Source organism: Mesorhizobium sp. WSM4810, assembly GCF_055811235.1.
On record NZ_JBVVQV010000028.1, the window covers coordinates 1 to 57,671 of the forward strand.

At 59.5% G+C, this 57,671-nt stretch carries 45 protein-coding genes and 6 pseudogenes; 24 read left to right on the forward strand and 27 right to left on the reverse strand.

Features of this window, described 5'->3' with window-relative positions; genetic code table 11:
* The 5 genes and pseudogenes from AC0L3O_RS28845 to AC0L3O_RS28865 form a co-directional block, all read left to right on the forward strand.
* A pseudogene (locus AC0L3O_RS28845) lies at positions 1-224 on the forward strand (hypothetical protein); the annotation flags it as partial.
* Positions 225-314: 90 nt separating this feature from the next.
* Complete coding sequence (locus AC0L3O_RS28850) at positions 315-1,196, forward strand: site-specific integrase (RefSeq protein WP_473617307.1); 882 nt, start codon at positions 315-317, stop codon at positions 1,194-1,196.
* Positions 1,197-1,363: 167 nt separating this feature from the next.
* Positions 1,364-1,885 carry a hypothetical protein gene (locus tag AC0L3O_RS28855; RefSeq protein ID WP_473617309.1) on the forward strand — a complete coding sequence of 174 codons (522 nt, stop codon included), beginning with the start codon at positions 1,364-1,366 and terminating at the stop codon, positions 1,883-1,885.
* Positions 1,886-1,964: 79 nt separating this feature from the next.
* Positions 1,965-5,069 (forward strand): N-6 DNA methylase, encoded by a 3,105-nt coding sequence (locus tag AC0L3O_RS28860; RefSeq protein ID WP_473617310.1) that lies wholly within the window; start codon positions 1,965-1,967, stop codon positions 5,067-5,069.
* Positions 5,066-5,788 carry a Fis family transcriptional regulator gene (locus AC0L3O_RS28865; RefSeq protein ID WP_473617312.1) on the forward strand — a complete coding sequence of 241 codons (723 nt, stop codon included), beginning with the start codon at positions 5,066-5,068 and terminating at the stop codon, positions 5,786-5,788. The genes AC0L3O_RS28860 and AC0L3O_RS28865 overlap by 4 nt, the downstream gene beginning before the upstream one ends.
* A gap of 75 nt (positions 5,789-5,863) precedes the next feature.
* On the opposite strand, the gene AC0L3O_RS28870 is transcribed toward AC0L3O_RS28865, so the two are convergent.
* Positions 5,864-6,955 carry a hypothetical protein gene (locus tag AC0L3O_RS28870; protein WP_473617313.1) on the reverse strand — a complete coding sequence of 364 codons (1,092 nt, stop codon included), beginning with the start codon at positions 6,953-6,955 and terminating at the stop codon, positions 5,864-5,866.
* Positions 6,956-7,183: 228 nt separating this feature from the next.
* On the opposite strand from AC0L3O_RS28870, the gene AC0L3O_RS28875 reads away from it, so the two are divergent.
* The 3 genes from AC0L3O_RS28875 (at position 7,184) to AC0L3O_RS28885 (ending at position 10,008) form a co-directional block, all read left to right on the forward strand.
* Positions 7,184-8,353: a hypothetical protein gene (locus tag AC0L3O_RS28875; protein ID WP_473617314.1), complete on the forward strand. Its 1,170-nt coding sequence runs from the start codon at positions 7,184-7,186 to the stop codon at positions 8,351-8,353.
* A gap of 15 nt (positions 8,354-8,368) precedes the next feature.
* The gene (locus AC0L3O_RS28880) at positions 8,369-9,043 is read left to right on the forward strand and encodes a hypothetical protein (protein ID WP_473617315.1); all 675 of its coding nucleotides are present in this window, start codon (positions 8,369-8,371) and stop codon (positions 9,041-9,043) included.
* 131 nt (positions 9,044-9,174) lie between these two features.
* Positions 9,175-10,008: a hypothetical protein gene (locus AC0L3O_RS28885; RefSeq protein ID WP_473617317.1), complete on the forward strand. Its 834-nt coding sequence runs from the start codon at positions 9,175-9,177 to the stop codon at positions 10,006-10,008.
* On the opposite strand, the gene AC0L3O_RS28890 is transcribed toward AC0L3O_RS28885, so the two are convergent.
* Positions 10,000-11,118 (reverse strand): DUF3800 domain-containing protein, encoded by a 1,119-nt coding sequence (locus AC0L3O_RS28890; protein ID WP_473617318.1) that lies wholly within the window; start codon positions 11,116-11,118, stop codon positions 10,000-10,002. The genes AC0L3O_RS28885 and AC0L3O_RS28890 overlap by 9 nt on opposite strands.
* Positions 11,119-11,547: 429 nt before the next feature.
* On the opposite strand from AC0L3O_RS28890, the gene AC0L3O_RS28895 reads away from it, so the two are divergent.
* Positions 11,548-13,524: a DNA/RNA non-specific endonuclease gene (locus AC0L3O_RS28895; protein ID WP_473617319.1), complete on the forward strand. Its 1,977-nt coding sequence runs from the start codon at positions 11,548-11,550 to the stop codon at positions 13,522-13,524.
* 363 nt (positions 13,525-13,887) lie between these two features.
* Here the strand turns inward: AC0L3O_RS28895 and AC0L3O_RS28900 are convergent, their stop codons facing one another.
* The 6 genes from AC0L3O_RS28900 to AC0L3O_RS28925 all read right to left on the reverse strand — a co-directional run bounded on the left by AC0L3O_RS28900 (position 13,888) and on the right by AC0L3O_RS28925 (position 18,260).
* A complete protein-coding gene (locus AC0L3O_RS28900; RefSeq protein ID WP_473617320.1) occupies positions 13,888-14,472 on the reverse strand; it encodes a hypothetical protein in 585 nt (194 codons plus the stop codon).
* Between the two features lie 11 nt (positions 14,473-14,483).
* Positions 14,484-14,969 carry a hypothetical protein gene (locus tag AC0L3O_RS28905; protein WP_473617322.1) on the reverse strand — a complete coding sequence of 162 codons (486 nt, stop codon included), beginning with the start codon at positions 14,967-14,969 and terminating at the stop codon, positions 14,484-14,486.
* A complete protein-coding gene (locus tag AC0L3O_RS28910) occupies positions 14,966-16,063 on the reverse strand; it encodes a hypothetical protein (protein WP_473617323.1) in 1,098 nt (365 codons plus the stop codon). Before AC0L3O_RS28910 ends, AC0L3O_RS28905 begins: the two co-directional genes overlap by 4 nt.
* A 1,034-nt stretch (positions 16,064-17,097) precedes the next feature.
* On the reverse strand, positions 17,098-17,373 hold the full coding sequence (locus AC0L3O_RS28915) for a DUF5334 family protein (protein WP_254022756.1): 276 nt from the start codon (positions 17,371-17,373) through the stop codon (positions 17,098-17,100).
* A gap of 11 nt (positions 17,374-17,384) precedes the next feature.
* Positions 17,385-17,516: a YHYH domain-containing protein gene (locus AC0L3O_RS28920; RefSeq protein ID WP_367185466.1), complete on the reverse strand. Its 132-nt coding sequence runs from the start codon at positions 17,514-17,516 to the stop codon at positions 17,385-17,387.
* Between the two features lie 180 nt (positions 17,517-17,696).
* Complete coding sequence (locus AC0L3O_RS28925) at positions 17,697-18,260, reverse strand: hypothetical protein (RefSeq protein ID WP_473617325.1); 564 nt, start codon at positions 18,258-18,260, stop codon at positions 17,697-17,699.
* A gap of 183 nt (positions 18,261-18,443) precedes the next feature.
* Here AC0L3O_RS28925 and AC0L3O_RS28930 point away from each other — a divergent pair.
* A pseudogene (locus AC0L3O_RS28930) lies at positions 18,444-18,816 on the forward strand (transposase); the annotation flags it as partial.
* A 213-nt stretch (positions 18,817-19,029) separates the two neighbouring features.
* On the opposite strand, the gene AC0L3O_RS28935 reads toward AC0L3O_RS28930, so the two are convergent.
* Positions 19,030-21,276, reverse strand: coding sequence for a heavy metal translocating P-type ATPase (locus AC0L3O_RS28935; RefSeq protein ID WP_473617326.1), 2,247 nt, complete (start codon positions 21,274-21,276; stop codon positions 19,030-19,032).
* 70 nt (positions 21,277-21,346) lie between these two features.
* Here AC0L3O_RS28935 and AC0L3O_RS28940 point away from each other — a divergent pair, with 70 nt between their 5' ends.
* Entirely contained in the window at positions 21,347-21,769 is a 423-nt protein-coding gene (locus AC0L3O_RS28940; protein WP_473617328.1) for a MerR family transcriptional regulator, read from the forward strand.
* A 396-nt stretch (positions 21,770-22,165) separates the two neighbouring features.
* Here AC0L3O_RS28940 and AC0L3O_RS28945 read toward each other — a convergent pair whose 3' ends face one another.
* Together AC0L3O_RS28945 and AC0L3O_RS28950 are read right to left on the reverse strand one after the other, a co-directional pair.
* A complete protein-coding gene (locus AC0L3O_RS28945) occupies positions 22,166-25,942 on the reverse strand; it encodes an XRE family transcriptional regulator (RefSeq protein ID WP_473617329.1) in 3,777 nt (1,258 codons plus the stop codon).
* Positions 25,861-26,232 (reverse strand): helix-turn-helix domain-containing protein, encoded by a 372-nt coding sequence (locus AC0L3O_RS28950; protein ID WP_473617330.1) that lies wholly within the window; start codon positions 26,230-26,232, stop codon positions 25,861-25,863. Before AC0L3O_RS28950 ends, AC0L3O_RS28945 begins: the two co-directional genes overlap by 82 nt.
* Positions 26,233-26,459: 227 nt before the next feature.
* Between AC0L3O_RS28950 and AC0L3O_RS28955 the strand changes: the two genes are divergently transcribed.
* Positions 26,460-27,065, forward strand: coding sequence for a type IV toxin-antitoxin system AbiEi family antitoxin domain-containing protein (locus tag AC0L3O_RS28955; protein ID WP_473617332.1), 606 nt, complete (start codon positions 26,460-26,462; stop codon positions 27,063-27,065).
* Positions 27,066-27,235: 170 nt separating this feature from the next.
* Positions 27,236-27,980: pseudogene (locus tag AC0L3O_RS28960) on the forward strand (nucleotidyl transferase AbiEii/AbiGii toxin family protein).
* 202 nt (positions 27,981-28,182) lie between these two features.
* On the opposite strand, the gene AC0L3O_RS28965 reads toward AC0L3O_RS28960, so the two are convergent.
* Positions 28,183-28,440: a hypothetical protein gene (locus AC0L3O_RS28965; RefSeq protein ID WP_473617357.1), complete on the reverse strand. Its 258-nt coding sequence runs from the start codon at positions 28,438-28,440 to the stop codon at positions 28,183-28,185.
* On the opposite strand from AC0L3O_RS28965, the gene AC0L3O_RS28970 reads away from it, so the two are divergent.
* Complete coding sequence (locus AC0L3O_RS28970; RefSeq protein ID WP_473617367.1) at positions 28,342-28,545, forward strand: hypothetical protein; 204 nt, start codon at positions 28,342-28,344, stop codon at positions 28,543-28,545. The two genes, AC0L3O_RS28965 and AC0L3O_RS28970, sit on opposite strands and share 99 nt — an antisense overlap.
* 114 nt (positions 28,546-28,659) lie before the next feature.
* On the opposite strand, the gene AC0L3O_RS28975 is transcribed toward AC0L3O_RS28970, so the two are convergent.
* The 3 genes from AC0L3O_RS28975 to nifA form a co-directional block, all read right to left on the reverse strand.
* Entirely contained in the window at positions 28,660-29,688 is a 1,029-nt protein-coding gene (locus tag AC0L3O_RS28975; protein WP_473617333.1) for an LLM class flavin-dependent oxidoreductase, read from the reverse strand.
* Positions 29,689-29,773: 85 nt separating this feature from the next.
* A complete protein-coding gene (gene hisC / locus AC0L3O_RS28980) occupies positions 29,774-30,922 on the reverse strand; it encodes a histidinol-phosphate transaminase (RefSeq protein WP_473617334.1) in 1,149 nt (382 codons plus the stop codon).
* 234 nt (positions 30,923-31,156) lie between these two features.
* Complete coding sequence (gene nifA / locus AC0L3O_RS28985; RefSeq protein ID WP_473617358.1) at positions 31,157-32,938, reverse strand: nif-specific transcriptional activator NifA; 1,782 nt, start codon at positions 32,936-32,938, stop codon at positions 31,157-31,159.
* A 1,097-nt stretch (positions 32,939-34,035) separates the two neighbouring features.
* On the opposite strand from nifA, the gene AC0L3O_RS28990 reads away from it, so the two are divergent.
* The 4 genes from AC0L3O_RS28990 to AC0L3O_RS29005 all read left to right on the forward strand — a co-directional run bounded on the left by AC0L3O_RS28990 (position 34,036) and on the right by AC0L3O_RS29005 (position 38,861).
* On the forward strand, positions 34,036-35,394 hold the full coding sequence (locus tag AC0L3O_RS28990; protein WP_095780352.1) for a dicarboxylate/amino acid:cation symporter: 1,359 nt from the start codon (positions 34,036-34,038) through the stop codon (positions 35,392-35,394).
* A 282-nt stretch (positions 35,395-35,676) separates the two neighbouring features.
* Entirely contained in the window at positions 35,677-36,741 is a 1,065-nt protein-coding gene (locus AC0L3O_RS28995; RefSeq protein ID WP_473617360.1) for a LacI family DNA-binding transcriptional regulator, read from the forward strand.
* Positions 36,742-37,189: 448 nt separating this feature from the next.
* A complete protein-coding gene (locus tag AC0L3O_RS29000) occupies positions 37,190-37,357 on the forward strand; it encodes a hypothetical protein (RefSeq protein WP_156768530.1) in 168 nt (55 codons plus the stop codon).
* A 1,042-nt stretch (positions 37,358-38,399) separates the two neighbouring features.
* Positions 38,400-38,861: a transposase gene (locus tag AC0L3O_RS29005; RefSeq protein ID WP_473617336.1), complete on the forward strand. Its 462-nt coding sequence runs from the start codon at positions 38,400-38,402 to the stop codon at positions 38,859-38,861.
* 430 nt (positions 38,862-39,291) lie between these two features.
* On the opposite strand, the gene AC0L3O_RS29010 is transcribed toward AC0L3O_RS29005, so the two are convergent.
* The 4 genes and pseudogenes from AC0L3O_RS29010 to pdxR all read right to left on the reverse strand — a co-directional run bounded on the left by AC0L3O_RS29010 (position 39,292) and on the right by pdxR (position 44,547).
* Positions 39,292-40,134 carry a TIM barrel protein gene (locus AC0L3O_RS29010; RefSeq protein WP_065011503.1) on the reverse strand — a complete coding sequence of 281 codons (843 nt, stop codon included), beginning with the start codon at positions 40,132-40,134 and terminating at the stop codon, positions 39,292-39,294.
* A 299-nt stretch (positions 40,135-40,433) separates the two neighbouring features.
* Positions 40,434-40,765 (reverse strand): annotated as a pseudogene (locus AC0L3O_RS29015) (FMN-binding negative transcriptional regulator); the annotation flags it as partial.
* Between the two features lie 1,341 nt (positions 40,766-42,106).
* Positions 42,107-42,829 carry a B3/B4 domain-containing protein gene (locus AC0L3O_RS29020; RefSeq protein WP_176478102.1) on the reverse strand — a complete coding sequence of 241 codons (723 nt, stop codon included), beginning with the start codon at positions 42,827-42,829 and terminating at the stop codon, positions 42,107-42,109.
* Positions 42,830-43,008: 179 nt separating this feature from the next.
* Entirely contained in the window at positions 43,009-44,547 is a 1,539-nt protein-coding gene (gene pdxR / locus AC0L3O_RS29025) for a MocR-like pyridoxine biosynthesis transcription factor PdxR (RefSeq protein WP_473617361.1), read from the reverse strand.
* Between the two features lie 68 nt (positions 44,548-44,615).
* Between pdxR and AC0L3O_RS29030 the strand changes: the two genes are divergently transcribed.
* A complete protein-coding gene (locus tag AC0L3O_RS29030) occupies positions 44,616-45,854 on the forward strand; it encodes a trans-sulfuration enzyme family protein (protein ID WP_473617337.1) in 1,239 nt (412 codons plus the stop codon).
* 40 nt (positions 45,855-45,894) lie between these two features.
* The gene (locus tag AC0L3O_RS29035) at positions 45,895-46,797 is read left to right on the forward strand and encodes a dihydrodipicolinate synthase family protein (protein WP_473617338.1); all 903 of its coding nucleotides are present in this window, start codon (positions 45,895-45,897) and stop codon (positions 46,795-46,797) included.
* Between the two features lie 293 nt (positions 46,798-47,090).
* On the opposite strand, the gene AC0L3O_RS29040 is transcribed toward AC0L3O_RS29035, so the two are convergent.
* Complete coding sequence (locus AC0L3O_RS29040) at positions 47,091-47,363, reverse strand: DUF982 domain-containing protein (RefSeq protein WP_348626648.1); 273 nt, start codon at positions 47,361-47,363, stop codon at positions 47,091-47,093.
* A gap of 625 nt (positions 47,364-47,988) precedes the next feature.
* Between AC0L3O_RS29040 and nodU the strand changes: the two genes are divergently transcribed.
* The 3 genes from nodU to AC0L3O_RS29055 all read left to right on the forward strand — a co-directional run bounded on the left by nodU (position 47,989) and on the right by AC0L3O_RS29055 (position 51,295).
* Positions 47,989-49,674 (forward strand): nodulation protein NodU, encoded by a 1,686-nt coding sequence (nodU, locus tag AC0L3O_RS29045; protein ID WP_473617340.1) that lies wholly within the window; start codon positions 47,989-47,991, stop codon positions 49,672-49,674.
* A gap of 907 nt (positions 49,675-50,581) precedes the next feature.
* On the forward strand, positions 50,582-50,824 hold the full coding sequence (locus AC0L3O_RS29050) for a hypothetical protein (protein WP_473617341.1): 243 nt from the start codon (positions 50,582-50,584) through the stop codon (positions 50,822-50,824).
* Positions 50,825-50,935: 111 nt separating this feature from the next.
* On the forward strand, positions 50,936-51,295 hold the full coding sequence (locus AC0L3O_RS29055; RefSeq protein ID WP_473617342.1) for a hypothetical protein: 360 nt from the start codon (positions 50,936-50,938) through the stop codon (positions 51,293-51,295).
* Positions 51,296-51,423: 128 nt separating this feature from the next.
* Here the strand turns inward: AC0L3O_RS29055 and AC0L3O_RS29060 are convergent.
* The 4 genes and pseudogenes from AC0L3O_RS29060 to AC0L3O_RS29075 form a co-directional block, all read right to left on the reverse strand.
* A pseudogene (locus AC0L3O_RS29060) lies at positions 51,424-51,572 on the reverse strand (nitrogen fixation protein NifQ); the annotation flags it as partial.
* A gap of 86 nt (positions 51,573-51,658) precedes the next feature.
* Positions 51,659-52,564, reverse strand: coding sequence for a LysR family transcriptional regulator (locus AC0L3O_RS29065; protein ID WP_095780353.1), 906 nt, complete (start codon positions 52,562-52,564; stop codon positions 51,659-51,661).
* Positions 52,565-52,615: 51 nt separating this feature from the next.
* The gene (nolL, locus tag AC0L3O_RS29070) at positions 52,616-53,737 is read right to left on the reverse strand and encodes a nodulation factor fucose acetyltransferase NolL (RefSeq protein ID WP_473617362.1); all 1,122 of its coding nucleotides are present in this window, start codon (positions 53,735-53,737) and stop codon (positions 52,616-52,618) included.
* Positions 53,730-54,337, reverse strand: a pseudogene (locus AC0L3O_RS29075) (NodA family N-acyltransferase). The gene nolL and the pseudogene AC0L3O_RS29075 overlap by 8 nt, the downstream one beginning before the upstream one ends.
* Positions 54,338-54,461: 124 nt before the next feature.
* Between AC0L3O_RS29075 and AC0L3O_RS29080 the strand changes: the two are divergent.
* The gene (locus tag AC0L3O_RS29080; protein WP_095780354.1) at positions 54,462-55,397 is read left to right on the forward strand and encodes a LysR family transcriptional regulator; all 936 of its coding nucleotides are present in this window, start codon (positions 54,462-54,464) and stop codon (positions 55,395-55,397) included.
* On the opposite strand, the gene AC0L3O_RS29085 is transcribed toward AC0L3O_RS29080, so the two are convergent.
* Genes AC0L3O_RS29085 through AC0L3O_RS29095 form a run of 3 tightly spaced genes read right to left on the reverse strand, consistent with a single transcriptional unit; the run spans position 55,338 to position 57,474 of the window.
* Positions 55,338-56,123 (reverse strand): TIM barrel protein, encoded by a 786-nt coding sequence (locus AC0L3O_RS29085; RefSeq protein WP_473617364.1) that lies wholly within the window; start codon positions 56,121-56,123, stop codon positions 55,338-55,340. The genes AC0L3O_RS29080 and AC0L3O_RS29085 overlap by 60 nt on opposite strands.
* A 57-nt stretch (positions 56,124-56,180) precedes the next feature.
* Complete coding sequence (locus AC0L3O_RS29090) at positions 56,181-56,822, reverse strand: LysE family translocator (protein WP_473512043.1); 642 nt, start codon at positions 56,820-56,822, stop codon at positions 56,181-56,183.
* A 28-nt stretch (positions 56,823-56,850) separates the two neighbouring features.
* Entirely contained in the window at positions 56,851-57,474 is a 624-nt protein-coding gene (locus AC0L3O_RS29095) for an FMN-binding negative transcriptional regulator (RefSeq protein WP_473617344.1), read from the reverse strand.
* Positions 57,475-57,671 lie beyond the last annotated feature (197 nt).

Sequence of the window (57,671 nt, forward strand, 5' to 3'; positions counted from 1 at the left end):
CGAACGCGGATGAAAGGCGTAACGGACAATCTTCTTTGCCTCGCCATCCTGATAACGGGCATTATGAGCCCAGTCCGACCGGAACCGGCAAGTCGTGGCTGGCCGGCGCCTTCGGCCGGCAAGCAGCAGGGCTCGATCGTTTCGTGCTCTATGTGCGCGTGGCCCTGTTGGAGGATTGGCTTCTCGCTCCGCAAGGACGCCGAAATGTGGGCGCGCCGAATTGAGCGAGAGATCGACCTGGGTCAGAAGCCTGCGCCCAAGCACAAGGACGGGATCAAAACAGTTTCCGACCTCATCGACTGCATATCGCGGATATGGTGGAAGTTGGCAAGGAAATCGGTCGCTCGAAGGGGTTCAGTCTTGATATGCTGCGAGCAAGGCTCGGCAAAATAAACTTAGCAGACCTCAATCGTGAGCAAGTCATCAAATTCGGTAAGGAGCGGGCCGATGATGGTGCCGGGCCGGTCACGGTCGGCATAGACATCGGGTACATTCGCACCTTGCTGGTGCATGGCGCCGCAGTGCATGGGCTGCCCTATTCCGTGGAGCCGGTCGAGCTCGGGCGCGTTGCGCTTGCTCGCCTAGGTCTCGTAGGTAAGGGCAACGAGCGTGATCGGCGGCCCACCGATGAGGAAATCGAGGCGATCATTCGATATTTCAAGGGCAACAATTATCAGATTATCCCAGTGGACAGGATGATGCGCTTTGCGATCGCTACCGCGATGCGATTAGGGGAGATCTGCAACGTCACCTGGGAGGACCTCAACCATCGTAACAAAACTCTCTTGCTGCGAGATCGCAAGGATCCACGTCACAAACAGGGCAATCATATGCGGATCCCCCTACTAGACGTCAGCGGCTATGACGCGCGCGCCATTATCGAAGAGCAGCGTTTCGCCACTGCCGGCGAAGGTCGCATCTTCCCCTATAATGGCAGATCAGCCGGAACCGCATTCCGACGTGCCTGCCAGGAATTGGACATCGAGGACTTACACTTCCACGACTTGCGCCACGAAGGAACCAGCCGTCTGTTTGAGGCGGGCTTCACAATCGAGCAGGTCGCCATGGTTACGGGGCACAAAGACTGGAAGATGCTTCGTCGCTATACACATTTGAGGCCAGAGCAGCTCCACACGATCGCAGCGAGGCTGCTAATGGCCGCGCCGGCACAGGAGCGCCGTCAGGCATTTGCCTAGCTTTGCTGCGTGCCAGCGGATGGTTGTTTTTCGACTGATTGTCGGAGTTCGCTAGGGCTGACCGCCGGGTGCGAGAAGGCCCGGCGATCCTTTACCATTGAGATCGGGTATGATACCCGTTCCGTGCAGAAAGGTCGGGTATCATACCCGATCTCCGGGAGACGAATTTGCGCCTTGTTCCTACGCCAGTTGCGTCGCAGTTGACGGGTCTCTCGACCGAAAAACTTCGGGAGTGGACGAGCCGGCGTGCACTGGTGCCAGCTGATGTTCGGCCAAAGCAAAAAGGATCCCCCGCCAAGTTCACCTGGCAAACCGTCTTGATCCTCAGATTGGCGGTTTTGCTGCGCGACCAATTCGCTGTTGAACTTCAGGCATACCAGGCGACCTTCGCGAACTTACGAAAGGACTTAAAGTCCACTTCGTTCATCGGACTATGGGGACGTCGCATCGCGCTCGCACCCCAGGGAGCGTGGTTTTTCCTCGATGAGGAGACTCCTACGCTCGGTGTCGACGTCCTCGTCATCCATTTGGATGCCCATCTCGCGGTCATTCGGGACGGGTTTTCGCTTCCTGACGCTTCAGCTGTCGCCGGGCAGTTCGACCTCTTTTCTCTACCGGCCATGCATGGCAGGGCACGCGCCCCGGAACATCAAAGGTCGACCGCCATTGGCCGAAGGCGGTCGGCATGACCGTATCCTTGGATTTCGCCAGCTTGGTTCACAAAGGCATATGTTCCTGGTATGTTCTGGATAAGGGAGGGCGGGCGTCGTGACCACCGGTATCCAGAACTGGCTCGAGAAGCTCGGCTATTCCGCCGAGCCAACCGTGCTGCATGTTCGCGGAACCCCCGTGTCCGAGACGCATCCCTACGCGCTGGAGATCAAGGCACTCCTCCGGCCTGACGGTGCTATTCGCGCGCAAGCCGTCTTTGACGTCGAAGGGATGCCCACCGTCGTGTTCGTCGGTGAGGACGACAAACCCCTGTCGCCAGCAGCACTTGATGACGCGCGCAAGCGCATCTGGAACCAGAACCTCGCAACCATCGTCATCGAGTTGAAAGGCGACGAGGCGCTTGCGCTTCCGGCGCGCAAACTGAAGCCGGCAGGCGAACGTTTGCGTCTGAGTGAAGCGCGGCCAGATGGCCCCTTCTCAGCGCTCGATGTCGCGACGGCCAACCTGTCCCGCAGATTGCCGAAATGGTTTGACGTCAAGGCACGCGTCGATCGCAAGCTACTTGCAAATCTGTCCACCACGGTGGCTAAGCTGACCGACGACGCCTATCCCAAAGTGGGCTCCGAAAAAGAGCGTAGGCGGCTCGCCGAATTGCTCATGGGTCAGGTGCTCTTCGTCTCCTATCTCGAGCACCGGGAGATCGTCGGCTCGACCTATCGCCAACGGCGCGAGGTAGCGGAGCTCCATGGCTTAGTCGCGCAGAGCAGCCGCGATGGCGTGCGAACGTTGATCGATCGGCTGCGGAGCGACTTCAACGGCGACTTTCTCGGTGACGACCGGCATGATCCCTGGACGTCGCTCTCAGACGCTGGCTTCGATCTCCTGAGCCAGTTTCTACGCCGCACGGACATGCGAACCGGCCAGGGCGATTTTTGGAACTACGATTTCAGCTACATCCCCGTGGAACTGCTATCGGGCCTGTATGAGAAGTTCCTGACCCCAGAGCAACAAGCCAAGGAAGGCGCGTATTACACGCCTCGCAATTTAGCGATGCTTGCGGTCGAGCAGGCCTTCACCGCCTCTCCCGACCCGCTTGCAGAAACCATTTTCGATGGGGCCTGCGGCTCAGGTATTTTGCTCACTACTGCTTATCGCCGCCTGATTGCCTTGTCAGAGGCAAAACAACGACGGCCACTCGGATTCGCTGAACGCGCCAGACTGCTGGAACGTAGCATCTTCGGCGGCGATATCAATTTCATGGCCTGTCGCGTGACGGCCTTCAGCCTCTACCTGTCCCTGTTGGAAGGACTCGACCCGGCCGATATTCTCGCGGCGCAGGAGCGCGACGGAACGAAACTTCCTTCCCTCAACGGCAAAAACCTCGTCCATGGCGACGAGAACGCCGACTTTTTCAAGGATACCCATACGTTCCACGGTCGGCGCTTCTCGCTAATTGTCTCGAACCCGCCTTGGGCCGAACCAGAGGGGCAACACCACACCTCGACCGACGACTGGGCCGATACGGCGGGCGTACCTTTCGCCCGCCGCCAGGTTGCCGGTGCATATGCGCTGCGTGCGCGTGAATTCCTCTCGGAGGGCGGAAGGGTATGCCTGATCCTGCCGATCGGGCAGTTTCTTGGCGCCTCGAGTGCGGCATTCGTCTCCCACGTCCTGCGCGTATATCGCCCTACAACGTTGATCAACTTCGGAGACCTGCAGGGGCTGCTGTTCCCGACCGCTGAGAACACCTGTCATGTTTTCCTTGCTGAATACCGCTCCGACGAGGCCGCAGCGCACATTCCGTTCGACGAAACGTTCGAATATCTCGTTCCAAAAGCGGACCTGAGCCTAGCCCTCGGCCGTCTGACAATGCAGTCCGCCGACCGTCATGCGTTGCAAACACGCTCGGTCGCGGAAGATCCTCAACTCCTCGTCACGATGATGTGGGGGGACGCCAGCGATCTTGCTATCTGGACCCGGCTCGCCTTGCGCGGCACATTTGCGGATTTCTGGCGCGGTCCGCAGGAATTTCGCCGCTGGGTTTATCGCAAGGGCATCCATCTCAACGACAAAAGTCGCGACGCTGTCGACGCAGGCGAACTGCGAGACAAGCCTCATGTGCCGATTGCGGCCTTGAGCGCCGGCTCCCCAGTCCTTCATCCGATCTTGCTGACCAAATGGCCCGCCACGCAGGATACGGTAGTTGGGTTGAATGACGCGGTACGTGCGGTGTTCGATGGTCCCCGCGTGTTGTTCCCGGATGGCTTCTCCAAGGGCGAGCAGAACATCCGTGCAGTGTATTTTGACGGTCCGGCTAGCTTCACCCATAGCATCGGCGTGATCGCCGGTAAGCGGAAGGACGCAGCACTACTGCAGTTCTCGGCTGTCTACCTGCGGTCGACGCTGGCGCGCTATTTCCTGATGATGCGCGGCTGGAAGATGCTGTGCGAGCGCAACGGCGTGCATCTGACCGAAGTCGAGGCCTTTCCCTTTTTCGCGCCCGAGGACGCGCCCGACACTGAGGCCGCCTCTTCGGCCCTGGCAAGCATCCAAGCGCATATGACTACCCTCATAGCGCTGCCCGAGCTGGACCAAGGGCGGCGCTATGCCGAACTGCGCGGTGAGTTCGACGACGCGATCTTCAGCTATTTCGGCCTTACCGTGGAAGAGCAGACCCTCGTCCGCGAGACGGTCGAGGTTCTCATGCCGTCAATCCGTCCAAGGAGCTTCAAGAGCCTCGACACGCCAGCACAGCATCGAGCCGATGCTGATGATTTCGACATCTATGCGAGAGCTCTCGGGGAAGCCCTGACCGCCTGGCGAACGAAAACACGCGGGCGCGGCCGCTTCCACGTCAAGGTGGTGACGAGCGATCCAGGCCGTTCCGGACCGTCTGGTATTGTCCGGGTCGCCTATTCCAACCAGTCCACTGAGCCACCGGAAGTAAGCTCAGCAGTAAGCGACAACCTGGTGCTCGAAACACTCACACAACTGCGCGAGGCTGGTCTTCGCGTAATCGCGTCCGGCGACTTTCTTGCCCTGGTTCCTGACGTCCACCTTTGGTTCGATGGCGCACTTTACCTTGTGCGTCCGCTGACGCGAAGAAGCTGGACTGTTCGGCAAGCCTTGCGCGATGCGGAGCATATCGTGCGCAGCGTTCAATCCCGTCAGCCGGGAAAAAGGGCGGCGGTGACCGCGTGACCACGTCCGTCGATTGGTTGGCCGCTTTTCCTCTCCAGCCGGCAACGGAGGCTGTCGAAGCCTTGCGACAAGGATGGTCCGAACTAGCGGCCCGGCCGCGACCAGACTTCAATCCCAAGACCAAGGAGGATGGTCTCACCAAGCGGCTCAAGATCTATGTCGAGAACCATGTCGCACGGCAACGAGGTCTGCTCGGTATGTGGGCCGCCGAGGACATCATCGGCAACATCGATCCCGCAACAGGAGCCATGATCGAGGAAAGGCGCACTGACATCGTTTACGGCTGGAACGACGAGCTCCAAGGAATGAAGCTCGTTTTCGAGTTCAAACGCCTCGGTCGCCACAAGAAACACCGAGACCACTATCTGCGAGAGCAAGGCCTAGGTCGGTTTGTTACCGGCATATACAGCCGACAACAGGCTGTTGCAGCGATGGTAGGTGTGCTGCTCGACCCAGAAGACGAAATCGTGCCGCCAATCAGAAAGGCGCTGGAAGACTCGACGCTCGCCGCCGCGTTGCGGCTGTGCCAGACACCCGGGGGTCAGCCATATGAGCGACCATCTGTTCTGTTCCAGGCCGCCGACTTTGATACTGAGCACGAGCGAGACGCTGCGCTTGCCCCGACACACGGCACGATCCGTGTCTCCCACTTTTTCTTGCCCTTCGGATATCCGACCACGACACGAAAATCAAAAGTCGCGAGCGGGCCTGGTCCCTAAACAGCGCAGCGCACGAAGTAGTGCGGAAAGGTCGTGATCAGCAAGTTGCAAGCATGCGCAGTCCGACAGTCCGCCCTACCGGCTGTCCATGGCGACATCTTCTTGATGCTGATGCCATCCGTGCATGTCCTCGATTGGGTCGGCCATGATGTCCTCCAGTTGGTCAATCTCCTTCCTGATCCGGTCAAACATCTCCAAGGCAAGCAAGCTCCGCGGCTTAGTGACAATTGACCTGGTCCGCTTTCGCCAGCTCTCGAATGGCAATCTTGAGTATCTGGCCTTCCAGCCAGGCAGAAGACGGGCATTGAGGTCAACCAGGACTTTTGTGCCGCGCGCGATTGAGAGCATCCTTACATCGAGTGGTTTGGCTGCAAGACCTTTCGCCTTTAGCGCTTTGTCGCCGTCTCGGCGAAAGCGGACGAGCGCCGCAATCGTGTCAGCTTCTAGCTGGACGGTCCGGATAGTATGGATGGGATCATCGTTCCCTGAGCGACCCTTCGCGATGATGGCGAACGACGATTCTGCCTGATCGATCCTGACGAGCAGGTGTCCGATCAGCGCTTGCTCAACCGGCATGGGCGGCTGCGAACATGCAGCGAGGAGCCTACCACGCAGTGCGGCGATATCGATTTTGGCTAGGTGGTACTTTGAGGTTGCCAGCTCAGGCAAGAGACGACGCGCCGTATCGCTGACGACCTCTGGCTCCCAGCGGAGGTGGCGTTGCGCGCCGAGCAGGGACTCGAGAAGCCCCGCAGCCAACCGGAAATAGAGGTGCGCTAGCTGACCAATGATCGGATCGTCGCGAAGTCCGACATGATAGAGTTGGTTCCGATACCCGTGCAGGATCGCCATAGCTTGAACCTGATCGGCGGGAATGTGGCCGAGATCTTTGAGAAATTGGATCTTTTTATCGAAGGCTCGCCCGCGCGCATCATTGCGTTGCTCCGCAGTCAACTGATGCGAGGGCCTGTAGCGATCATCAAACAACAGGTCAGCGCATTTCTGATGGCACATCAGCTCCAGGCCATTGTCGACAAGGATCAAAGCGATCCGCCCATTGAGTGGATGATCAATCGCTAGTTCGCAGAGTGCACGGTCCAGTTGTTCTACAATGGGAACGATAGATCGCACGATCACCTCCTGACGGCGCCGTCCGAGCCGTGACATTTCATTTCCAAATACCATACACTACTGCACGCTGCATTTGGACAGCAGGCAACCACCGCGGGAGCTGATGCCCTGAACGACTTGGTTCCCCCCGAACTCGCTTCCGCGATCGACGCTCTATGGCGCCATCAAGGTCCGGTGGCGGGAAATCTGTACGCAGCGCCAGCCTTTGTGAATCTACGCGAAACTTGCCAACGGCTCTATCCATCGTCCGGGTCCAAGGACGCGGTGAGTTTCGCGCTGAGCCAAGGCATTTTCGCTCTTGGTTTTCGACGGAGCGACGATGTGCCGACCCGCTTGGCCATCTCTTCCGACGTCGCGGCCCTCCGTATTGATCACGCCTTCAAACAGACCAGTGCGACCGTCATGCATCTCTGCCCGCTCGATCTCGGAGATGACATCCCGGAACTCCGCTTTGGGCCCAATGCCATTCGAACTTTCGCCGCAAGAGAACTAGACGATCTTCTCGACCCGGACGGGTTGTCGCGGCAGAGGGCCGGATGGCGGTTCGACAGCCAACGCTTCAGCCGGTTTTCATGGCTCGTAGTCGAGGAGACGGTGATGTTTCCTAGTACTTCAGGGGGTCGCGCTCTCCCCAGCCTGTTTTTCGATGCCCGCGAGGACCTCGGGCGGATCGAACCGCACAAGCGACATTTCCCGGCCCCGGTCGAGGAAGCGCTCTTCGCGTTGCTTACGGCGCCTTGGGAGGATGTCACCGCCTATTCCGATCTGGATTGGCGGCCTTTTCGCGTTCCCTGGGTCTATACGCTTTCGGACGACCTTTTCACGCGACAGCCGATGCCGCCCGATGCCGACACGTTATCCTGGGAGCCGGACTTCCATCAGAACGACGAAGGGGAGATGGTGGAAGTCGAGCGCCCCACACGGTTCCAATTAACCGACGTGGCGATATCCCAGACAGCATATCTGGACGATACAGCCTGGTCTGAAGTGATGGCAGCTCGACGGTCCGCGGTGTTCGCTCGTCCCGTCGAACACTTCCTTATTCGCGCTTTTGCGAGCGATGGAATTGACGAATTTCTAGCGCATATCACGGCAATTGAAGCCGCACTGGGAATGCCTGGAGATCATTATCCCAAAGCGCGGCCCAAAATCCCCGGGCAACAGCGCCAAGGCGCGACGGCACGCGTCGCGTGGCGTTTGTCCGCCCTTCTGAATGATCCGTTGGCCGGCAAACGATATCTCGCACTTTTCAAGCAACGAAGTGACTTCCTCCACGGACAGGCGATGAAGGACATATCGAGCCAAGTGCGACTGGACGCTCGGCGGCTGGCTCGTCGATGTGTCTGCGCCCTGGTGGGCGCTGCAACCTCGATGCCGCCGCCAGAGCACCAGGACGCATTCCTGGGCGAGTTGCTGCGGCGTGGATCCGCCTGAGACTGAGATCGAACCGTGAAGCGGGCCACGGCCCATAATTCGAACTTTTTCGACTGGGGCATGAGTATGGTTGGCGATATCGATTTGGTGAATGTCAGCGCGGCATCCGAAAGGTTCTTCCGGCTCTACTTTACACACTGCATCTCACCCGATCGCGACACGCTGTTTTCGCTGCTCGAGGCAGGACACAGTCTGAATGACCGATTGAAGGTTGGCGCCGACCTCGATTTCTTCGACGTCCCGGAATTCACGGCGCTCAAATGCCTTCGGAACTACTTCCATCACCAGCAGGAATTGCGGCACCTCGTGAGGCTCATTCCGATCGCCGGTTATCCCATCGTGACAGATTTGATGAAGCTATGCCTCGTCCCGCGCGGTCTGGTCGAGGCGGCGATTGAAAAGACAACAGCACGATACCGGGACGGTGCACGACAAGCCTGCCTTGGCGTGTTTCACTGGTATGGGCCTGTTGTGAATATCAATCCGGCACTCTTCAACTTCGTCGTCGCGGCTTACGAGCGCCTGAAAGATCGAGGTGTCCCATTGGCCGGAGAGGCGGCCGAGGAATTTGAGGCCAGCTATCAGTATGAGGAAGAGAACAACCTTCCGCATGTCGTCGATGGAAGACTTGCCACGTCGGCGGGAAGCATCGACGACGTCTTGACCGACATCACGAACGCACGGTTTTAGGATCGCGCATCGACGCGTCCTGCGTGCATAGGCTCGAAGGGCGCACGACAGAACATGGACGCGGGTGAGGTGCGATGAGTCAACGGCCATTTTTTAGTGATGGTCCTTCGGGTCAGGCATATGCCAACGTCATGGCTGCATCCAATGAATGGACGAAGCGCGCCCGACGGCTTTGCGAGGACCTTTGGGAAGAATTCGAACTGTATGCCGATCGGGACTTCCTCGGCGAAGTCCGCGTCAAATTTGATGAGCGGTTCTGGGAGATCGACCTCACGGTCACCCTTATCCGCCTTGGATTCCAGGTAACTTGTCCCAAGCCAGGCCCGGATGTTGGTATTGTCGTCGATGGGCTGCGGATCTGGTTCGAGGCGGTCTCCCCATCGCGTGGCGCCGACGGCTCTCCCGACCAAGTACCAGAGGCGCGCAGCGACGGCACCATGCAGAGCATCCCCAATGCGCAACTGGTCCTGCGCTACCTCAATAGCATCTCCGAGAAATTCGAGCGGCAGTATCGCAACTGGCTCCAGATCGGGGCGGTCGCGAAGGAGGACGCATTTGTCATCGCGCTGAATCCCAGGAGACTGGGCTTCGACTATGCCGACACAATTCCCCCACGTATCCTGCAGGCGGCCTTTCCAGTGGGGCATGCTTTCATCTCGTTCAGCCGGGACGACCTCAGGCCAACCCAGCGAGGGTTTGAGGTGCGCACCTCCCTTGCCAAGGCTTCGGGGACGCTGGTCGACACCGGGGTATTCCTCCATGAAGGCTACGAGGCGCTCAGCGGCCTGCTCGTTTCCCGCGTCGATGTCGTCAATCGACCAGAAGGTCTGGGCCAGGACTTCCAACTCCTTCCCAACCCCGTGGCTGCCGTTCCCTTGCCTGCCAGGTTTCGCCTCCCGGGGACCTACTTCGCTGTCAGCGCCACCGAGGATGGACACATCGTACGACCCGAGCCCTCAGAGTAAGGCCGGCGGATCGAGAAAGAAAGCCGCTGCCTCCTGATCCCTCATGCTGAGCACGTAGTGCGCAAACGCCTTGTTCTCGCCGATCGACCGATCGAGCAACGCATTCAGTAGGCCGAGGCTCCGCCGCTGCTGCTTCCCGAGACCGCGCCGCGCGGTCACGAGCTCGGCGTCGTCCGATGCGCAGATGAACGAGAGGAATTTTCCGAGAAGGCCGATGACGATATCGGACACTTGAATGCCGGCTTCGTCGTGGGAAATCGCGAAGCGGAAGTGCTTCAGCTCGTGATCGCCGTCGGTGAACGACGTGCGATCGAGATACTCTTTCACCACGTCCTCGACATCGAGGACATGCTGGCAATTCTTGAAGAGGCAAAGCCTCTGCACATAGAACGGCGCGAAACTCCCGATGAGCACGTTAGGTGTCTCGTCCTCGAGGTAAGGAAGGGCATCGAGCCGCCCCGCGATCTGAAGCACACCCTTCAGCATCATGTAGTTGAAGTGCGCGAGCAGATCGCGGCGGTGCTCCAGCAGATCGAGGAGCTCCGCGACAAAGGCCGGTCGCCGTTCTCGTCCAACGTCAGGGTGCCGATAGCGAAGGAAGATATCGACGGTGCCGTCGTAGTCGTAGCGGAGCACTGTGTAGAGGTCGTTCTTGAGCTGTGGGTTGAACGCCAGCAGCATTGGCTCGTGGTGCTCGGTAAGGATCGAGTCGACTATGTCGACAATCGACCAATAGAGCCGGTCGATAGCCGAGTAGTGAACGAACGCGCCCTGTTCGAACAGCCACGTCAGAAAGATCTCCAGTCGAGGTGCGTTAAGCAGCGCAGGAAACTCGCCGGTCGCCACATGCTTGAGCTTGATCTCCGTGGCACTCGCTTGTACCCGGAGGGCTGATCGACGTCCGTCAAGCGACAACGCCCGCGCCGTCCCGTCATGCGCTATGCCACCGACGACAAAACACTTTGGCTCGGGAACATTGAGCCCGTCCGATCGCACATGTAGTCGACGGATATTGTTCGTCTCGTCGTAGTAGATCCCATACTCGTCATCGGCGCCGGTAAGCCCATGAAGGGCGATCTCGCGGTCCCGGATCAAGTTGACGTCGATCACGCTCTCTCTTCCGCTTTCGGGCCGGGCTGCATCTAGGTCGCTCTCCGGGCTGCGTTTCATTGCCCGTGCGCAAACAGTTCTACCCGGCAGCGGCCATCGAGTCTTCGACCCAGCTCGTGTCTCGTCCGCGAGAGGACCGCGCCGGATCGCGGCATGGCGCCCACGCGCATCTTTGTTTCCGCGCAGCGGCTAACTATCAGCCCGTCTGAATCGATGTTCTGGCCCGCATCCCTGAGCCTGCTAATAGCCTGCGTCACTTCCACTGGACGCGCTCAACTTCCTAGGCCGTCAGACGACTGTCGTTGTGATGACTTATGCCGCAACATGACAGGGACTCTATTGTTCATTTGCATTACATCTTTCTGGCTTGGGCGGCGCCCGCCCACACAGGGGAGTTGAACGCCAATGGCCACGTTGGGAAGTCATGCCTTGAAACGCGCGACCCTTCAGCGTTCGGATGTCGTCGTCGAGGAGAATGCTCCGCTGGCCAACTTGCTCGCGGAGAGCCTCGCCCGACTGCGCGCGCATCCGCGCGCCCCTGCTGGCATCCTTGATACGTTCCGCGGCACCATCCGGGCGACCGCGGTCGAAGGAGACCAGACCGACCCATACGGTTTTGAGCGCATCCTGGGCGAGAGCGACCTCGTTTCCACCAATTTCCTTGCGCGCGGCCTGAAGGCCGGCCGCGCCGTCTGCCGTATAATTGTGCCGACACTTGGCGGGCAATGGTACGGCACGGGATTTCTGGTCGGACCGGGCCTCCTTGCGACGAACAATCACGTGCTGGGTACGCGTGACCAGGCAGCTCAGGCCCGGGCAGAGTTCGGCTACGAGCATGACGTCGACGGCGTGCTGGCGCCCGCCGTCGAGTACAGCCTTGCGCCCCATGAGGCGTTTTTCACTGACCTCGGCCACGACATTACGCTTGTGGCAGTCACGCCACTGTCGCGCGATGGGGTGCCGTTGGACCGCTTTGGTCATATGCCGTTAGTGCCCTTGTCGGGCAAAGGACTGCACGGCGAATGGGTCACGGTGATTCAGCATCCGGACGGAGCCCCCAAGCAACTGGCCATCCGGGCCTGCCAGATTGTCGACCTTGATCCCCAGAGCATTGGCGACGACTACGATCTCGCGAAGAACCGGCACCTGATCTTCTACTCGACGGACACCAAGCCAGGGGCCTCCGGCGCTCCGGTCCTCAACGACCAGTGGCAGGTCGTCGCAATCCACCACAAGGCGGTCCCCAAGCCAGGCAAGGAGAACCGGGCTCGCATTGAAAAAGGGGAGGAGCCCGAGTGGCTTGCCAACGAGGGTGTACGCATCAGCGCTATTTCCAACCTATTGGAGAGCAAGCGATTCAGCGATCGGGATGCGGCAGAAGCGTTGGCCCGCATTGAGCACGGGCTGGGCGTTGAACCGCTGTGGGTTCCATCGACCCCAATAGTCGACATTCGCGAGGAGAAAGATCCAGGAGCTTTCAAGCTGGCCCGCTGGACGTCATTGTCGCAAGCCAAGGGCCTAGGCTATGACCCCGACTTCATTGCCGGGCTGCACCTCCCCCTCGATGCCATCATCGCGCCGGCCGTGCCACTCTTGGCTCCGCTTAAGAACGGGTCCGGGCATGTTTTGGACTACTTGCACTTTTCCACCGTGGTCCACAAGGAACGCAGGTTTCCATTGCTCACGGCCGTCAATATTCGCGGCGACAAGGTGGTGTACACCGGCGGCCGCTCGGGCTCCTTCCGTATCGACGCACGCATGGACGCGGCGTATCAAGCGGCCGGGGAGCTCTATGAGAGCAAGCTCGCCCAGGAAATCATCTACTTCGACCGCGGCCACCTCGTGCGGCGCCTCGATCCGTCGTGGAGTATTAAGTCCGGCAAGAGCGGCGAAGCGGAAGCCAAGTTCGCCGATGAGGATACCTTTCACTACAGCAATTCGGCCCCGCAGGTCGGCAACTTCAACCGAGGCGACTGGGGCGATATTGAGGACTATGTGCTTGATCGCACCCAAATGCTCGAGAAAAGGGTAACCGTCTTCACTGGGCCGATCTTCCGGCCAAACGACCCCAAATATGGCATCAAGCGCAAAGGAGGCCCCTGGCTCATACCCGCAAGCTTCTGGAAGATCGCGGTGATCGAGAAAGAGCCTGGAGTGTTTGCCGCGACCGCTTTTATTCACGGTCAGACGAAGTTGTTGCAGCAGCTCTATGAGGCGAAGGTCTTCACCCTCACCAACCCCGGGCTAACCAAGCTCAGAGAGAAGGACATCCAAACGACGATAGCGCACGTGAGTGAGTTGGCCGCGCTGGACTTTTCGGCGCTACATCCGTTTGACGCCATGTCCGCCCTGGAGACCACGGAACGAACCCGCGTGATTTCGTCACTTCGGGACATTGTCATCTAGGGAGCCGCACCGCTCGCAAAAGGCTAGTGCTCACCAAACGCAAAGCCATCACACATCCGATCGGTCCTACTCGAAATCGTATCCTAGCGTGCTAAGCGCCCGCCGCCCGTCGTACCCTCGCGTCTCACTGGGTTGCCCAGTGGATGCGGGACTGATGATCGGATGTTACCCCGCAGATCATCGCGAATTCGGGTACCTTGGCGCCTTCTCGTAGAAGCAGAAGCGAACGAAGGGACAAGCCTCCGCGTGCACGGCGCGTACATGTCGACATCTAACTATTTGCTATCTTCCCAGTCCATCAGCGGCGGTTGGCCGCTTGCCTTCCGCCTCAACAGGATTCAAGCTCTTGTTTGTTCGATGGGTCTACTTGCAGCCCAATACGCCGCTCGCGGTCTCACACTCGCACGCGACGCTCCTCCCGGTCGATATCGGGACAGCAGTCTCGCAAATGCGCGACGCGCTGGTTTCGACAGCAACCACCGGGGCGCCGGCGGGAACGAGGAAGCGGTCTCCGCAATGGCCAGAGATATCGCTGCCTATATGAACAGTAGCTTCACTGGGAGGTGCGCAGGCGACGGCCAACGCGCCGAAATTCCTTCGGTCATTGCGTGCCAGGCCAGATTTGCCCTCGACTACTTCGGCCACCAAGGCAGCAACCAAGACGGGCTGACCGCCATCGAGCGCGTCACCAAAGTAGAGCGCCACGATCTCGCCGACGGCTCCCCGCGGCACGGCGTCGCTCGAAGCCACCCGCGAACAGACCTCTGCCGCAATTTCCGCAACGACACCGGCCGCTTCGCCTCCGCCAATCACGATCCCTTTGTCGAGGGCGAAAGCGGCCAACGCTTCTGATCCGATAAGCTTGACGTCCTCGACACAATCGGCGGCCCTTGCCGCCACAGTTCCCACGCTCAAGAGCGCAGCAAGCAAGATCCCCACGAACTTCATCGTTCTCCTCCTCACTTCCGCTCGAGCACAGCATTGATCGATCGCACGCAGGCGAGTCCAAGAAGCAATGCACCCACCGCGAAGGCGTAAAGCTGGAGCGTCTGCGGCCACCAGACCATGTCGGCGAACGCATCGAAAGAGTTGAAACGGAGTTGCGTCAAGGCTGCATCGAGCGCCGAGAAACCAAAATACAACGAGGCACCAAAGAGAAGGAGCGAGGCCATCGTCCAAACCAGCCGCTCCTTGAGCTCCTGCTCATCAGTCAGGGGCCGCGTGAGCAACCAGATGCATCCGCCGATGAGTGCCGTCGCGAGGGTGAACAGTTGCTTCGTGAGGTCGGTCGAGAGCGTCAGCGCCTTCTCGACTGCCGCTGGGAAATTCGCCGGCGGAAGGTTCGCATCCCCTCCCTTCATGAAGAGGGCTGCGGCAACAGCACCAGCTACGGCAAGCACCACATATACAACCGTTGCGATGTTGATGAAGCGCTGCGTGATCATGGCTCATCCTCGAGCAGTTCGGTTCTCACGAGGCCTTCCGGTACCCGAGCGCGGAATGCCCAGCTTTGGTCGGCGGAGCTATTCAGCATAAGGACGTCCGTCATGGTCATACAGAGGTCGTTGTCGGGTCGGTGGAACATCACCGCAGGAAACGTCTCTCGCAGGTTGGTGCGTGTCACATGACCCAGGCCGAGGAAGTGACCCACTTCGTGAAGAAAAACGGCATGAAGATCGACCTTCATGGTGGCTGTGGGGTTGCCCAGCACGAAAACTCGGTCTGCACCGACGCCCGGACTGGATCGGAGCTCATATCGAGTGTTAGTCACGTCCATTTCGATGCGGCGATCAGGCTCACCGCAGGCAAAGAAGGCATTCTCGCCGCAGGGCGGATGGCTGACGAATGCCAGCCCAAGCGTCGGGGGCTCTAAGGAAGCCGATCCTTCGCATATGGCGGCGGCCAGCGGGATCGGCCAGAAGCCCTTGAAGCCGGAGAGATCGTTTTGGCAGAACTGTGTGAGTTCCGGGTCGCTTCGTGCCACGGCAACGTAGCTTCCCATGACATGTCCGGTGCCGGTCGGGCTGCCGTCTCCCAGGCTCAGGAGTGTCTGGTGCGCGGCAAGCACGTCCTCGACAAGTGAAGTATTTGCGGTAAGTGCCACCCACACCTGTCCATCGATGAATACGGTTTCGCCCACGACGGCAAAGGCCATAAGGCCGCGGTGGCACCGAAGACAGCTCTGGCGCCATAGGTTGACGCTTTGTGCTAGCGCCAACGTCACCTTCTCCTTGCAAGCCTCGTCGCACTCGCCATCCGAGTAGGTGATCTCGACAATGATGACCGGCATGTCGGCGATCGAGGCCGGATTTTCAATCGGCTTGTCGAGGATCGAAGGGTCAACCTCATTCTCACCAAACGGAAGAAAGACCCCTGGGCACCACCGGTCCGTGAGCAACGGAATCAGGTTCGACGCCTGTACTTGAAGAGGAAAGCCGACGAGCAGCGCGAGCGTGGCAATACTTTGAGCGACACTAGGCAACATGTGCAGCCACCCCCACGCTATAAGCGACGAACATAGCAGATTTGGCTTCTCCATGTCACATCTGCCGCGCGCTCATCCGCGAGCCGGCCAAGGAGCCGTGCCCACAGAGTACTGTGACCTTTGCCCTTCGGCGGGCCCGTTGGTTTGCATCCCAGGCCATCAGACCAATGGGCACCTTCCACTGGCCCTTTCTAGCCGGCGGCCCGAGACGGTCCGACCGTGGTCAGAACCGCTTCAGTCTTGGGGCGAAGTCGCCGTAAACGTGCGTGACGCGCCGGTATCGACCGATGTTCTCATGAAGATCGCCATGTCGATTGCGCCGATAATTTCGGTCCGCTAATCAACCACCCTCTAACTCATCGACGCCTCCGTATACTGGCAAGGTTTGATGGCCTCGATAAGAATGAACTGCTACCTTTGCCGTATGAAATAGAGTTCGACTCAAACCTTGGGGGCTCAAATGGGGCGTCTGCTTTCGGCGGTCATTGTTGGTCTTTTGTCAACTGGGTCGGCTTTTGCCGACGACACGAGGATTGCAAATATTCCTACGCGCACAGCAAGGTGCGACGTGAGAATTTTCCCAAGGCTAGTTCTCTGCCTCAAGCGTTTTTCGCGCCAACTGCCATTCATCCCACACATTATCAGGATCAATTTCGTCGGAGCCCCGAGCTTCTATGACTGCCCGATAGCCATACGCGGGCGTCGCGATGGACGGAGCCTGATCTCTGATTTGTAGGACTTCTCTTTCCGTTAGGGGCACACCCTTTTCCCGTTCCGCAGGTAGAAGAGTCGCTACCAATGCCGGGACCGGGACAATGAATAATTCTTCGGCCAATCAGTCATCTGCTGTCGCTCCCGTCGCGCCACGGCCGGAACTTTAAGTCTTCCCTGCGGCCGATCATCACGAACCTAGACGGGCCGGCCGCTTCTCATCATGGCACGGGCGTTCTTCCATGATTCCAGGCGTCATGACGACTAGCTCGCCGATGATTGCCGACGGTGCTTCTATAAATCGTTGAACCGATGGCCGGCAACAACTGGCAAGAAGATATCGCGGCCCGCTGCGCCAGCGCAGTTGATGAGCGAGATCAGTCGTCTTCCATTTCAAGAGTCCGATACTCGCCGCTTTCGTTGTCGTAGACCTCGACTTCAACTGTCGATCCGTGTCGCCGGATACTTTCGACGGTTACGTCTCGATATTCGCCAGCACCACTATCAAATATTTCGATGTCCCTGCCCGTCCTGACAAGATTACCCTTGCCTATCTCAACAGACTCGCCAGTCGTCGTATCCGTCCCATCCCAAGCATATGCATCGGACGCGCCCAAAACGAGTCCGATTGCGAGCGCAAAACATTTGATCATAGTAAGCCGCCCTAATGGCAGTGATATTGGCCAGTTTTATGATTCGTATGGCAGCCGTTTGAGTCTGTTCCGCCGCCATGGCTGAACGCCGGGGCAACGCTATAGGCGCCAAAAAGAACACTAAGAAAAATCAGATATTTCATTCCGCCCTCCCAAGTAGATGGCTATTCGGCGCTCAATCATGGCGAGAGTCAAGAGAACACGGAAAGGCGGTCTGTGTGGCGGGCTCGTGGACGATCATAGACGAGTTGCGCTCGATCGGTGCCGTAGGACTTCTAAGCTTGCTCGTGATCCATGCTTGCGACCTGGGAGCGTTCATTCGATCAAATGGGTTCAAGTTCCGCCAGGAATTCCGGCATGGCTTCGGATGTTCGATTGTACGCAAGTTCGAACAAGCCGAGCGAGCCAAGCAGCGCATTGGCGATCATGTCGACGGTGCTCTTTGTATCCCTCAATCCGCGTCCGAAATCTGTCAAATACCGTGGAGGGTCGGGCTTAGAATACAATCCGGCGACGCCGGACCAATTCGGATGTGCGATCTCACTCAGGCTCTCGTAGCTGGCGCGCACCCCGGGTACGGCTTTGTCCATGCGGTCGATACAGCTCAGGATTTGCATGGCCTGTGGCCCATCCGGCCATTTACGTGAGCCCACGAGCAGCCGTATCAGCAGATCGTTCATGTCTTGCGGTGAATGGGTATGCCGCGCATCGAGAATCTCCCAGAGTTTCCACACCAGGGCAGCATTCTCGGTGAGCGCTCGGGTCAAAAGGGCGGCAACGCTCAGGTCCTCGCGTCCAAGAGCATCGCATGCATTGCGCGCCAGCTCTTCGCTCCCCAGATCAGCGCTTCGCGTGCGCACAGCAATTGGAATGGCGCTTTGGACCAAACCCTAAAGCGGCAGCGTCGATACGAGCCGGCAGATTTTCGCGCCGCCTGTTTGCAAACTCGCGCGCTTCGACAAGCTCTGCAGAGACCATGTTTGGAGCGCCCTTCATTCTACCTGCCCCATCTTATCTGAGTCCCGCCGATCGGCGAACTCCGGCCAAAGATCGGCCAAGTATCTCGCAATCTGAAGGCCAAGTTCCTCGAATTAGAGAACGCCATCCGGCACTCGCTGAAGTCGTTCGGCACCCGCTTGGGCAAGGTCGGACGCGGGGCGTTCGAGCGGTCGGTGCGCCAAGCGGTGGCGGACGATCCGTTGCCGAGCGAACTGTTGGACGCGATGCTGGCGGTGCGCGACGCGGTAGAAACAGTATTGCCGGCTGCACAATCTCGTCGTGAAAATTGTCGGGCGTAGTGAGCCGTGCCGGCGCTTGATGGCTATCCAGGTGTCGGTCCGGTGACGGCGCTTTCGCTCATGACTGCGATCGATGGTCCGACGCGCTTCCGCCGCTCGCGTGACGTTACGGCCTACTTCGCTGACGTCGCGGCTCTGGCAGTCGATGGCCATGAAGCGCCGGCACCGCTTGCTGCGAGATGCAGCAAGAGACCTACCCCATCAGCACGCCGGCTAGCACCACCCGGGCGCAGCTGCTCACCCAAAAGGGCAATCGCCAGAAATGCCCCGATAAACGGCGCGGGCGAATAATAAGCGCCGCTTCGATGCGAATGGTTGTTGCTCATCGGCCATCCCAAACGACATATAAGGCGGCAATCTACACCCCACCTTTCCAGCGCAACAGCCGCATGGCGTTGGCTGTCACCAGCACCGTCGCGCCTGTGTCGGCGAGAATGGCGGGCCACAGGCCGGTGATGCCGACTACGGTCGTCACCAGGAACACCGCCTTCAGCCCCAACGCCATGGTGATGTTCTGCTTGATGTTGGCCATGGTCGCCTGAGACAGTTTTATCATCGCCGCGACATCGCCGACGCGGCCATGCAGCACCGCCGCATCTGCCGTCTCCAGGGCGACATCGGTGCCGCCGCCCATGGCAATGCCGATGTCGGCCGCGGCGAGCGCCGGCGCATCGTTGATGCCGTCGCCGACCTTAGCGACCATCAGCCCCTGCCCTTTCAACTCGCCGACAATGCGCTGCTTGTCTTCGGGCAGCAGTTCCGAGCGCACCTCGATATCGAGGTGCTTGCCGATTGCTGCCGCCGTGCGCTGGTTGTCGCCAGTCAGCATGACAGTCCTGATGCCAACATCGGTCAGCGCCTTGAGGCCGGCCTGCGCGTCCGGCCGAGGCTCGTCGCGCATGGCGATGAAACCGGCCAGCACATCGTTGATCAGCAGCACCGACACCGATTTGCCCTGGTCGTTGAGGTCGGCGATGCGGGCCACGTGCTCGGCCGGGAGCGCGACCTTCTCGCCTCCAGCGATCGGCGAGCCCAGGAAGACGTTGTTACCGCCAATGCGACCGACGACACCCTTGCCGCCGAGCGCCTTGGCCTCCGCCGCCGGCGGCACCGGCACGCGTTGGGCCTTGGCCTTTCGCAGGATCGCCAGAGCCAGCGGATGGCTCGATCCGGTTTCGAGTGCAGCGGCCAGCGATAGCACCTCTTTTTCGCTGATCTCGATGGCCACGACATCCGTCACCACGGGCTTGCCTTGAGTCAGCGTCCCGGTCTTGTCCAAAGCCACGGCGGTGATCTTACCCAAGCCTTCCAGCACCGCGCCGCCTTTCATTAAAAGACCACGCCTGGCGCCGGCCGAGAGCGAGGCGGCGATTGCCGCCGGCACCGATATGACGAGCGCGCAGGGGCAGCCGATGAGCAGCAGCGCCAGGCCTTTGTAGATCCATTCGTTCCAGTCGCCGCCGAAGGCCAGCGGCGGGACGACGGCCACCAGAGCCCCCACGGCGACGACGGCGGGCGTATACCAGCGTGAGAAATGGTCGATGAAGCGTTCCGTCGGCGCCTTACTTTCCTGGGCCTCCTCGACCAGCTTGACGATGCGGGCGATGGTGTTGTCGGACGCCGCAGCCGTGACGGTGACGCGCAACACGCCGTCGCCATTGATGGTGCCGGCGAATACGTCCGCGTCGACGCCCTTGCGCACCGGCACGCTTTCCCCCGACACCGGCGATTCATCGATGGCGCTTTCGCCCTCGATGATCTTGCCGTCGGCTGGAATGCGATCGCCCGGCCGCACCAGAATGACGGCGCCAACCCCAAGGGCTTCGGCCGGAACTTCGCGCGTGGCGCCATTCTCCTCCAGGAATGCCGTCTTGGGCACCAGCGTGGTCAGCGCCTGGATGCTGGAGCGCGCCTTGCCGGCGGCCACGCCTTCCAGCAACTCTCCGACGAGGAACAGGAAGACCACGGTGGCGGCTTCCTCGCCGGCACCGATGATGACGGCGCCGATCGCCGCGATGGTCATCAGCATTTCGATGGTGAAGGGAATGCCGGCGAGCGCGGCCATCACGGCTCGCCGTGCAATCGGCACCAGTCCGATCAGCATGGCGGCAATGAAAAGCCAGACGCCGGTGGCCGGCCAGACATAGTGAATCGCAAAAGCTGCGGCCAATGCGGCGCCGCTGGCGATGCTCAGCCGGCCTTTGGCGCTGTTCCACCACGGCCCCGTGGCCGGCGTGTGGTCGTGGCCATTCAAGCCCTCCACGCCGTCGTGGTCATCTTTGGCTGTGCCGGCATGGTCGCGGCCAGCATGGTCGTGGCCAGCGTGGTCATGGCCGCCTTTGGTGCCGTGCCCGGCCGGTTTGGCGTTCTGTCCGGCTTCGCTCGTGAGCTGAGCCACAGAATAGCCGAGGCCCGTCACCTTCTTTTCGATCGCGGCGAGGTCGCTTTCGGCAGTGTGCCTGACGGTCATGGTGCCGGCAGTGACCGAGACGTTCACATCCTGGACGCCATGCATGCGCCGCAGCGCGCTATCGATTTTCGTCGCGCAGCCGGCACAATCCATGCCTTCAACGCGATAACGGGTTTGTGCGGCGGTTGTAGCCATCGTCTCACTCCTTGAACCATTCCAGCGGCACGCTACATTCTCTAGCGACTAGAGGAGCAAGCGAAAAATCATGCGCAGTGTCCCGATTGGCGAAGCGGCACGACAGAGCGGCGTGAAAGTGCCGACCATCCGCTACTATGAGCAAATCGGCCTGCTGCCCGCGCCGAAGCGCAGCGAGGGCAATCGACGGCACTATGAGACGAGCGATTTGCGCCGGCTGGCGTTTATTCGCCATTCACGCGAGTTGGGGTTCGACATCGAAGCCATCCGCACCCTGCTGACGTTGCAGGATAATCCCAGCCAGCCCTGCGCCACGGCCGACACCATAGCCCAGGCGCGGCTGGCCGACGTCGTTCAGCGGATACGCAGCCTCACGGCATTGAAGGCCGAACTGGAACTCATGGTCGAAGGCTGCCGGCACGGGAAGGTCGGCGAATGCCGGGTGATTGAGGTGCTGGCCGATCACAGCCAATGCGAACACGCCCGGCACTGACTGGACCCGATCTCGAACGATCTAATCATTCGTGAGCCGGCCTTTCCGCCACCATCCATGAGACGCGACTGCACGGCGAGGTGATGATTTTGGCCACGGCTAAGCCACGAGCTGAAGTGCGGCTTGCACTCCGGCAATTGTCCGGAATCGGTAGCAGCGGCCCTCTATTCCTTGCATCGGCGCGTCACAAGGACGTGATTTGCTTTGCCCATGTAACAAACCAGATGGGCCAGACCGAAGGTGATTTTGAGAAAGGCGAAGCCGACGGCACCGCGACAAGATTCGTACCGTCTTTGAGACAGAGGGCGTAGAATTCACAAACGGCAATCGTCCCGCGGTCAGATTACGACGAGGTGACGTCTGTAGTTGGAGCGCTCAAAACGATCGAGAGCGTGCCTAAGTTCTCCAGTCGATCCGCTCGGCGTCCTCATCATGCCGACGCGCTTCCGCTTCATATTCGTCGCCGAGGGTGTCAAGCGCCTTGGCCGTGCGCGGATGATCGTAGGCGATCGCTTTCGCCCATGTTCGATATTTCGCCGCCTCCAGGCGTTCGAGTTCTCCGCCATCGCGCGGCAAACGCGTCGTGACACCGCGGCGATTGCTCTTGCCGACAACAAAACCATCAATCATCGGCTTGCTGCGAAAAAGATCTATCGCCTCGCGCACCGGTTCAGCTGGCCAATTGCCATCTGAGCCGACCGGCGAGGCCGAGAGGAGATTTCCAATTCGGCTGTCGGCGATGTTTTCTCGGCCGACCGCTTTGGCAAGTGCCCTGGCCTGCTTTATCCAGGTCTCGAGCTCCTCGCCGTCGATAGTGCCGTCGTCGCGTGTTCCAGGAATATAGTTCCAAAGCTCCAGCAGCCGATAGGCCTGCGTGGCGACGGTTTGCGCATGCTTGGAGTCATCGGGTTCAGGCTCAACGATACCGCTTTCCTCGCTTGCCCTGAAGGCTGCGCTCAGCATCTCGACGAACAGTGATGGTTGCTCCGAAAGTGCCCTGAGCAGAACCTTGGGGCGCCGCCGCGAATACTCCAGGATCCGTAGATATCTCCACTCGAGCTTAGCCAGAACATTTCGGTCGGCATCTTCGCGCTCGTCGAGAGCCTCTAGGATTTCAGCCACATCGTGCTGCAACATCGCCGCCTCGTTGGGGTCGCCGTCTTCGATTGGCTGACGTGAGGTCTCCTCCAGCATCTCGACCATTAACTCGGACGGCAGGTGGGCCTTGTTTCCGCGCCGCGCGAGCGTCAGGGCGTGCCGGGCTCGTCCAGCACTGATCAGCTTGCGGATCGCATAGATGACGTCGCCACTATCCTCGTCGATCCAGAACACTGGTGCTCGGCGCCAGTAAGTTGCTTCTATCTCGCCACCAATCTGGGCTATCCGTTCCCAGGTCCAACGGGCAACAGGAAGCGCCCGAAGGATTGTAAGCAGCGCCGTGTCACCCCAGTTCTCGGTCAGGGCCCTATCGATCAGCGCGTTTGCCCAGGCTTCCTTCCGATCCCGAAATAGTGAAACGATGAGACCGTGGGCCACATCCCTCTCGTGCCCATCATCGCTTTGAACAGCGCATGTCAGCAGCACCTCGATATCCGGGTACGGCAGGCCGACATCGCAGAGAGCCTTGCCAATATAACCCGGGATTTCGCTCGCTCGCGCCAGCGCAAACACGGCGGGGAGCCCGCCCTCGGCGTAGAGCGCCTGAACCGCCTGCTGTCGTGCGGCGTCAATGTCGCGCTGTTCCGTCTCCCAGCCTTTGGAAGAGAGCTTGGGCAGTTGAACGGTTTGCTTGAAGAGCCAGGCTGTTCGCTCAAACGGATCGGTGGGCGCGAAACATTCGTAGATGCTCTCCAATCTATCGAGTACTAGGTCCGGCAAAGACCACTCGGCATCGGGAAATTGTCGATGATGATGGAGCACATCCCGCAACTTCTCCCAGAGGGACCGGCGATCCGCCTTTTCGATGAAACTTACCTCGGCCGCCACGAGCGCTGCCAGAGCGGGTTCAGCATCGGGCGCCAAATCGCCCAGCCGGTCGAGCAGATCCGGCCAGCGTGCGGAACTCAGGCCCACGTCGGCAATCAAGCGCTTGCTGATAGCGGCCGCCCCGCGCCCAATGAGCGCCCATGTCACTGTCTCTATTTTGTCGACCGTAAAATCGCGCCAGCGCGGCATAGAAGTTGGAAATGAGGTATCGTGTCCACGCGGCAGGATATCGAGCATCAGCTTCCATGCCGCATCCGGCTCCTGCTTGCGGATCAAATCCAGCGCGCGAAGCCTCTGGTCCAGATTCGCGTAGGTCTGAGGTATCCACAGACGGTGGATTTCGCGCAAGCTATTTGCGGGTCCATTGGAATAGCGACGCGGCTTGGTGTCAATCGCGTCAAGTCGCGCCAAGAGGTGAGTTACCCTTGGCATATATTCAGGCGACCAAGCCAACGACTCCAGAGCCCACATCAGATCGGAAAGATATTCAGTCCCGACGAACCCACCTCCATCGTGGCCAAACAGCGAAGCTATGGCAGGTTCGTCCTGGTCGAGACTTTCTTCAATCGCGGCGAGAAAAGCCTGCGGCGCGGCTTCCGCGAGAAGTCGGAAGTCGCTCGACAAGGACCACCACCGCCTCTGATCCGCGTTTTTGAGGAGCCTGCTTACTATGTTGTCGGTGCGCCGCCTCGCGTCGGCCACGGCCCGCACCCGATCACCCCAAAGCGCCAGCAGGATAAGAACCTGGCCGATGCCATTGCGCAGCATGCCCGAGTAGTCGCGATGGATGCCGCGAACCCCCGCCATCCAGCGCTCGTCGGGATCCATGTCGAAGCGCGGGTCGGCGGAAGCCAGAACCGCGTAGGCTGCAGCCTCGAAACGCTTGACGTCCGCGTTCGTCAGATGATGCGCAAGCAGCATCCACGCATCCGAGGGGGAGGCAACGCGCCAAGTCGATCCGACCTTCTGCAGCGGGCTATCGAGTTCCCCGATATATGCTGTCAGGTCTGCGATAAAAGCCTCATAAGGAGCGTCCGCGAGTTCTGAGAGGCGCGCTCGATCTGCTGCGGAAGTCTCGTCCCATCCCCCCGCTAGGAGGGCGGTGAGCAAAGCGCGAGATACCGGTTCCCTGGCCCATTTTGGCTGGCGGCCAGGGGCGCCGGGCATCAGGCGGCGAAGGACGGCGAGATTGCGCGCACAGTCGCGAGCGAGCGCTTCTGCCCGTTGCTCGACTATGCCGGCAGCGCTCAACGCACTGGCGATCCCCTCGCGCGACGGTCTGGTGAGCACACGCACGTCGCCGCGCGCGACTCGACGATCATCATAGGCCTGCAACACATAGTGGCCCCGTGTTGCGAGAACGTTGGCTAGTCCGGGCTCGGGTTCAGTCAAAAGCAGAAGGAGGGGCGCCGGCGCGTTAGCGAGAGCCCTGGCCGCTTCGGGAGTGGTCGCCACCAGGCAGCGGGAGCGATAGGCAGCAGCCACATCGTCAGGCAGTTCACCGAGTGCGGCATGGAAGAATGCAATCACCTCATCTGCAGCGGTTGCCTGCAAGGAGAGAACGGACGGGGCTCCCCGAAGCCAACGCAGAACTTCCGCAGCGTCCTCGTCGCGGTCACTGAGAACGAGGTCCGTGGTCAACGGCCGCTCCGTAGCAAGCGACCATTCTTCCCAAACTTCCTCCAGTTCTCGGGTTCCATTGGGTCGCTTTCCCAGTCGCGTAGCCAACCAAAGACCGACGGCCGGCGCCTGCTCGATCCAATGGACGAGATCATCAGCGTCGTAGGCGCGAACCTCTTTCCACGGGCCTTCACTCTGACGCGCTTTGGCCCATTCGTCCTTCCCAGGCCAGTGGCGCGGAGTAACGAAGACGAAGGCGGCGCTGGCTGGGTCGAGGGGAGAAGGATCGATCTTCCGCTTGCGATAGTCCTCATTCGCTTTCTGGACGATATTGCTTCGCTGTGCGCCAATTTCCCACCCGGCTTCACCCTCGGGTACGTAGGGACTGGGGTTATCGGCCGAAGTACGTCCATCCCAGCCTGGATAACGAACCCCTTCATCCGAAGGAAAGCGAAGGTGGACTGCTGAGCCGTAGGTGGCGAGGATCAGATGTGCGACAAGCGTCGGAAGGCTGATGGCTCCGTCGTTGCGGTTTGCCCAGTTTGAAAGGTCCTCGGCGCTGACCATCTGATTGGGATTGCAGGCTGGTCGGAAGTGGCAATGATGGGAACTTCGGGCCCGATAACAGCACCAGTGGCAAGAAACCGAATGCCAGCGCCCTCAAGAGCGCCCCGGATGGCTTGGGCATTGTTTGCTACAGGGGTTCGTCTACCGCGCTCAAAGTCAGCGACCGTCGAGGTCGCCACACTGGCCGCCTTGGCAAGATCCTGTTGAGACCACGCCAGGAGCGCTCGGGCTGCCCGGACGTGCTTGGGTGTGAGATCACCAGGAGGAGAGCTTGACGAAACCATGGTCATAAGAAATATATGACATCAATTTAAAAATTCCAAGGAGTTTTTTTGTCGGCAATTTTTCGAATTTGTCTTCAATTGATTAACAAGCTCACGAAGCGAGTCCCAACGCCCCTTGTCAGAGGCTGCCGTATCCACAGTGGCTCTTGAGGAAGAGCATTAGCAAATTAGAAAACCTGATCCTGTTATTTTTTGTCGGCACCTCTCCTATAGTCTTATACAAAAGATAACTAATGACCGACCATCATATGACCTATCGTGAACGCGCTCTTAGCCTGACCAAAGACAAAGGAATTGCGCGCGCCCGCGACTTCAAGGCTGCCGGCATTCCCCTAGTGTATCTAAGGCGCCTGACCGAGGCCGGCGACCTGGTTCGCCTCGGTCGCGGCCTCTATCAAGATCCCAATCGCGTCGGGGAGGATGCCGCGCACGATCTGGCGGAAGCCAGCCGGCTTGTGCCTCACGGAGTGATCAGCCTAATCAGCGCACTTCGACAGCATGGGCTAACCACTCAGCTGCCTCATGCCGTTTGGATGACCATTCCACACAAGGCCCGCACCCCGCACAAAGGCCTCCGGCTCGAAATCGTCCGCGGTGAAGCGCTGACTGCGGGAGTAGAGCATATCCGCGTAGAAGGCGTTGACGTGCCGATATACGGGGTAGCGAAGACTGTCGCCGACTGCTTCAAGCACCGACGCAACGTTGGTGAGGACGTCGCTATCGAAGCGCTGCGCGAATCTCTACACCAACGAAAGACCACACCGAGCGAACTGATGAAGTTCGCCGCCATCGATCGCGTGGTCGGCCGAATGGAGCCTTTGATCAAGGCGATCCAGTGACCGCTAAGATCGTCAAAAATCTAGATGTTTCAATCAGAGCCCGACTGCTCAATCATGCCAAGCAACACGGTGATGACTACCAGCGCGTCCTGACACGCTACGCAATCGAACGCCTGCTCTTTCGCCTCAGCAAAACCGAGGGTGCCGCTCGCTATGTGCTCAAGGGCGCCATGCTGTTCGTCACCTGGCCGGAGCACGTATTTCGGCCAACCGGGGATCTCGATCTGCTAGGCGAGGGCAGTCCCGACCCCGCAGCTATCGCCGAACTGTTCGTCCGCATCTGCCAAGTTGAAGCGCCCGATGACGGGATCCAGTTCGACTCAGGCAACCTCAAGATCGAGGCTGTTCGCGAAGCCGTATCAGGGTGTCCAGCTAATCCTGACTGCGGACTTGGCTGGCGCGAAAATTCACGTGCAAGTCGACATCGGCTTCGGCGATCATGTCTATCCGTCGCCAAAGCGAGGGACCTTTCCCAGCCTGCTGCCGAACCTACCGGAGGCAAGCGTGCTGATGTATCCCCCCGAAACGGTGGTCGCGGAGAAGTTCGAGGTCATGCTCCGCTTTGGGGAAGCAAACGGCCGGATCAAGGACTTTTACGACATCTGGGTCACGACCCGCATCTTCCCCTTCGACGCGTCGAACGTTGTCGAAGCGGTCATCGGCACGCTTCGGCGCCGAGAGACTGCTATCCCCACCGCAATGCCCGCGGGTCTGACAGAGGCCTTTGCAGCGATTGTAGAGGATCGCGGTCTTTGGAGCGGCTTTCTTCGCCGCAACCCACCGACTCTCAAACCGCCGACCTTTGCGGAACTCCAAGAAGAATTGCGACGCTTCTTCGGTCCCATTGTCGATAGTCTCGCGTCCCCGGAGAATGCCCGCGGCCGTTGGAATCCCGATAACGGAACTTGGCTCTAAGGCGGAGAAACGCCTGCGGCCATCGCCAATTTGCCTTCACTGCGCTTCAATGAACGCCCGCAATTTGGACGGTAGTCAGTATGGTGCGATCCCTTTGTGTCGCTTGCCCCCGCAGCCAAGGCGAACAGGGCGCACGGAATGGGCAAGGCATGGCGGGTGATCCTGGTTGTGGCTATCTCTCCTTTTAGCTTGATGCCCGGCGTCAATGTCTTGCAGATCGCATGCAAGCACGGTGTCGTTTTGGAGTTGTTGTTCCGCTAGCGCACTTTTGCGTTGCGCAGCTACGCGCGTGGAATTGGACTTTGGCGAGTTCCTCCTCCAGATCTTCGCCCGAAGCCGCCCCCGGAGCCCGGAAAGCGTTGTGCTGGAACCCGTCGTCGTCGAAGAGGTGGATTTCGCGGACGTACGTTTTGGCGAGATAGTCCAGGACGTAGGAGCCTGTACCGCCGAGGCCGACAATGCCGACCTTCAGCGGCTTGAGCTTCAGCGCGATTGCCACGATATCGGCGCGACTGCTGGCCGTGTCCTCGTAAAGAAAGACACTGTCGTCTCGTCGGGCGCATAAGGCCTGAAGGTTTGCGCCGTCACACCAAGCACTATATCGGCATCATGCGCGGGACCGAGAAGGTGATGGTGCGCCGGAGAAATTCAACTTCGAACGCGGAACGAGCATTTCACGTCAGGTAACTCGAGCCATGATTTCAGATTGGATCGTCCTTGCGGTGTATAGCGAAGCGTCTAAGGACAGATTCCCAAATGCAAGTTGGCAAAGTAGATAATTAGCACCGGCCTCTTCGAGTTGATTAAGAAGAGCTTGTCGCGCGGAAGATGCCGTTCCCACCACGCACAATTCGCTTTCGATTGCTGCATCCAAGCTCAGCGGCAGATTTGGGGGCGTCTGGAGCGCATTGAGGTCGTAGAGGAACCTGAAGCTCTTGAGCCATCGTTCGTAAGCGGGTGCCGCGAGCGCATATGCATCTGTTTCCGATCGCGCGATCACGACCATGCGGAGCATTCCAAGAAATGGCCCTCGCTCGTCCGCGTCGGCACTGCGCTCCCGGCAGGCTCGGAATGCATCAGTAATTCTGCGAACAGAAGAGGCAGGTCCCAGGCACGCGATATTGGCGCCACTTGAAGCGGCCCAGCTGGCCGACTCGGGTCTATTGGTGGCGATCCATGTCGGTGGATGGGGGCGCTGATAAGATCTCAGCGTCAAAGGGACGTCATTCAGCTCAAAATGGCGGCCGCGATAGGACAGCGTGTCGCCCTTCATTGCCTTGATGAGGATTTCGCTGGCTTCCGCATAGTGACCTGGCGCCGCCTCCGCAGCAATCCCGAAATAACCAAGTTCGACTGGGAGAGAGCCGCGCCCTATACCCAGTTCGACCCTGCCACCACTCAACTGGTCCAGCATGCAGATCTCCTCGAACGCACGCAGCGGATGATAAAGGGCAAGGAGCATTACCATCGGGCCGACGCGGAGGTGCCGGGTGCGCTGGACGACGCTAGATAAGAACAGATTCGGCGATGGGCCCCTCCCGTGCGGAGTGCAGTGGTGCTCTGCCAGATGATATGCGTAGAAACCAAGGTGATCGCACGCCTCTGCTAAACTCAGGCGATCGGCGTATTGTCGGGCAATCTCGCAGCCATCCTCGTCCAGGTGGTCGAATATGCCGAAGGTCAGGCCCCGGGGGAAGGCATTCTTCACGCGATTTCTCCAACTCTTTGCAACAGTTCGTGCTCGCAATGATGCAAGCAAATTCAAATTATCGGTTCGCTTAATGGCCGGGGAACTATCGACTGATTAAGGCAGAAGCAGCAGCCGCTGACGGCCGGCACAGCGGGATCGTTTCCTCCGCCCTTCCAGCTATCTCTCTGGCGGCCTCAAGGAATTCATCCATCTCGGTTTTTGTACCGATGCTGATGCGGATGTAATTTTCCAGCCCTGCATCCGGAAAGAAGGCGACGAGTATCTTTTGCCTTTCCAAGGCTGCTTGCCACCATGAGCCTTCCTGCCCCCGTGGAACACGCGCTAGCAGGAAATTTGCGTGAGAAGGTATTACGGAAAATCCGAGTTTCGACAGTGCCACCGTCACTCGCTGTCTTTCATGCTTGATGTGCTTATGGTTCTCGGCATAGGCGCCGCGGTGCCCAAGCACACTGATGCCAACAGCCTGGCCGATCACGTTCATGTTGAAGACGTTCTGGAGATCCCGCAGCCTGCCAATGACTTCAGGGTGGCCAAGTCCGAAACCGACGCGAATGCCGGCGGTGGCATAGCTTTTCGAGAATGTTCTCAAGATCAGGAGGTTTGGATAGCGATCGAGGAGATGCAGACCATTGTCCGGTGCAAAATCGACATAGGCCTCATCCAAGACAATCAGACGGTCTGATTGTGATACCAGGCGTTCAACATCGGCCACAGGAACAAACGTCCCGGTCGGATTGTTTGGGTTGGCCAGCAGAATGAACTTGGCATCTTTTGCTGGTCCCGAAAGCAAGTCTTCGACGGGCAAGGAATGATCTGCGCACCATCCGATTTCGAGAAATTGAGCACCCTGCAAACGGGCAAGTTTGCGGTTGAACGAAAACCCCGGCGACATCATCGCCATTCTGTCTCCTGGAACCAGGAAAGCTCTGTAGATAAGCCCGAGCAGTTCAGACGATCCGTTTCCGGCGATCACCTGATCCTTCGAGACGCCGTAGGCTTCCGACGCTGCTTGCCTCAAGCTGACGTTGTCGTCTTCTGGATATAGATATTGCCGTTCGAGAGCCGCCATCGCACTTTGCATTATGGCTTTCGGCAACGGAAACGGGTTCTCGTTCGTGTTTAGCTTGACGCAACAAGGATCCGGCGCCGGTTTGTCGGACAGCAGAACATCTAACTGTCCCGCTACTTGCGAAAGGGAAGAAAGCACAGTTTGCAGTTTTGCATCAGACATCAATTTTTCTCCGTTTCGGTCTCAGTGCGTCCGGTACGAGCTGGTGATCAAGAGATGGCCTGGACCACCGACGATAGCGCTGCCGTCAGACCCGGGTGCACGGTGGGGCGACGACCGCGGGGGCAGCGCGGCCTGTGCGATCGGATCGGAATTGCAGGAGCCCCGCATCACTCGTCTCAAGGGCGCCAAGGCACGAATGCTTGATTGTCCCAGCTACTCGGCTCGGTGATTTGTTCAAAGACGCTTGATCTCGATGCCGTATTTCCTCAACACGTAGCCGATCTGGCGCGGCGTCAGTCCGAGCAGGCGTGCCGCCTTTGCCTGGACCCAGCCACATCTCTCCATCGCCTGGATGACACGTTCGGCATCGGCCATTCTCGCAGAGTGGACTACCCCGACTGGGTCCAGCGGCGGCTGCCCTTCGGTCGCTGACGGCGGTGGGACGGCGGCAGAACTAACCCCAGCAGCCAGCGGCATGGCCCGAACCAATGGTAGCGGCCCGATCGGCGAGGGTTGCAGCGCGACTTTGCCAAGTCTGCAATTATGCAGCGCCTCGGCGAAGCATTTGTCTTGGCAGCATGCAAAGTCATCTTTCCCGATTGATGGCCCCGCCGCCAGAACCGCGGTCCGATACACGCAGTTTTCCAATTCGCGAATGTTGCCGGGAAAGTCACAGTTTACCAGTACTTCGATCGCGCTCGGATCGAAGGTCAACATAAGGCCATTCTCATCGTTGAAATTCTTGAGAAACTCAGCTGCGAGGAGCGGAATATCGCTGCGCCTTTCGCGAAGCGCCGGCACCAGCAAGGGAACAACACTGATGCGGTAGTAGAGGTCGGCACGGAACTCGTTTCTGGCAACTGCCTCTTCCAGGTTCTTGTTCGTAGCGGCAATGATGCGGACGTCGACTTTAATGGTCTGGTTGCCCCCGACCCGCTCAAACTCCTGCTCCTGCAGCACGCGCAAGAGCTTTGCCTGGAACGAGGCCGAAATCTCGCCGATCTCGTCTAGGAACAATGTCCCCTTGTCGGCGAGCTCAAAGCGCCCCTTGCGCGAGTTGAACGCACTTGTGAATGCACCCTTTTCATGGCCGAACAATTCGGATTCCAGCACAGTCTCGGGTAGCGCCGCGCAATTGAGTTTGATGAAGGGCCGCTTGGCGCGCGGGGACAACTCGTGGATAGCCTTGGCGACCAGCTCCTTCCCGGTACCGGATTCGCCTCGCAACAGAACCGCAATCTTGGCCTTGGCTACGAGCGCGACCTTCTCAAGCAGACCGCGCAACGCCAAACTGTCGCCAATCATCCCCTCCACGTGAGTGTTACGCTGCGGGGCCAGGCGCTTCTGCTTTGGCAGGGAGTCCTGCTTTGCCATTGGTTGTTCGCGGTCGCCCTCGAAAGAGCGATGCGACTTCACTGCCTGCCCTACCAGGTTGGCGATTAGCGGGAGCAGACAGAGGCTGTAATCGAGCCAAACTCTTGAGCCATGGCGCAGTACGTGGTCGATGGTCAGCGTGCCCACGACATTTGCATCGACGCGAATGGGAACGCCGACGAAGGACACTGGTATGCCGTCGGAAGCCCCGAGCACGTCCATGTCGGCGGCGAAAGCCGGATGAACCGCGATGTTCTCGGTGGCCAGGGGCTTGTCCGTCGCCAAAACCTGGTCGATTGCATTTCGTGGCAGGTACGTCCGGCAGCGCTCACTGCAGCTCTCGGTCCGGCCGGCGCCTGCGATGATCTCCAGTTCGCCATCACCGTCGAAAAGAGAGATGATGCCGTGCCTCATCTGCAGAAACGATCGCAGCAGGTCTACAACCTTGGCCAGCCTGACCTCGAGCCCGGAGGGGGCGGTGAGCGCTTTCGAAATTTCGTAGATGCCGGCAAGCGCGCTCGCGCGCGACGGCAGAATGGCGGGTTCCGAGTCATCCCTTTTGGTGTCGTGCAATGATGTGCAGCTTGACGAAGTCTGCTCAGCACTGTCTTCAGATTGGCGACCATTGTCCTGATCTGACATGTCATCCTCGATCTTGGGCCGCGACAGCAACGCCGCGCCATCTGGACCTGCGATGTCCCCCGGCGTAAACGCATCATCAGATGGCATCAGGGCCCGAGCCACCGATGGCCGGCACCAACAAGAATGTCTTCGCACCGCGAGCCGCAGCATGATTGGCGCACTTGCTTACGGGTGAGAGCCGCTTACCGGAACGCTTGAGACGTTGATGCGGGTAGTCGTGATGTGTCGGCGGGAGGACGCCAGAGTTCCGCAGGCGACATACTGCCTTGCATAAGATCACGTGTGGGTCACGGTTTTGGGCGTCGGTCAGGGCCTGACGAGGGGCAAGCCCGGAAGACGCCGGAGGCAAGGCTTGATGCATGGCTTGGCTATCCCTTACTGAACTGAGGCGCGGTTCAGGCTTCCGGAGCGCAACCACACGTTGCCCTACAGAGCGGGAACGAGGATGGCTAGTCAACCGAGCTTTCCTCGCATTTCTGAAAGGAAAGCAGGAGAACATGATAGAATTCCATCAACTGAGATTCGCCGACAGATCGATCTCGAACGGCAGAGTTACCCCGGCGTGTTCATGGATGCCCCGCGCGGTGAGCGTACGGAGGTCGACGCCTCCGGGATGCTGTCGGCGTTAGGGCGGCTCGTCGGACACTACGGCCCGAAGTGTCGTCGAGCGGCCAAAGTGTTCGCGCTATGAAGCATCTTCTGAGTCGCACTGATGCGCGCCAGGTCCGGTGAATCATTCGGTCTTATCGACGACCCGTCGGGATGCCACGGCTGCAGCGGGAGCGCGGTAAGAGCCAGCCTCGTGTCAGGAATCCTCCACTTCCGTGCCCGGCCGGGTCGCAAATGCGACAAAGAAGCGAGCGAGCACAGCGGATGCCAGAGTTAGCGACTGGTGGCTGTCAGGCTAAAGCAATGGGTGCAAAGCTGGCGTTAGTGCGGGATTTCGCCCGAGATGACGGCAACAGTGCGGAAGCTCGCACAACCCGCCCTTACTGAGGCTGCCTCACCGAGCGGAGGAATACCTTATTGGGCGCGGGCCTTCACTTGGCACGACACTTGCTGTCGACATGCCAGCAGCGCGTGACCGGAGCGCCGCGATGGGAGAAGCGCGGGAGGGAGGAGACCCCACCGCGACCCGGTCAGGGAGAGAAAAGCTGTTGGTTTCACCAATCCGAAGCGCGGGTCCTGCGCCCCGCAAGGCCTTCTGCGCCCAGCCCTACATTCAGGTGCTTACCGCCATCGCACTCGGTGTCGCAGTTGGGTATTTCTACCCGGACGTCGGCGAGAGCCTGAAGCCGCTCGGCGATGCCTTCATCAAGCTCGTCAAGATGATCATCGCGCCGGTGATCTTTCTAACCGTGACGACCGGCATTGCCGGTATGAATGACCTCAAGAAGGTCGGCCGCGTCGCCGGCAAAGCAATGATCTATTTTCTCACCTTCTCGAGCCTCGCATTGATTGTCGGTCTCATTGTCGCAAATGTCGTTCAGCCGGGTGCCGGCCTGAACATCGATCCGGCGTCGCTCGATGCCCAGGCCGTGAAGGGCTATGCCGCCAAGGTCCACGAGCAGTCGGTGACCGGCTTCCTGATGAACATCATTCCCTCGACGATCGTTAGTGCCTTCGCCGAAGGCGACATCATGCAGGTCCTGTTCTTCTCGGTGCTGTTCGGCATCGCTCTGGCGATGGTCGGCGACACGGGCAAGCCTGTGCTTTCTTTGCTTCAGGCGCTCCTCGCGCCGGTGTTCAAGCTGGTCGGCATTCTGATGAGGGCCGCGCCCGTCGGCGCTTTCGGCGCCATGGCCTTTACCATCGGCAAATATGGGATCGGTTCGGTGGCCAACCTCGCTATGCTGGTCGCGACGTTCTATTTCACCGCCTTCCTCTTCGTATTCGGGATTCTAGGCGCGGTCTGCCGATACAACGGCTTCTCGATCTTTTCTCTCGTGCGCTACATCAAGGAAGAGCTGCTGCTGGTCCTGGCAACGTCCTCCTCGGAGGCCGCACTGCCTTCGCTCATCGCGAAGATGGAGAACGCCGGCGCGAAGCGTTCCGTCGTGGGTCTCGTTATCCCGACTGGATATTCCTTTAATCTGGACGGCACCAATATCTACATGACGCTCGCCGCCCTCTTCATCGCCCAGGCAACGAACACGCACTTGTCAATTCCCGATCAGATATTCCTATTGCTTGTCGCGATGCTTTCCTCGAAAGGTGCCGCAGGTATAACAGGGGCCGGCTTTATCACCTTGGCTGCTACGCTCTCCGTAATACCAAGCGTTCCCGTTGCTGGGATGGCCCTCATCCTTGGCGTGGACCGCTTCATGTCCGAATGCCGAGCGCTGACGAACGTAATCGGCAATGCGGTGGCCTCGCTGGTTGTCGCCCGCTGGGAAGGCGAACTGGACGAAACGCGCATGAAAGCTGCCTTCTACGGGAGCTTGCCGAGAGATTAAACCGACCACGCGCCCCAGCAAGATTGCTGCAGCGCGACCAGCCAAGTCGCCGGCTCATCAGCCACCAAACAATCGGCTCGCCGGGTCTAAACAGCGGTTCGCGGGCCACAGATCAGAAGCATCAAATGCGGTGAGGACAAGAAACATGCACGCCCTATGGAAACGGACCGCAGACCGAGACACGCCCGGGTGCGCCTGGAGCGCTGATCAATGTATAGGCCGTCGATCGGGGAGGATGCCGAAACCACTTTGCCGCCCCAATCCGTCGCCGGCACGCACCGGATGACGGAGCGCCAGCCGATCAAAATCGGAGCGACGGCAAAGCGCCCTACAATTGCCGATCTCGCCCGCGAAGCGGGGGTGAGCGTGGCAACGGTCGATCGGGTGCTGAACGCTCGCCTTCCGGTGCGGGAGGAGACCGCGCGTCGCGTCCACCACGCGGCCCACGCGATCGGCTATCATGCTGCGGGACTTATCAAACAGCGCACGGGAAAGGACCTGCCCCGCTACCGGCTGGGCTTCATCTTGAGGAAACCGGCCCAGCATTTCTACCAGGAGTTCGCGCGCGAGGTCGAGGCGTCGGTCAGTTCGGCCCACTGCTTCCACGGCATTCCGCTCATCGAATTCGCGCCGTCACATTTGCCTGGGGATCTGACGGCACTGCTTAAGGATCTTGGTAGCCGATGCCACGCGATCGCCATGGTGGCGCCAGATCACCCGAAGATCACGGCAGCAGTCGAGGAGCTCAAGGCGAAAGGCATCCCGGTCTTTTCGCTACTTTCTGACTTCGCCGCCGGCGTGCGCGAGGGCTACATAGGTCTCAACAACCGCAGCGTCGGTCGGACGGCAGCTTGGATGTTCTCCAAGGTCGCTAAACGGTCTGGCAAGGTGGCCGTGTTTGTCGGCAGCCACCGTTTCCAGGGTCATGAGCTGCGGGAAAGCGGGTTTCGTTCCTATTTCCGTGAGAACGAGCCAGCATTCGAGGTGCTGGATACGCTCGTCAATCTTGAGAAGCGACAGATCACCTACGAGGCGCTGCTGGATCTTATGCAGCGGGAACCTGAGCTCGTCGGCTTCTACATGGCCGGCGGTGGCATGGAGGGGGCTATCTCCGCGCTCCGGGAAGAGGGCAAAGGCCAGGATCTCGTCGCGATCGTGAATGAAATCACGCCGGAGTCGCGGGAGGCCCTCGCGGACGACATCATCACGATGGCGGTGGCGACGCCACTGCGCCGACTTTGCCAGGAGCTGATGTTGCTGATGGATCGCGCCATCAGGACCGGCACCGCGGAGACGCCGGGGCAGACATTTCTCCCGTTTGACATCTATCTGCCGGAAAACATCTGAAATGATGTGATCTATCGCCATGGCCGACATTCCTTTCATAAATGCCCGCGCAGTCCACTCCACTCGGGACAGTGTGCGCATTTCAAATGAAGTGTACGCTCTGCTCATTCAGATCGAGGCCGAAGCCGTGCTGGGGGATCTCCTCAATTCAATCACGTTAGATGAAGCTAAGCGTGAAGCTCTTACAAAGGAGCTTCGCCAGTTGTGGGAGCAGCGCTGCATTCGGCTGCATCCCTCACAAGCTGCTCGCGTCCGCCGATCGTTTGCTGGACGAAGCATAACGGGCCCACCAAAATGGCTCTTTCGCTTCATGCGGTGTTCCGAACAGGAGCGGTGCGTTGCCCAGAGTCGGACCGCTCACTAATGGTCGGGCGACGCCGAGGCCGGTCGGGGGCAGTTTTGGCGCCGTTTTGCAGCAATGCTTGCTGATGGCTCAGCGAAGTCCCCCGTGATCGCCTGGCTGCCGGAGAGGCAACCAGGCGTGCGTCCTTCAGCATTCCCAAACCTCACCGTCGACATCACGGCCATGATCGGCCTTGAGAACGCGCCATCGATCGAACCGAAAAGCGGGTTGGCAGGCCTTCAGGAGGAGGCGAACACAAGTGAAGCGGCTTGAAGCTCGGCGTGAAAGGGGAAACAACTTTTCCGGACATATCGTGAGCGTGGCAAACTCGCTCCCAAGAGGTATAGCGGCCCGGTGAAGGCTCGGGGAATTTATGCACTCCGCGGGCCACGAAAACGTGCTGCCCAGGGCAAGCCTATATTGGCTTTCCCGATTGCGCACGACGCCGCTGCGTGGCTCCGCAAAATTCACTCGGTCAGTACCGGGACGACGTTCCGACCAGGCGGCCGCCGCCGCGGTACTCGTGAAAGAAGGGTCGCCCCAGCAACGACTGCGGCGACGAGTAGCTTCGGTCAGGCTCCGTTCTTGTCGAAGAAGCCTGTCATGCTCTGCCGCTGCCGGACGACGCTCGATGCGAGTTCGACTCGGCTCGTGCCCTCGCCTCTCCCCGCTCGCCAATTCTGCGCAGCTGTCCGTTCTTCGGCGCCAACCGATGTCGGTTCATGTTTTTAATCAGCAGGCTAGCGTCGGTAGCACCGGCCTTCGGAGGTATGCCGTCCTGCATTGCCAGCGCAGATTGGATCGCAGCTCTTGAGCAGCTCCTTTCAGTTCGGATGCCAGCCGTCGCGCTACCATCGAAAACACGGGAGATAGCTTTTGCATGCTGCAGGAATCCACCATCTCCTCGGTCCCGAGATGGCATTGCATACTTGCTCTTAGGTGCTCATAGGAACCGGTCTGTTCCGGGGTGTGCGTCGCCAGCGGGGCTTGCTCGGGCGGTCGGATGCATATAGCTCGGCTACAGAAGAAGCGGCCAGACCTTCATCCGTCGTCTGCCGCGACTTCCTGCATAATTCGTGTTCACAAGGAACGACCTATGAGGCGGCAGCCCCGAGCATTCACGGTGGAGATTAGACAGAAGCGCAGTTCTCAAAAACGGAGTCGTTCGATCTGGAGCGATGTCGATCTTACCGCAGCAATGGCCGAGACAACAAGGGAACTCGAGGAGATGGAGTTGCCAAATGGTCGCCCTGTTGACTCAAGTGTTGTAGCGCTTGATGCTGAACACTTGCACAAACCGCGAGCGGAGTATCTCATGGCAAATCCCCTGGACGCAGAACCAGAAATAACTGCAACGCAACCGGCAGCCAAGGTAGAGGGGCCTCAAAAGAAGAAAGCCAAACGGTCGCCGAAAGCGAAGGCTGAGCCTAGGCCGCCTGCTCGGAAAGCGCCCAATGCGGCGTCTCAGGCGGAGGAAGCACCAGCAGCGACCGTGCGGACCGGACGTAAGATCTACTCGAAAAACGAGCGCGCCCAGATGCTCGCCCTGATACAGAAGTCTATCAGTGGCGGCGCCACCCTCAAGAGCGCCGTAAAGCAGGCCGGCATTTCGGAACAGACCTACTATCAATGGAAGAAAGCTGCGTTGCCCGCATCGGTTGGTGACGATCTGAAGGACCTCGTCGCGCTTGAGGAAGAAAACAAACGACTGAAGAGCCTGCTCGCGGAACGCCTGCGCAAGGAGAACGCGGAACTGAAGAGGAAGCTGGGGTTTTAATAACGCTGAATCGCAGATCGGAGCGCCAGAATTCTTGTCCGACGCGCTATCCGAGAGCTCATAACTGCGGGTCTGGCACCGGCACTTCTGGTCGGATGAAGCGGGTCGTCGGTGAATCCCGGAGAGGCCGCCTAGGTGAAGCAGCTGCTGCGCGACCGCGGTCCTAGAAGAAGATCACCTCAGGACCACCTGCGATTGGCTTCGCGCACTCGCCCTTTGTCCGCCATCAGGTGCTCTTCGTCCGAAAATTCCGATAGTCCGTCGCCCTCAGCATCAGATCCAACCTTCGCCTTGCGGGCCCATCGAACTGCCGCGGCCGCCCAAGGCAGTCCAATGGCCAGTGTTGACAATGGTGATCCGGCAAGCATCTGCATGAGCGGGACATAGGAGCGATCTCGAATGACTACTCCGCTCAATTTGTCTACGCGCCTTAGACCGGCACTCGCGCCAGTAGCCCGTGTCGGATGAGATCGATGCTGGCGGCAAATGCGCCTGCAGAGTCATTCAATGCGTGGACTTCCTCGACGAGCTCAAGAGAAAAGGGACCCGTATAGCCGCCATCAAGTAGCGCCCGGATCTGGCTGCAATTGTCGGAACCTCCCAGGAGGCGATCCGGGTGAACCCACAAGGTTGGATCGTTTATGCCTGAAATGTGCACGAGACCGGTCAGATCGCAGAAGAAGGACGTCTCGCCGGCGAGTGTGTGATGGAATGTATCGTGCACAAGCCGGAAGACGGACTGGCCATCAACCCAGGCAATAGCGTTAGCCGCTTCGGTCTTCGACCGAAGCGAGGAGGTCTGGAAGCCAAGCGGTTCGATGAGCCCAACCAGACCCCGTGACTGAAGTATCGGCTTGAGCGCCTTCAAGGCGACGCGGAGATTGCCATTGCGCTCGCCATTGGCGGACCACGAACCGTCGTTCACCGGCACTAGCATGAGCGCCTGGGCGCCACAGGCGGCCGCATAATCGGCGAGCTTGCTGGCCTCGGCCTTGCGGGCGGGAGTCCATTCGTTGAACCGCTGTAGGGCGTTGACTGAGATGATCGTGACGCCCGCTTCGGCAGCGGCAGACCGAACCTCCGCCGGCGGCTTGCCGCGCACAACAGCCTTACTGCAGGGATTATTCCGGATTTGCACGTCGGTCAGACCGAGATCGCGGGCGAGCGCGAAGAACGTCCTGACGTCAAGCCCGGGCGTCGCCATGTGGTCGAGAGCAAACCGAAGTGGCGCCTGGCGCACGGAGAGGCTTTCCTCCATGAAGGCGGCCGCCATTCTCGGCTGACTGGCTTCTGCCGTTTGTTGATTTACGAGGCCGAAATGATCGGCATAGGGAGGCGAATCAATCGAACTGACCCGCTCTTTATTCACACGATTGTGCTTCATTGTGAGCCGACTTTCACGCAGCGGATACTACCGCGCCTCTTGAGAACATTGATCTGCTAGGCGAAATGACCGAAGATCGATCGAGGCTATCCAGCTGCTTCCGCAGAGTAGGCGCCAACCCGGAAAGATGCTGAACCGATCCGGAGCCAAACTGATGTGGCAGGCTGCTTCTTCGTAGCGAGGCCGATGCCCAGCGCGATCATAGCGCGTCCCTTCCAGGTCGGCACAACCTTCCTGGTTTCCCGTTTGGCCGCATACCACGCCGGGTCACGTAAGCATCCGGCCCCATGAAGGTGGCCAAGCCATCGCTCAGCGGCGGAACACGGCACTGCGGATTGGCCTTCGCGAGCTGGCCGTAGATCACGCCGTGCTCGCCCTCGCTTTTATCAAGCAAGAGGGGCAGTGACGAGGCGAAAAGTCATTGGGCCGTGGCAGTGACGAAGTTCGCCAGCGGCGCTGCGCGGACGCTCGCTCGCAGGAAATCGATATCATCATCCCGGAAGGCTGGAGGGGTGTACATCGGGGGAACTCCTTGTGTGCATTGCAGGTCAGATACTTGCAATCTGGCCCTCTGGAAACAGCCAGTTCGTTGCAATTGAAGCCGTCCAGTTGGTGAAGTGGCATGGCGGGGGATCATCGGGCTAACAATTTGGCGGTCCAACAATGAGGCCCTCCGGCTTCTGCGCCCCCGACATCTCTTGGCTTCGCCCAACCGTCCGTGGCTCCGCCGTCGCCAGCGTACCGCTACCGATCGAGTTGCCGGCGATAAAGATAGAATCAGGGGCAGCCTTTCTGGCGGCCCTGATGGGGTGCTGTTGAAGACACCTACCCGGAGATGGCGCATCTCGTGCGGCTCGTTCAAGGGAGGAGGAGCGGCCAGTGCATTATGGCCCACGGTCACAAAGAGCGCATGCTGCTGCCGATCGAGCGTTGGCGCGGCGCACGGTGCCGTGATGCCATCCCGTCGGCCGGCCGGCTTAGCCAACTGCGCTACGGATGGAAGGTCGGGCGGCAGCAGGGCGTCGCTGCGGTGGCTGGCTGTTCCCGGGGCAGCACGCGATTACCCGACGTGCAGATCCATCGGATTGTCGCCGAGACTGCAAAAGCGCCAACCCCGTAAAGGGGCCCGGCCGGCACACGCTGCGTCACAGCTTCGCCAAGCCTGGAGGCCGGCGCCGAAGTCGGAGTTACCCGGGTCCTGCTGGGGCTCGACCCGCAGATATGCTGCAGGCCAGTCAGCTCGAGAACTTAGCCTTTTCAAGGAGGCGGAGAGCTCGCCCGACGGGTGAGCGTGCGGCGACTCGATCGAGATCGCTCCGTGCTGCCCGGCCTGCCTATCAGGTCGCGTATGCAGGCCAGCTCAGCCTCGGCAGCTCAAGGTCATGTCGGCGATCGAGCACTGCCGCACGGCAGGTGTTACGCGGCCAACGGCAGATCGGGCACAACTGCCGTGGTCGTCACACACGTCGATGAGGCAGGCGGAAATGGATCGTGATCCGCATCCCCCTCGGCGGAGAGCGAGTCTCCCCAAGCATGGCAGATGTCTCGCAACCGCTTCGATCCGAATTAATCCGGCTTTCGCGACGAGATGTATGAAGGCTCGGAGTGCCAGGACTGAAGCTCGCCCCGGAGCGTCTGACGTCGAGATTGATCAAAGCAGCAACCCGAAGAGGTGCGCATCTTTGGACCGTGGCTACACTGGGTCGATTCGAATTATGAATGCGGTGCACCTTCCGCTGGCCTGTACGAAATGGCCAGAGGGGTTACCTCCTATCGACCTTCGCAGCCCCAGGAGACCCAGCTCGCAAAGGAACGCAGACTGCTTGGAGTGAACCGATTATCATCGGGGCGGGCACGTTCCTCAACCGACCCGCCTGTCGAGACTAGCGACCGAGGCTTTAGCGGTGGTGATTTCCTGCTTGTAGACCTTACACCCTGGTGCCAGCTCTCTCAGACCGCTCACGAGCATGTTAGCCGCCTGCTCGAGCGCCTCTTCCGGCATCGCTGCCAAGCTTTCCAAAATAAACCACATGCGGCCGCCCACCGTCTCCAACCGGGTGCGCGTGCTCTGCCGCCAATTCCAGCGGCGACATGTAGCTCCCAGATCGTCGCGCCAGATGACCTCCCCCTTGGAAGCGCTTTCGACGACCGCTTCCCCATTCAAAACAGTGTGGAAGGACTCCGTTCCTACGGCAATCGTCAGCCGCGGTTTGCCGACATATGCATCGAAATTTTCGCCGCCAATGGGTATTGAGAAACGCAGGCTCACTGCATTGTAGAGGTCAACGACAGGATTTATTGGTGGGATGCGGCCATCCTTCTCCACCCGTTTTTTCAATGCCTGCGCCGAGCAAGGCGTCCGGTTTGGTTTCGCGCCGAACCGGACGTATGCCTCCGCCCAATTGGCCAAGTGCGCTTCTCCCCAGGCGGGTCCCCCCGCTCGGGCGAAATCGCAAGCCTCTCCCAACACGTCCCGAGCCATGACGCCTCGCGCACTGTCCTCTGCATCAACAAGAATGCTGATTGCGCGAAAGTCAGGTGCGATCTCTGCTATTTCTTCGTCGATCAGCGGAAAATCCAACAACGCTTCCTCCTTTAAGCCGGCCGCGATGGCGCCTCTGCTTCCACTGGATTTTAGAGTCTCCTCAAGAATTCCTTTCCCCAGGTCCCAGGGTCAGAGTACTGCCCGGACCCGGACTGGCCGACAGAGCCAGTCCTGGCAAGTCTTGCTGGTCTGCGATCACTGCCGGCGTGACTCCGGGGTCACGAGCCAGGCCCGTTCGCTGTCAGGGCGGGTATTGAGCATCTTGCCGAATCCTTGGCAAAGCTTTTTACCCGTTGGACAGCGCCAGTAAGGAGCCGAACGCCATTCTCGATCTGCCGAATCGTCAGGGCGGAATAGCCCATCACCAGTCCAATCCGGTCAGCACGGCCTTCATCTCGGATGTACAGCAATGAAATCGGATGGATGCCAACCCCGACCCGCCGCGCCTCTTCAACCAGGACGTCCTCCAGCGACCGAGAAAGATCCTTGAACCAGACGACGACATGCAGCCCTGCATCGGCCCCCTCGATGGCAATGCTGTCTGCGAACGCGCGTCGAAGGACGGCAAGCAGTGCCTCTCGCCGCTCGCCGTTAAGACGGCGGACGCGGCGGACATGGCTTTCATAACCACCGCTCTCGATGAGTGAGGCCAGGGCCTCCTGTTCCGCGACCGGAGAATGCCTGTCGAGAAGCTGCTTGGCCATCGCAAAGACGTCTTGCAACTCGGCCGGAACCACCAGGTAGCCGATGCGCAGCATCGGCGACAGTGTCTTGGAGATCGTGCCAACATAGATTACGGAACTGCGGTCTTCCAGCTTATGCAGCGGGGGCACCGGTCGAATATCGTACCGGTACTCGCCATCGTAATCGTCCTCGATAATATAGGCGTCATTGCGCCGAGCCCATTCGAGGAGCTGATACCGCCGCGAAATCGACAAGACGGCGCCGAGCGGGAACTGGTGCGACGGGGTGACATAGGCCAGCCGCGCTGGGATCTCCTGCAGCAGCTCGGTCTTCATGCCCTCGCTATCAACGGCGACAGCGACGGGCGTGGCTCCTGTGCTGGCAAAGACTTGGCGCGCCATTCTATAGCAGGGATCCTCGATCACGAAGCTGTCAGAAGGATCGAGCAGCAGGCGCGCGCACATATCGAGGCACTGCTGTGATCCGCTGACGACGAGGATCTGCTCGACCTGGCAGCTAAGCGCTCGGGCACGCCACAAATATCCCTGCAGCGCCTGGCGCAAGCGATGCGAGCCGCGTGGATCGTGATAGGCCAGCCTTCCGGGGCTTTGTGACATCGCCGCGTTCATCGCACGCTTCCACGTCAGCGCCGGGAAATCAGATGGGGCGAGATCGCCATAACGGAAATCGACCTTGAGGCGGTTGGGGAGGTAATCGCGCCGTGGCGGACTGGCGCGCAGTCGCTCGCCGTAACAGGAAAGGTGGATCGGGCCAGTCCGTTTCGGCACCGCGCTGGTCTCTTTACTTCGGACTAGCGAAGAGGCAACGCGAGGTCTTGCGCCTTGAATGACCTCGATGAAACCTTCGGCGACCAGCTGATCATACGCCACGGTGACCGTGGTTCGCGACACACCGAGTTCATTTGCGAGGCCGCGTGACGACGGCAGCTGGCTGCCCGTTTCATAGATCCCACCTAGGATCTGCTCGCGAAGAGCTTCGCAGATCTGGCGCGCGCCGAGACCTTGCGAGCGAGCTGTCGACGCTTCAGGAGAAGGCTGGACCATTTCTTTCATCGCCAACTGGACGTTCCATCTGAGTTAGTGTGACGGCATTGTCCCCGAAATCAAGAGGGTTAAAGCCGATGACCAGCGCCGAAGATCAGCTTGAAGCCGAGGCAACATCAACGCCGTCCCGGAACGACGTCGGTCTCGCATTCGCCACCCGGGCAATCCATCATGGCTACGATCCGGCCGGCTTTTCCAATTCTGTTCAGACGCCGGTGTTTCTTACATCGACGTATGGATTTGAAAGCGTTGCAGCAAACGAAGCCGTCGCAGCGCTTGGCGGAAGGCTCTACGCACGCGAATACAACCCGACCACCGAGATCCTCGAAAAGCGGCTCGCCAATCTCGAAGGAGCCGAAGCTGGGCTGGTACTCGCCTCGGGGATCGCCGCCTTCGGCACGCTGATCCTTTCGCTGCTTTCGCAAGGTGACGAACTCATTGTCCACAAGACACTCTATTCAAATACGCTCGCCATGGTCGAGCAGGGGCTGCCGCAGTTTGGCATCAAGGTCGTTGCCGTCGACCTGTCGAATCCGAGCAATCTCAATGGCGCCATCACTGACAGGACCCGGCTCGTGTTCTTCGAGACGCCAATCAACCCGCTGAGCCGTATCCTCGACATCGCTGCCATTGCCGAACACGCCCATTCTCGCGGCGTGAAGGTCGCCGTCGACAGCACCTTCGCCTCGCCCGCCCTCCAGCGTCCGCTGGAACTCGGAGCCGACATCGTGATCCATTCGCTGACCAAGTACATCAATGGCCATGGCGATGCTCTGGGCGGTGTGATACTGGGCGATGCGAAAACAATGCACCTGCTGCGCGAAACTGGCCTGCGCTATCTCACCGGGGCAGCGCTCTCGCCCATGTCGGCGTTCCTGATTTTGCGCGGGTTGAAGACACTCACGTTGCGTATGGAGCGTCACAGTGTCTCTGGGCTTGCGGTCGCTCAGGCGCTCGAGGCGCACCCGGCTGTGGCTTGGGTTAGCTATCCATTTCTCGGCTCTCATCCCGACCAGGAGATCGCGCGCAGACAGATGTCGCAAGGCTCGGGCATGTTGGCTCTCGGCCTCCAAACGGGGTTCGAGGGCGCGCGCCGTATGATGGACCGGCTCAAGCTGATCATCAGGGCGGTCAGCCTCGGCGACGCTGACAGTCTCATCTATCATCCGGCAAGCCTGACCCGCTCGCGCAAGTCAATCCGCAAGGACGCGCATTTGCCTGACGGAGTCGGCGACGACCTCATGCGTCTGTCGGTAGGGCTCGAAGACGCAGCCGATTTGATCGCGGATCTAGAGCAGGCGCTGGACGGGGTCTGATGCCCAACGCTTCACCCAATGTAACAACGGGAGCTTCAGCATGGCTTTCCTGAGCGGCCTTTCGGCCTTCCCAATAACGCCAAGCGACAGGTACGGCGGCGTCGATGTCCTGGCGCTTCGAAAGCTGATAGCGCGGCTTTGCGCAGCAAAGGTGGATTCCATCGGCCTGCTCGGTAGCACCGGCACCTACATGTATCTGTCGCGCGCGGAACGCCGCCGGGCGATTTGCCAGGCGCTGGACGAGACGCGTGGACGAGTCCCGCTCGTGGTGGGCGTGGGCGCTTTGCGCACCGATGAAGCGGTACACTATGCGAGCGATGCCAAGGCCCTTGGCGCAGCCGCGGGGTTGCTCGCGGCTATTTCCTACACCCCGCTCACTGACGACGAAGTTTTCGAGCATTTTTCGACAGTGGCGCGCGAAAGCGGCCTGCCGATCGTGATCTACGACAATCCTGCAAACACGCATTTTCGCTTCACGCCAGCGCTCATCGAGCGTCTGGGACAGCTGCCTGAGATCCTCGCTATTAAAAACTCAGCCGACCGGGGCGATGCTATCAAAGGCCAACTTGCGCACCAGAAAAAAATTGTGCCGAAAGGATTCTCGATCGGCTACAGCGGCGACTGGAACGCCACCGAGGCCCTGATCGCCGGCGCCGATACATGGTACAGCGTCCTCGGTGGCATCTTGCCCGACCCCTGCCTGAGGATGGTCAGAGCCGCTCAGCACGGCGACCACGCAGAAGCACACCGGATCGACGCCACCCTGGCCCCGGTGTGGGAGCTTCTCAAGACGTTCTCGAGCCTTCGCGTCGTCTACGCAATCGCCGAGCTCCTCGAAATCTGTTCCGCCGAGCCCCCACGGCCAATCAAGCCGCTTTCCGCTGCGGCGAAGGGCCAGCTCGCCGGCGTCTTGGACCGTCTAGGATCAGGTGTCGGATCGTAAGCCGCGCGACTTCATATTGCCGAGGGAAAAATGTACGCACCGACCCCTTTCGATGACTAGCCGAGATGTTCTCCATAATCTGATCGGGAACAATGCGCGCGGCGTGCTGATCACCGATGGATCGACAGGCCTCGACGCCAATCACGTCCTCGTCAACGTGTTCGATTGGCAGAACGTCTTATCGGCGAGTGAGGTAGGCGTCCGGGGCCGCCAACGCCTACATTTCTCCGGAAGAGTGTGCAGGCCAGACGACTTCCACTCGAAGCATCAAAGCCTTGATGCGCTAACAGCATTCAATCGCTGCGCAGGATCTTTGCTTCAAGCGCGGCTGCCACAAAAGCCCTTCGAGCAGCTGGTGGATGGGCCTCACCACGCAATACCTGCAGACAAGCGTCCATCGCTACCCTCCGTTTCTCGGTCCGATGATGAAGGGCACGGATCAGGATAGCGGCCGCCTGGTTGACATCGAACACGATACGCTCAGAACTGTGGCGGCCAACCTGAACAACGACCGCCCTCTCAAATCTGTGCAAGCCGGTCATCTCTCCGCCCCCCAAGGCGATCATCCGTCAATAGGGCCCAGGGTCGTCTTCTTTGCCGAGCCGACACTGCATCTGTGAGCCGAGACAATGCCCTTTTGACCGACCCCGCGCTAGCCTCACACGCGCTTAGCCGCTCTGTTCCGCTGCCGATCTGCAGGCGGGATCCATCGGTTGTCGGAGGTTGTTCCTCCAACATGACGGCGCGATTCAAAAAGCCGAATAGGCCCTTTGGGCGCTGCCCTCGCCATCGAAAATCTTGTCGATGACCTAAAGAGTAGCTTGATCAGGGAAGGCTCTCTTCTAGCGCGACAACCTTCGTGCTCAGCACGCGCGCTCGGTGCCGAGGGAGCGCGGCACCTCCCGTGGCGCGGGTGATGTGTGACCGTGCACATCCTTGCCCAGCGCTTGCGGTGGCCAGGCCTTCTAGACTGCCGCACAGCGCTGCCTCGCAATTCTGGTGATTTTTGCGTGTCAGCCATTTTGTTCTAGATCACGCGGCAGACCTGATCATTCACCGCGCGGATCCCTCACATCCAAACAATCTAATTTACCGGTTCCTCATGATCCTGCATAGCGCGACAAAACCCACGGCTATGTTTTCCAGCCGTTTTCTGCGGTTGCTCTACGGTCACCTCGACAAGGATCTGCTATGCGCATTTGCGGTATCAAGCTGACGCACGACGGGGGAATTGCTGTCGTGGAAGACGGCAGATTACTCTTTTGCATCGAGATGGAGAAGCTCGACAATAACCTACGATACCAACATATCGAGCGGCTTGAGACGGTCGTCGCCGTTTTGACGGAAAACGGGCTTGCTCCGCGCGATATCGACCGGTTCGTTATTGACGGATGGGACGGTGAAATCCAGTCAGAATTCCAGGTTCTGAGTAACGGCTCCCCTATCACTCTCAACGGCGCGCCATATGTGGAGCGGGACGCCGAAGATCCCCTAACAGCCTATCAAGGTTCCGGTCTCATGCTCGACAATGGGGTATGTTCTTATGAAAGCTACCCGCATGTTGTTGGGCACGTGGCTTCCGCATACTGCACCAGCTCATTCGCCAAAGCAGAGGAACCGGCATTTTGTCTGGTATGGGACGGCTGCATCTTTCCGCGGCTTTACCACGTCGAGCCAAGTGGAGTCCGATTTGTTGGGTGCCTGTTTCCGATGATAGGCCATGCCTATGCGGCCGCGGGCCAACATTTCGGTCCTTACAGGCGAGAGCTGCGGACTGGCTGGAGTCTCGGTATCCCCGGCAAGTTGATGGCCTATATTGCGCTCGGAGTGGTCCATGAACACATCGTGAATGTGTTTCAGGAGCTTTACGAGGACCATTTTGCCTGGGATACGGACCTTGCCTTTGGCTACAGGAACAACAGCCACAGCGAAGACGCGTTACTCACGGCTGTGCACGACTTCTTCGATGCAAGCGCGTCGCGGCTAATCCCCGAAACGCCCGAGGACATACTTGCTTCGTTCCATGCCTTCATGGAGCGTCTTCTCGTCCGGGGGATGACAAGGGCGCTGCGTGGGTACTCAGTCCCCAAAACCCGAAACCTGTGCATCGCCGGCGGATGCGGGCTGAACATCAAATGGAACAGCGCCCTTCGGGCGAGCGGTTTGTTCGACGCAGTCTGGGTGCCTCCGTTTCCAAACGACAGCGGATCGGCGATCGGTGCCGCTTGCTGTGCGCTGGCCGCCGACAAAGGTTTCGTGCATCTCGACTGGTCAGTCTACAGCGGGCCAAATGTGAGCCATGGCAAGGTTCCGCCTGGTTGGCAATCTGCTGCTTGCAGCCTGAAAGAACTTGCCGGCGTGCTCGCCGACAACAAGCCTGTGGTGTTCCTTGCAGGTCGCGCAGAGCTTGGTCCACGTGCTTTGGGAGGCAGAAGCATCCTGGCGGCCGCAACTTCGCCGGAAATGAAGGACCATCTCAACAAAATCAAAGTTCGAGAGCATTTCCGACCGGTAGCGCCAATATGCTTGGAGGATCGTGCACCTGAGATGTTCGATCCCGGCACGCCCGATCCTTACATGCTGTTCGATCACCGAACCCGTTCGGAGTGGAAAGAAAAAATCCCGGCGGTCGTCCATCTCGACGGGACTGCGCGCCTTCAGACAGTTTCGAGAACTTCTGAACACCCAATTGCAGAACTTCTGATAGAATATGAGAAACTCACGGGCATTTCGCTGCTCTGCAACACGAGTGCAAATCTCAATGGACGTGGTTTTTTTCCGGATGCGGCTGCCGCCTGTGAGTGGGGATGCGTAGACCACGTTTGGTGCGATGGGTTGCTGTTGACCAAGACAGGTGCAAGTCAATTCGAGGGCTGAGCGGCGGGCTGTAACGAACTTGAGTTACCGCGCTCTAGCGCTGCAATGGCCGGCAGCATCGCTGAGGGAGCCGGATACTGCGGGTGCGTGCGGTTACGGCTCTTGAAAGTGCCCTGATCTGACGAACGAATCTGATCGTCATGGCCGATAAAGCGCCGAGACTGTGCTGTTGAGCTGGCAAGCACGCGAATGCTTTTGCTTAGCGATGTGAATGGAGGGTTCGAACACCAGGGCCTGCACCGCCCTGCCGACCGGCACGCCATTCGTCTGCTGCGGTGGTGACAAGCTTGAGCGAATTAGCTGTTTGAGCTCCTTCTGCCAACGGAATCCCGCATTGCCTGCGCCTGCCGCGTTAATCCCTGGAAGCGTCCGCCTTGCCGTCCGCGACTTTGCTCAGCACCGAACCACTCCGCCATGGCGTCGGGCATGTGGCCGACCACGTTGACCCGACACCCTCCGTCAGTGTCAGCAAGTCGGAGTAGAGGTCCACATCCTCGAGCATGCTCCTTGCAGGACCCATACGTGCGAGATCGGTTGCAGCAACCCTATGCCGAAGAGCACAATTGTCAGCGCACGATTGGTGCCGTCGCGGGGTCGCTGCCGGTTCTTCTGACCGCCCGCGTCGTGCTCGGAATAGCGCTCGGAGGCTTCTGGTCGATGTCGGCAGCGTTGGCGATGCGGCTCGTTCCAGGTCACCTCCTGCGGCGCGCCATGTCGATCATCCGCACCGGCGTACCGTCGCTACCGTTTGTGCGGTTCAATCGGCGCCTATGTCGGCGACGTCTGGGGGGTGGCGAAGCGCCTCCATGATCGCTGCAGTCTTCGGCGCGTTACACTGGTAGTGCAACTCATGACTTCTCCGAGGCTGCCTCCGATTGGAGCAGCCAGCTTCCGCAGTCTGCTGGATGTGGCCAAGAATCCGATAATCAAAGTCGCGATTTTGGTCGTCCTGCTGGTCGCTTCCGGGCACTTCGACGGCTTCATCTGTATCCGCGCCTTCCTCGAGAATGTTCCCGCGCTCAATATCGAGACGATCTCGCTCGTGTTGCTCGCCTTTGGCATCGGCGGCTTCTTCGGCAATTTGGCCGGCGGATTCTTGGCCGAGCACAGCCTCCAGGCAGTCGCGGCTCTGCCGCCCCCCTGCTCATAGCGATGGCCGCTGTCTCGCTGCTGATGTTGGGAGCATCGGCCTGGGCCTCAGCGATTGCGGTACCGTATGGGCCTTTGCTTTCGGCGCGGTGCCGGTGGGACTGCAGAATGCATGGTGCTGCGCGCCCCTCCCGAGCAGGCCGAAAACGCCGGTGGGCTGATGCCCGCAACGTTCCAAGTGGCCATCGCCGCCGGCGCGATTTTCGGCGGACTGCTGGTGGACGATGCCGGCGTTGCCAGTGCCTTTGCCTACAGCGCCGTTGCCTCGTTCCTCGCTGCCCTGACAGTGTTTGCTCGGACCGAAGCGCGAACCCTAGACCGCCTGACACAGGCCAGTGCAGCACGGGGAAAGATGCAATCGCATCAGCCGCGCGGTGCGATCCTGCTCACGATTTTTTGGCGGTTGCAGCCGTCGTCTCTGCGCGATCGCACGTTGTTGTCCGGTCGATTTCGACCAGCGGCGGCGTTTTGAATGATGGTGCCGACGAGAGAACCTAAGAGTGCCGGACGAAGCGGACCGCCTCGCCGTCGACCGCTCGCCTCGTACGGCTATTAATACAAGGGCGAACCCGTGCTTGATCCGTGTGAGGCGGCTTTCCATGCCTCCGGGGCGAAGCAGCTTTTGACTTGATTGCATTCCCGGCAATTGGGCGCGGTGAATAGGGTAGACCTTCAGACTCGCACAGCCTGCGGTAAAAGAACTTCTTCCACTTCATGTTTTTGGCGTTGCCGGCTACCAGCGTCGGAAAATCAGCACCACACTGTCATGCAAAAATCATCGAATTGGAGTCAGACCCAATTTTTTGCGTGCCGTTCGCCAGGAGCGCCCGCGGCTTCACATGCGGGATGCCTCCTGCAACATTATCTGCCGCATCCAGGTGCTTGCCGGATCACTGTTGTGAAGGGTGGGCCATTGGACGGCCTCAGTGAACGTGGGTAGTGGCAGGGGAAGTTCGACGATCCGCAGAGGGAAAGTCTTTTTGAAATGCTGAACCAGCCGGAAGGGCATGGTCGCTATACGATCTGTGCCTGAGACCATCGGCGGGATCATGCTAAAGGCCTGCACGATAATCTCGACACGTCTCTTGAGACCATGTTCAAGCAAAAACCGTTCCTCGATGGATGGCATCTGCGCACGGCCGACCCTGAACGCAATGTGCTTCATCGACACGTACCTCTCGAATGTAAGCTGCTGTGGCAGCTGCTTGTTCGTGGGGCAGCCTACGCACACGAATGTCTCGTCGAACAGCACCGCTCTTGGATGCGCGCTCGACATGAACAATTCCGGAAGAATCAGAAAATCGACGTCACCGCGCCGGAGAAGCTCATCGAGATCGTCGTCGAGCGGCAGCAATTCGAAGCTGACGGCGGGTGCTTCGCGTGCAACACGCTCCACGACCTTTTCAAAAAACACGAGTGTGGCGAAATCGGAAATCATGATCCGGAAGCGGCGATCGGATTGAGCCGGTTTAAACGGATCCCAAGAAATAATCGAGCACTGTATGTGCAAGAGTGCGCCGCGAACAGCGGGGGCGAGTGTTTCCGCACGCGAGGTTAGAACACGTTCGCGGCCGCTCATCGTAAACAGTTCATCGTTGAAATAATCGCGCAGCCGGCCGACGGCCGCGCTCATGGCCGGCTGACTTAGGTTGATGCTGCTTGCCGCCGCCGTGAGGTTGCGCTCGGTCAGCAGTGCGTCGAGCACAACGAGAAGGTTCAGATCAAGGCCTTTGAAACGCATGCCTCATCTGTCCGTAACGTGGTTGCTTGTCATCGCGACCATTGTGGGTGGCTAATTTATTGCAGGTTGAGATTTGAGCAGACTTGGGCGTGGCGGCGCTCCGACAAGGATCTGCGACACATATCCAAGGTCGCGCGCAATCTTGCGAATTGCCATCGCCGTGACGACAATCGCCACTCCAACCACACTTGCGAACGCGATTCTGGTCGTGAGATTCCAGAGTTCTCCAAACTGTATCACATCCATGAGGCGAAACACGGCACCCTGGACCAGGTACAGCAGCAGCGTGCTCTGACCAAGCTCCACCGCGACATACTGAGCTACTCTAGTTGAATGGACAATTCTCCAGCACTGGAACATAAGCTGCATCGCTACTGCAGAAGCTGTTGCAGAGCCAGCGAACATCATAAACACTTGTTTAGCTGACTGTTCATCATGAATTAAAACAAGATTGTTGTAGACGTAAGTCTCCTTGCCCCACCCAAGGAAGCATAAGAAAGCTGTTATCGAAAATAAGACCAAGAAAAGCGATTTGTGGCGCCAGACGATATTTTTCTGCCATCCGATCGGCTGGGCAAACAAGAACCCCAAACAATAAAATGGGTAAGTGTATCTTAACGACGGGGTTATTGACAATGTGATGGGCGCCAATGCGACCCCAATTGCGGATGCGCTTATGATCCACATCGATAGTCGATTGAAAGTTGCAAAAAATCTAACTAGAACGAACGAAATAAACGCCGCCCATATGAACCAGTATGTTCCAATGACCTCCTTCGATATGTCCAGCAATACACCAGTTAAACTCTTCGTTGGATAAATCATGGCGGACTTTAGTGCGAAAATAAACGCACACCAAAGAAACATTGGCAGTAGTAACTGCACTGCTCTATTACGGACCCCTTGAATGAACGTTTTTCGCAAAATTGCCCCAGAAGAAACATATCCACTTATCGCCATAAAGAGAGGCATATGAAACATGTATATCGTCTTATAATACGGAGACATCCAAAAATCGTCAGTGCCTCGATAAATTACATATTGTAATAGGTGCCCAATTATCACTAAAGTAATTAGTATACCTTTGGCGAAGTCAAGGCTTAGGTCTCGGTCGTTTGTCTCTGCTGGGCGCGAGCCGCGTCCCTTCGCTCCGACTGTTATTTGATCAAGCATCAGACTCCAGCCCATCTGTTGCGGTTGCTACCGGCCGTTTCTGGGCACGGCGAGCACGCCAGTTTCGGTGAAAAGGATCGAATTTTACGCGGATCGCGGCGTGGTATCGAGGGCCGACTGGCTGCAACCGAGCGGACGAAATCCCAGTGCCTGATCGCAAACCTGGAGCGCAGTGGCGGTCGCGATCATGTGTGGCGACGCGATGGCCCGGCACTATGGTCGCCAGGACGTCTCTGCAGAACCTCTCAAGATGATTCCGCAGCGCGTGCCGAACCGTGCCAAAAGCGAATGGAATGCCAATCTGCTGCTGCACCGGACGCATGACGTGGATAGAATGGCTCATTCCGAGTCTCTCAAGATCCGGATGCACCCTGTACAATCCGAGTTCGCCTACCAAGAAATCAACCTCGCCAACCGTAGTGAACGGCGCAGCAGGTCCAAGTGAGCCGCTACGCCGTGCACATAGAGCCGATTGCGCGAACCTCCGGCCTTGCACCGGCCCAGCTACGACCGCCTGAAAGCCCCTGTCGGCCCATAGGACTTTCGGAAGAAAGCGGAGAGCTCGACATGATCGGCTACTTGCAAGTCATTTCCCAGCACACGCTACAGAAGCCGTGGCGTGATCGGGTGCATGTCAGGTCCGGTCATCTATGCAGCGCCCTGGAAGTTTGGTAAAATCGATTGTTTAGATCGCGAGCATTCACGCTATGGATAAGTGAAAGCGATGCGCTTCAAAGGCCTTGATCTGAACCTTCTCGTCGTGCTCGACGCACTGCTGACCCAGCGCAACCTCACGGCGGCGGCAAGCAGCATCAACCTAAGTCAGCCGGCCATGAGCGCGGCCGTCGCCCGGCTGCGCGATTATTTCAACGATGAACTGTTTACGATGAGCGGCCGCGAACGTGTTCTAACCCCACGTGCGGAAACACTCGCCCCCGCTGTTCGCGGCGCACTCTTGAAAATCCAGAGCTCGATTATTTCTTGGGATCCGTTTAATCCGGCTCAGTCCGATCGCCGTTTCAGGATCACCCTTTCCGATTTCGCCACACTCGTGTTTTTTGAAAAGGTCGTGGAGCGTGTTGCACGCGAAGCACCCGCCGTCAGCTTCGAATTGCTGCCGCTCGACGACGACCCCGATGAGCTTCTCCGGCGCGGTGACGTCGATTTTCTGATTTGTCCAGAATTGTTCATGTCGAGCGCGCATCCAAGAGCGGCGCTGTTCGACGACACGCTCGTGTGCGTAGGCTGCCCCACGAACAAGCAGCTGCCGCAGCAGCTTACATTCGAGAGATACATGTCGATGAGGCACGTTGCGGCCAAGTTCGGGCAGAAGCCCTCCGTCGAGGAGCGTTTTTTTCTTGAGCATGGCCTGAAGAGACGTGTCGAGGTTATCGTGCAGGCCTTCAGCATGATCCCGCCGATGGTCTCAGGCACAGCTCGTATATCGACCATGCCCTTCCGGCTGGTTGAGCATTTCAAAAAGACTTTCCCGCTGCGGATCATCGAACTTCCGCTGCCGCTTCCCGCATTTACCGAGGCCCTCCAATGGCCCGCCCTTCACAACAGTGATGCGGCAAGCGTCTGGATGCGAGAGATATTGTTACAGGAGGCGTCGAGAATGAGTTCTCCGCGGGACGCCAAAAAGGGTCGCAAGCCCTGATTGACTACCGCGTCTCACACCGGCACTCGTGTCAACAGGCGTGTCGAACGAGATGATAGTCGCGGAAAGAGCGCCTGCGAGGTCGTCCAGCGGGTGGCTTTCGTCGACAAACGGTGCGAATGAGAAGGGGCCCCCATAGCCGCCATCAAGCAGCGCCCGGATCTGGCTGCCATTGTCGGAACCGACCAGGACGCGATCCGGGTAAATCCAGTGGATCGGATCGTTCACGGTTGAGATGTGCACGAGACCGGTCAGGTCGCAGGAGAAGAACGGCTCCCCGGCGAGCGTGTGATGAAATGTGTCGTGCACGAGGCGGAAGACGGACTGGCCATCAATGGCGGCAATGGCCTTAGCCGCTTCGTTTTTCGATCGAAGCGAGCAGGTCTGGAAGCCCAGCGGCTCGATGAGACCGATCAGGCCGCGCGACTGGAGGATCGGCTTGAGCGCCTTCAAGGCAAAGCGGAGATCGCCCCGGCGCTCGCCATTGACGGGCCAGGAGCCATCGTTGACAGGCACCGGCATGAGCGTCTTGGCTCCGCAGGCCGCCGCATAATCGGCGAGCTCGCTCGCCTCGGCCCTGCGGGCGGGAGTCACTCGTTGAAGCGCTGCAAGGCATTGATGGAAAAATCCCAACGCCTGCTTCAGCGGCGGCAGACCGGACGTCCGCGCCTGCTGAGACATCGCCTGAATCGGTGTAATGACTGAAGCTGGCTCGCAGCCATCCATCTGCTTCAAGCTAACCCGCCGACCCGGAGAGATGCCCAACCAGATCGGATGCAAAATTCAGGCAGCAGGGTGCTTCGCCAGAGCGAGGCCGACGCCCAGCGCAATCATCGCGCCGCCCGACGCCTCCCTCAGGCGGCGGATCAACCTGGGACGCGCTGTCGCGCCGTCTTGAATGCCGCTGGCCACGAAGGCAACCACGATGTCGGCGAGCGTGTTGAGCGCAATCGACACGGAGCCAAGCACCACGAATTGCAGAGCTACGTGCCCTGCGCTCGGGTTCACGAACTGCGGAAGGAAGGCTAGAAAAAAGGCTGCCGTCTTCGGGTTGAGAGCCTCGACCAGCACCCCTTCACGAAACGCCCGCCGGGGTCCGACTGAACGCACCGGGGCGCCATCATCGCCAGTCGCTCGGCGCGCGGCTTGAAAGGTGCGAAAGCCTAGCCAGACGAGGTAGACCGCGCCGAACAGCTTCAATGCGGAGAACAGTTCCGAGCTCTCGAGCACGATCGCGGAAACACCTAGGCTTGCTGCGAGGACGTGGATCATGCCCCCCAACCCCGTGCCGAAGCTGGAAGCGATACCCTCCGGACGACCGCCGGCGAGCGTGCGCGCGGCAACATAGAAGATGCCCGGACCGGGCGTGATGGCGAGCACGGAGGCCGCGGCGAGGTACAGGGCGAATGGGGCCAGTTCTGGCATCATGGGTCGATTCCGACAAAGTTCATGATTATTTTGGGATGAGAGCGGCGAGCTCGCGGTCAGATGCCCGCTCGCTCGTCGCAAGGCCCGCGGCCACGCCATCGCGGTCGGCCGCGTTCCGGTTCTGACTCAGTTTGCGCTTGCCCTCCAGCCTCGTGATCGGCATGCGCAGGCCGACGATTCCGCGGAGTTGCGCCTGTACAAAATCCGGCGGTGCGTCCGACACCGCCCAAGGCGAGGCGCGCTCGCCCTCGTGGTGGTCGGTCAGACGATTCACGACGTCCAGCAGTCTTCCCGCATGCTCGAAGAACTCGACCGGACCATAGGCGTGGACGGCGATGTAATTCCAGGTCGGGACGACCTTCCCGGTTTCCCGCTTGGTCGCATACCATGCCGGCGTCACATAAGCGTCCGGCCCCATGAAGATGGCCAAGCCGTCGCCCAGCGGCGGAACATGGCACTGGGGATTGGCCTTCGCTAGGTGCCCGTAGATCACGCCGTGCTCGCCCTCGCTCTCATCAAGGAAGAGGGGCAGTGGCGTTGCGAGCGGCCCTTCCGCCGTGACTGTAACGAAGTTCGCCAGCACCGCCGCGCGGATGGTCGCGCGCAGGGACTCCTTGTCGTCGTCGCGGAAAGCGGGAGGGATGTACATGGCGAAGCTCCTTGCGTTACCAGTCAGATACCGGCACTCTGGCCTGCAGGAAACAGCCAGTCAGAAGCTATCGACGTGGTCCAGTTTGTGAAAGATGGCATCGCACCCGATCATCGTGACGATCGAGGAGCAGATCCACAGCGGGGTGTGCGAGTCGGAGAACCCCTGGTCCTTCGCAGCCGAGGGGTCGGGCATAT

Coding starts and splice junctions, on each gene's coding strand:
- AC0L3O_RS28920 (WP_367185466.1), bottom strand. CDS start 17,516: ATGAAATATCTGATTTTTCTTAGTGTTCTTTTTGGCGCCTATAGCGTT.
- AC0L3O_RS28945 (WP_473617329.1), bottom strand. CDS start 25,942: ATGGTCAGCGCCGAGGACCTTTCAAACTGGGCAAACCGCAACGACGGA.
- AC0L3O_RS29095 (WP_473617344.1), bottom strand. CDS start 57,474: ATGTACATCCCTCCCGCTTTCCGCGACGACGACAAGGAGTCCCTGCGC.
- AC0L3O_RS28935 (WP_473617326.1), bottom strand. CDS start 21,276: ATGGCTACAACCGCCGCACAAACCCGTTATCGCGTTGAAGGCATGGAT.
- AC0L3O_RS29040 (WP_348626648.1), bottom strand. CDS start 47,363: ATGATCGCCTTGGGGGGCGGAGAGATGACCGGCTTGCACAGATTTGAG.
- AC0L3O_RS28910 (WP_473617323.1), bottom strand. CDS start 16,063: ATGGAGAAGCCAAATCTGCTATGTTCGTCGCTTATAGCGTGGGGGTGG.
- AC0L3O_RS28905 (WP_473617322.1), bottom strand. CDS start 14,969: ATGATCACGCAGCGCTTCATCAACATCGCAACGGTTGTATATGTGGTG.
- hisC (WP_473617334.1), bottom strand. CDS start 30,922: ATGTCTGATGCAAAACTGCAAACTGTGCTTTCTTCCCTTTCGCAAGTA.
- nodU (WP_473617340.1), top strand. CDS start 47,989: ATGCGCATTTGCGGTATCAAGCTGACGCACGACGGGGGAATTGCTGTC.
- AC0L3O_RS29030 (WP_473617337.1), top strand. CDS start 44,616: ATGACCAGCGCCGAAGATCAGCTTGAAGCCGAGGCAACATCAACGCCG.
- AC0L3O_RS28850 (WP_473617307.1), top strand. CDS start 315: ATGGTGGAAGTTGGCAAGGAAATCGGTCGCTCGAAGGGGTTCAGTCTT.
- AC0L3O_RS28990 (WP_095780352.1), top strand. CDS start 34,036: ATGGGAGAAGCGCGGGAGGGAGGAGACCCCACCGCGACCCGGTCAGGG.
- AC0L3O_RS29065 (WP_095780353.1), bottom strand. CDS start 52,564: ATGCGTTTCAAAGGCCTTGATCTGAACCTTCTCGTTGTGCTCGACGCA.
- AC0L3O_RS28900 (WP_473617320.1), bottom strand. CDS start 14,472: ATGAAGTTCGTGGGGATCTTGCTTGCTGCGCTCTTGAGCGTGGGAACT.
- AC0L3O_RS28885 (WP_473617317.1), top strand. CDS start 9,175: ATGGCTGCATCCAATGAATGGACGAAGCGCGCCCGACGGCTTTGCGAG.
- AC0L3O_RS28950 (WP_473617330.1), bottom strand. CDS start 26,232: ATGACCATGGTTTCGTCAAGCTCTCCTCCTGGTGATCTCACACCCAAG.
- pdxR (WP_473617361.1), bottom strand. CDS start 44,547: ATGAAAGAAATGGTCCAGCCTTCTCCTGAAGCGTCGACAGCTCGCTCG.
- AC0L3O_RS29090 (WP_473512043.1), bottom strand. CDS start 56,822: ATGCCAGAACTGGCCCCATTCGCCCTGTACCTCGCCGCGGCCTCCGTG.
- AC0L3O_RS29035 (WP_473617338.1), top strand. CDS start 45,895: ATGGCTTTCCTGAGCGGCCTTTCGGCCTTCCCAATAACGCCAAGCGAC.
- AC0L3O_RS29010 (WP_065011503.1), bottom strand. CDS start 40,134: ATGGCGGCCGCCTTCATGGAGGAAAGCCTCTCCGTGCGCCAGGCGCCA.
- AC0L3O_RS28870 (WP_473617313.1), bottom strand. CDS start 6,955: ATGTCACGGCTCGGACGGCGCCGTCAGGAGGTGATCGTGCGATCTATC.
- nolL (WP_473617362.1), bottom strand. CDS start 53,737: ATGCTTGATCAAATAACAGTCGGAGCGAAGGGACGCGGCTCGCGCCCA.
- AC0L3O_RS29055 (WP_473617342.1), top strand. CDS start 50,936: ATGGTGCTGCGCGCCCCTCCCGAGCAGGCCGAAAACGCCGGTGGGCTG.
- AC0L3O_RS29080 (WP_095780354.1), top strand. CDS start 54,462: ATGCGCTTCAAAGGCCTTGATCTGAACCTTCTCGTCGTGCTCGACGCA.
- AC0L3O_RS28995 (WP_473617360.1), top strand. CDS start 35,677: ATGACGGAGCGCCAGCCGATCAAAATCGGAGCGACGGCAAAGCGCCCT.
- nifA (WP_473617358.1), bottom strand. CDS start 32,938: ATGTCAGATCAGGACAATGGTCGCCAATCTGAAGACAGTGCTGAGCAG.
- AC0L3O_RS28940 (WP_473617328.1), top strand. CDS start 21,347: ATGCGCAGTGTCCCGATTGGCGAAGCGGCACGACAGAGCGGCGTGAAA.
- AC0L3O_RS28915 (WP_254022756.1), bottom strand. CDS start 17,373: ATGATCAAATGTTTTGCGCTCGCAATCGGACTCGTTTTGGGCGCGTCC.
- AC0L3O_RS29005 (WP_473617336.1), top strand. CDS start 38,400: ATGGCAAATCCCCTGGACGCAGAACCAGAAATAACTGCAACGCAACCG.
- AC0L3O_RS28955 (WP_473617332.1), top strand. CDS start 26,460: ATGACCGACCATCATATGACCTATCGTGAACGCGCTCTTAGCCTGACC.
- AC0L3O_RS29085 (WP_473617364.1), bottom strand. CDS start 56,123: ATGGATGGCTGCGAGCCAGCTTCAGTCATTACACCGATTCAGGCGATG.